Raw genomic sequence first — 57,671 nt, 5'->3', positions numbered from 1 at the left:
CAAGAGCGTCGATCACGGGCGGCCGGTGCGGATCGAGTTCTCGAAGGGGACCTACCAGCTCTACCCCGAGCGGGCGGAGACGCGTGAGCTGTACGTCTCCAACACCGTTGGCGCGGACCAGCGTTACCGGGACAAGAAGATCGGGCTCCTCATCGAGGACATGCACGACGTCACCGTCGACGGCGGTGGCGCGAAGCTCGTCTACCACGGTCTGCAGACGGCGTTCGCGTCGATCCGCTCGACCAACGTGACGTTCCAGAACTTCTCCTTCGACTACGCGGCCCCCGAGGTCATCGACGCGACCGTAGCCACCGCCGGGGTCACCGGCGGCGGCGGCGGACACGCCTACCGCGTCCTGAAGATCCCGGCCGGCAGCCCGTACGAGGTGAACGGCACGCACATCACCTGGCTCGGCGAGAAGAGCCCGGCCACCGGGCAGCCGTACTGGTCGGGCACGGACGGGCTCCAGTACACCCAGATCCATGACCCCAAGGCGCAGCGGACCTGGCGCGGCGACAACCCGCTCTTCAACGATGTCTCCTCGGTCACCGACCTCGGCGACCGCCGGATCCGCATCGACTACACCACCGCGACGCAGCCGACGGACGCCGGGCTCGTCTACCAGATGCGCCTGATCGAGCGGACCGAACCGGGCGCCTTCATCTGGCAGTCCAAGAACGTCACGATGCGCTCGATGAACGCCTACTACCTCCAATCCTTCGGTGTGGTGGGGCAGTTCAGCGAGAACATCTCCATCGACAAGGTGAACTTCGCGCCCGATCCGAAGTCCGGCCGGTCGACGGCCTCGTTCGCCGACTTCGTGCAGATGTCCGGCGTCAAGGGCAAGGTCTCCATCACCCGGAGCCTCTTCGACGGCCCGCACGACGACCCGATCAACATCCACGGCACGTACCTGGAAGTCGTAGGGCAGCCCGGGCCGAACACGCTCACCCTCGCCTACGAGCACCCGCAGACCGCCGGCTTCCCGCAGTTCGCGCCCGGTGACGAGGTCGAGTTCACGACCCAGCGCACGATGACCCCGGTGGCGAACCCGCACGCGAAGGTCACGGCGGTCGACGGACCCAGCGGCATGGACCACTCCAAGTCCCTCACCACGATGAACGTCACCTTCGACCGGCCGGTCCCCACCGGGGTCGAGATCGGCGGCACGGTCGTCGAGAACATCACGGCCACCCCGTCGGTCGTCATCACCGGCAACACGTTCCGCAACGTGCCGACGCGCGGCATCCTGGTCACCACCCGCAAGCCGGTCCTGATCGCCGGCAACCGTTTCGACGCGATGTCCATGGCCAGCATCTACGTCTCCGCCGACGCCTACCAGTGGTACGAGTCCGGCCCCGTCGCCGACCTCACGATCCGCGACAACACCTTCACGCGCCCCACCGGCCCGGTGATCTTCGTCGAACCGACCAACCAGGTCGTCGACCCGGCGCACCCGGTGCACCACAACATCAAGGTCGAGCACAACACCTTCGACATCAGCGATGTGACGGTGGTCAACGCCAAGAGCGTCGGCGGCTTCGCCTTCACCGGCAACACCGTCCGCCGCCTGGCGACAGCGGACCAACCGCCGTACACCTCCCCGCTGTTCGTCTTCCACGGCAGCACGGGCATCAAGATCGCGCACAACCACTACGACAAGGGCCTCAACACGTCCGTGGTGTCGGACTGAGGAATCAGGGTGCTCCGCCCGCTGTTGTCGCAGGCAGCAGCGGGCGCGCACGATTCCAAGGAGACCGAGCATGTACGGCGACTCAGCCACGATCCGCAAGATCCTCACCGAGTCCGGTGACACCTGGGCCGTCGTGGGCCTGTCCTCGAACCGGTCCCGGGCGGCCTACGGCGTCGCTCAGGTGCTGCAGCGCTTCGGCAAGCGCGTCGTACCCGTCCATCCCAAGGCGGAGACGGTGCACGGCGAGCAGGGCTACGCCTCCCTCGCCGACATCCCCTTCGAGGTGGACGTCGTGGACGTCTTCGTCAACAGCGACCTCGCGGGCACGGTCGCCGACGAGGCGGCCGGCATCGGCGCGAAGGCCGTCTGGTTCCAGCTCGGGGTGATCGACGAGGCCGCGTACGAGCGGACCCGGGCAGCGGGCCTGGAGATGGTGATGGACCGCTGCCCGGCGATCGAGATTCCCCGCTTGAGCTGAAGGCTTTCCCTACCGGTGGTGCGGGATCGCTAGTTGTACGCGATCCCGAAATTCGGCGCGATGTACTTGTGGGTGTACGCGTACGACGTCTTCACCGGGTTCGTGTACTGGCACGTGCCGTGCAGCGGGCACATGTATTCCTTTTCCGTCACCTTGTCGGTGTGGTAGGTCTCGCGCCACTCGACCCGGCCGGACTTGTTCCTCTTGGGCGGGTAGGCTTCGCCGCCGGTGACCGAGTAGGACTTCTGCGCCTGGTATCCGACAGCGGCGGACACCGCCTTGACGGAGACCGTCAGGGTGCCGCTCACCGTGGTGGACGTGGTCTTCGCCAGCGAGCAGGTCACCGAGTGCGGCGTGGCGTCCTTGCTGAAGGTCACGCAGGTCTTCCACTTGCCGTACGTGGTGCACGCCTTGCCGACGTGGGTGACCTTCCACTTCGGGAAATACGGGTTGTCCATGGTCGCGGCCCGGCTGCTCGCCTCGGTGACCGCGCCGAGCGACGAGGCGATGGCGAGAATCATGGCCGGACCCAGAAGAAAGGAACCGGTTTCCAGGAAATGCCCCAACTCAAATGAACCTCAAATCATCACCCAATGGCCACATGACGCCTGACACAATGCGGACGTGACCTCTCCCCCCTCCCCCCGTCTCAACTCCCCACTGCCGGAACGCCGTTCGGTCGTCGTCGTGGGCGCCGGACCCGCCGGGCTCACCATCGGCAACATCCTGCGCGCCGCCGGGATCGACTGCCTGGTGCTGGAGACGGAGAGCCGGGAGTTCATCGAACGGCGGCCGCGGGCCGGGGTCATCGAGGAGCGGGCCGTCCGCGGGCTGGAGCAACGGGGGCTTGCCCAGGGCCTGTTGGAGCGGGCGCAGCTGCACACCGAGTGCGAGTTCCGGTTCGGTGGGCAACGACATCGGCTGGGCTACACGGAGCTGACGGGGCATCACCACTTCGTCTATCCGCAGCCGTTGCTGGTGACGGACCTGGTGCGGGAGTACGCGGACGTACGGGGCGGTGAGATCCGTTTCGGCGTCCAGGACGTCCAGCTGCACGACCTCGACTCCGACCGCCCGGCGGTGTCGTACACCGACCCGGAGACCGGTCAACGGCAGCTTGTGCAGGGCGACTTCGTGGCGGGCTGCGACGGTGCGCGCGGGGTGACGCGGGCCGCGTTGCCGCCGGAGCGGGCGCGGATCGCACGACACGACTACGGCATCGGCTGGCTCGCCCTGCTCGCGGAGGCGCCGCCGTCCTCGGACTGTGTGGTGTTCGGTGTCCATCCGCGCGGGTTCGCCGGGCACATGGCGCGCAGTCCCGAGGTCACCCGCTACTACCTGGAGTGCCCGCCCGGCGACGACCCCGACAACTGGACCGACGAACGCGTCTGGGCCGAGCTCCAGCTCCGTCTCGCCGCCACCGGCGCCCCGCCGCTGACGGAGGGCCGGCTGATCGAGAAGCGCGTGCTCGACATGCACAACTACGTTGTCGAACCCATGGTGTTCGGCCGCCTCTACCTCGCCGGCGACGCGGCCCACCTCACCGCACCCATCGCCGCGAAGGGCATGAACCTCGCCCTGCACGACGCGTTCCTGCTGGGCGACGCGCTCGTCGCGTACCTCGCGAAGGGCGACTCGGCGGGCCTGGGCGGCTATTCGGAGGCCTGCCTGAGCCGCGTGTGGGACTACCAGGAGTTCTCCCAGTGGCTCTCCGAGGTGTACCACGGCACCTCGTCCGGCGACCCGTACCACGCGGGCACCACCCTCGCCCGGCTCCGCCGCGTCTTCGAATCCCCCGCCGCGGCCCTCGCGTTCGCGGAGAGCTACCTGGGCAAGGACCCCAACTCCTGAGCCAGGGGCGCCAGTTGGACGGTCGCCGGTCGTACGGCGGTCAGTCGTGCGGCGGGCGGTCGGTGAGGCGGTGGTCCGCCACGTTCAACGCCTCGTCGACCAGCCGCCGCAGATGACCGTCGCTCAACGCGTAGATCACCCGGCGGCCCTCCTTGCGCGTGGTCACCAGGCCCGCCAGACGCAACCGCGCCAGGTGCTGGCTGACCGCCGGGCGGGCCGCGTCGCACGCCTCCGTGAGGGTGGAGACGTCGGACTCGCCCGCCGTCAGGGCATGCAGGAGGGTCAGGCGGGTGCGGTCGCCGAGGAGGGCGAGGAGTTCGGCGGCCAGCGCGAACTGTTCCTCGCCCGGGGTGCGCGGATGCGCATCATGCGCAGTTGATAGGTGCATGCGTGCGCTCATACGCACATAATGGCCCTGTGGGCGCCGTACGTCCACCCGCGCACCGGAAGGGGACCCACGTGAGCGACCAGCACCACCACGAACACGAGCACGCCCACCCGCACGACGACCACGGCCACGACCACCCGCATCCCCACGAGCACTCCCCCACGGGCATCCGGCACCGCCTCGGCCACCTCCTCACGCCCCACTCCCACGAGACCGCCGACAAACTCGACTCCGCCCTGGAGTCCTCGGCCCGCGGGATGCGCGCGCTCTGGGTCTCGCTCGCGGTGCTCGGGGTGACGGCGCTGGTACAGGCCGTCGTGGTGGTCGTGTCCGGGTCGGTCGCACTGCTCGGCGACACCGTGCACAACGCGGCGGACGCGCTGACCGCCGTACCGCTCGGCATCGCGTTCGTGCTCGGCCGCCGGGCGGCGACCCGCCGCTTCACGTACGGCTACGGGCGCGCCGAGGATCTGGCCGGTATCGCGATCGTGCTGACGATCGCCGCGTCCGCCGCCTTCGCGGCCTGGGCGGCGGTGGACCGGCTGCTCGACCCGCGTCCCGTGACGCATGTCCCGGTGGTCGCCGTCGCGGCGCTCGTCGGGTTCGTGGGCAACGAGTGGGTGGCCAGGTACCGGATCCGTGTCGGCCGGGCGATCGGTTCGGCCGCGCTGGTCGCCGACGGACTCCACGCCCGTACGGACGGGTTCACCTCGCTGGCCGTGCTGGTCGGGGCCGGCGGTTCGGCGCTGGGGTGGCAACTGGCCGACCCGATCGTGGGGTTGGCGATCACGGCCGCCATCGTGCTGGTCCTGCGGGACGCGGCGCGCGAGGTGTTCCGGCGCGTGATGGACGCCGTGGATCCCGACCTGGTGGACCGCGCCGAGCACGCCGTACGGGAGGTCCAAGGGGTGCGCGGGGTGGGCGAGTTGAGGCTGCGCTGGATCGGGCACCGGCTGCGCGCGGAGGTGGCGGTGGTCGTGGACGGGGAGGCGACGGTACGGCAGGCCCACGCGGTCGCCGTGGCGGCGGAGCATGCGCTGCTGCACGCGGTGCCGCGGCTCACGGCGGCGCTCGTGCACGCCGACCCGGCACCGGTGCCCGGCGAGGCGGACCCGCATGGGGAGTTGGCCCACCACCACGCCATGGTGTGAGGCCGGTTCTCTACGGTCTGGGGCTCAGGCGACGCCCAGTCCCTCCAGCACCACCGCGCCCGGGAGTTCCGCGAACGCCTTGCCCGGGACGAGGAGTTTGCCGCGGCGGCGACCGCTGCCGACCAGGACGTAGGGCAGGTCGACGACGGCCGAGTCGACCAACACCGGCCAGTCGGCGGGGAGTCCGACGGGGGTGATGCCGCCGTACTCCATGCCGCTCTCGCCGGTCGCAATGTCCATCGACGCGAACGAGGCCTTGCGGGCGCCGAGTTGGCGGCGTACGACGCCGTTCACGTCGACGCGGGTGGTGGAGAGGACCACGCACGCGGCCAGCATGGTCTCGCCGCCGCGCTTCCCGGCGACGACCACGCAGTTCGCGGACCGCTCCAGCAGCTCACGGCCGTAGTGCTCGACGAAGGTGGCGGTGTCGGCCCACTCGGGGTCCGTGTCGACGTAGACGAACTGGTCGGCGGGGACGCTGCCGCGCCAGGCGCGCACGGCGTCGGCGACCGGGCGGGTCAGCTCGTCGAGGCAGTCGGGGGCCGGGGTGGCGTGGTCGAAGTGTCCGATGGGTGCGCGCATGACGGCACGCTAACAGGCGTACGGCGACGGCTCACGGGGCGTCCCGAACGGTCGTCCGGGAGCTGCTCACGAGGTCTCCCGGTGCACGGGCGGGACCGACACGGCCATCACCATCTCCATCGGTACGTCGCCCTGATTGCCGTACGTGTGCGGGGTGTTGGCCTCGAAGGTGGCGCTCGCGCCGGCCGGGACGCGGTGGTCCTCGCCGTCCACGGTGAGGGTCAGTTCGCCGGTGGTGACATGAACGAGTTCGACCGTGCCGGTGGGGTGCGGCTCGGAGGGGCTGGCCTCGCCCGGCATCAGCCGCCAGTCCCACATCTCCAGCGGGCCGGGGGCCTCGGTCCCGGCGAGGAGGCGGTTGTAACTGCCGGCCTCGGTGTGCCAGAGCCGTACGGCGCGGTCGGCGGGGACGATACGGACCTTCGGGCCCTGCTCGTAGTCGAGCAGGGTGGTGATGCTGACGCCGAGCGCGTCGCCGATCTTGACGACCGTGCCGATGCTGGGGTTGGTGCGGGCCTGCTCGATCTGGATGAGCATGCCCCGGCTGACGGCGGCCCGGGCGGCGAGCACGTCCAGGGTGAAGCCGCGCACCGAGCGCCAGTGCTTGACGTTGCGAGCCAGGGACTGGTTCAGCAGGTCGAGGTCCGACACGTTCCGCCCATACCTTGAGTTCAATATTGTGGATGACAGGGTGCAATGGATCGAACTACGGTGTGCTGCACCCGATCGTTCACCGAACTGTACTGCGAGGCACCCCGTGACAGCATTCTTCGCCCTGGCCACCAGCCTCCTGTGGGGAGTGGCCGACTTCGGCGGCGGACTGCTGACCCGACGGACCCCGGCGCTGACGGTGGTCGTGGTCTCGCAGGGGATCGCGGCGGCCGTGCTCGGCGCGGTCGTGGTGGGCACCGGGGGCTGGAGCGAGGCCGGGCCGCGGTTGTGGTTCGCGTTGGCGGCGGGGGTGGTCGGTCCGATCGCGCTGTTCAGTTTCTACAAGGCGCTGGCGCTGGGCCCGATGGGGGTCGTCTCGCCGCTCGCGACGCTGAGCGTGGCCGTGCCGGTCGGGGTGGGGCTGTTCCTCGGGGAGCGGCCCGGCCTGATGCAGGTGGCGGGGATCGCGGTCGCGGTCACCGGGGTCGTCCTCGCGGGCGGACCCCAGTTGCGGGGCGCGCCCGTGCAACGCCAGACGATCCTGCTGACGCTGATCGCCGCGCTCGGTTTCGGCACGGTGTTCGCGCTGATCGCGGAGGCGTCGACGACCGTGACCGGGCTCTTCCTCGCACTGTTCGTGCAGCGCGTGACGAACGTGGCCACGGGTGGCACCGCGCTCTACGTCTCCGTACGGCGGGGCGGGGTCGCGCTTCCGGCAGGTGGGTTCCCCTGGAGTTCGCTGCCGGCGCTGGCCTTCGTGGGGCTGGCCGATGTGGCGGCCAACGGGACGTACTCGATCGCCGCGCAGCACGGGCCGGTGACGGTGGCGGCGGTGCTGGCGTCGCTGTATCCGGTGGTCACCGCGCTGGCCGCGCGCGGGTTCCTGAGTGAGCGGTTGCGGGTGATTCAGGCGGCGGGGGCGGGGCTGGCGTTGGTGGGGACGTTGTTGTTGGCGACGGGGTGAGGGGGTGGGGGGCGGGGGTGCCGGATCGCGAGCGGGGCGATGCGGGGTGCCGGGTGCGGGGAGGAGCGTCGAGTGTCCCGGGGCCTCGACATGCGTGCCCTGTCAGGCGACGGAGTGTGGGGCGGGAGGACGGGGCGGGCTTGTGTGCGGAGCGGCGAGTGCCGGGGTGTCAAGTGTCGGGGCGAATGGCGTCGGATGCCGGGTGCCGGGTACGCCTCGGCATATCGGGTCAGGCCTCGGCGCAAGTGCTGGATCGAGCTTCCGCATAAGTGCCGGGCCAGTTCCGCACACGCGCCGGTCAGGCCTCGGCATGAGCGCCGGATCACGCCTCGGCGCACCTCCGACAGGCGCCGGCTGCCAGGTGGGGTGCCGAAGACGTCGAGCGCCCGGCCCGTCTCGGCATGAATGCCGGATCGGGCTTCGGCACACGTGTCGGATCAGGTCTCAACACGCATCCCGGATCACGCCCCGACACACGTGCCGGATCAGGCCTCCGCGTCCAGTTCCGCGAGGTGGGCGATCACGTTCTCGTCCAGTTCGGCCAGGCGTGCCGCGCTCGCCTCGTCCAGGCCCGCGAGTGCCCGGAGTTGGTCCGGGGTCACATCCGCGGGGATCGGCACCGGCGCCGGGGTCCGGAGCGGTGGCTGCCAGCCCTCCGTCGGCGTCCAGCGGCGTACGACCCGTGCGGGCGCCCCCGCCACCACGGCATGGTCGGGCACCGTGCCGCGGACCACCGCGCCGGCGGCCACCACCACGTTCCGGCCGATCCGCGCGCCCGGCAGGATCACCGCGCCGGTGCCGATCCAGCAGCCGGGGCCGATCTCGACGGGTTCCATGCGCGGCCACTGCTTGCCGATGGGCTCGTGCGGGTCGTCGTAGGAATGGTTCGTGGACGTGACGTAGACGTACGGCCCGAAGTAGCAGTCGCTGCCGATGGTGACCGTCGTGTCGGCGATGACATGGCTGCCGCGGCCGAGGACCACGCCGTCGCCGAGGCGCAGGATCGGGTCGGGGCCGAGGTCGAGGTCCGGCATCAGGCCTGCCGTGAGCGTGACCTGTTCGCCGACGATGCAGTGGGAGCCGAGGTGGATCCAGGGTTCGCCGAAGACCGTGCCCAGGGGGAAGGCGAGCCGGGTGGCTTCGCCGATGGAGCCGAACCGGAAGCGGCCGGGGTCCTCCGCCGTCACCGAGCCGATGCGCTGCACCCAGGCCCAGCCCGCGTGGACGGCGCGTTGCGCGAGGTGGCGCCGCCATTTTGAGAACGTGTTCTTGCTCTTGGGCACCCGGCCACGGTACTCAGCGTGAGCCGTGCCCATGAGGTCCGGCCGCTGTGATCTTCGCCCTACCGATGTCGTACCGTGCGGGTGTCTCCGACGGTTGGGAGGGTCTTATGACGCACAGGGCGTTGATCGTGGGTATTGGTGGCCGGGAGCCGGAGGTCGACGAGTCGGCGTTCGTGGCTCCTACGGCGTCCGTGATCGGGGATGTGACGCTGTCCGCGGGAGCGAGTGTCTGGTACGGGGCGGTGTTGCGCGGTGACGTCGAGCGGATCTCGGTGGGCGCGAGCAGCAACATCCAGGACAACTGCACGCTGCATGCGGATCCGGGGTTTCCGGTGAGTGTGGGCGAGCGGGTCTCTGTCGGGCACAACGCCGTTGTGCACGGGGCGACCGTTGAGGATGACTGCCTGATCGGGATGGGGGCTACGGTGCTCAACGGGGCGGTGATCGGGGCGGGTTCGCTTGTCGCGGCTCAGGCGTTGGTGCCGCAGGGGATGGTTGTGCCGCCGGGTTCACTGGTCGCCGGCGTACCTGCCAAGGTCAGGCGGGAGCTCAGCCCTGAAGAGCGGGAGGGGTTGACCCTCAACGGGACCATGTATGCGGAGTTGGCCAAGGCGCATCGTGGGGTGCATGAGTAGGTCGCATGGCGGGTGCGGGCCGGATGTGGCTGGTCGCGCCGTTCCCCGCGCCCCTTTGGGGGCGCCTTACTCGCCCGCGTTGACCGGCTCGGCTGCGTTCTTCTCTGCCGTCATCTTTTGCGCCTTGCGGCGCACGATCAGCATGGAGGCCAGGCCGACCAGTACCGCTGCCGCCAGGCCGAAGTAGGAGAAGCGCTTGAGCCAGTCCTCGGCGACGATTCCCACGTAGTAGACGACAGCTGTGGTACCGCCGGCCCAGACGACTCCGCCGAGGAGGTTGGCGGTCAGGAACTTCCAGTAGGGCATGCGGAGTACGCCTGCGAGGGGGCCGGCGAAGATGCGGAGGAGGGCGATGAAGCGGCCGAAGAACACGGCCCACATGCCCCACTTCTCGAAGGACCGTTCCGCGGTGGCGACATGGCCCTCGCTGAAGTGTCGGGGGAACTTGTTCGCGAGCCAGGCGAGCAGCGGGCGTCCGCCCTTGCGGCCGATCGCGTAGCCGATGGAGTCACCGATCACGGCACCGAGGCTGGCGCAGGCGCCCAGGACGATCGGGTTGATGCCCGAGTGCTGGGAGGAGAGCAGTGCCGCAGAGACCAGGACGATCTCGCCCGGCAGCGGGATGCCCAGGCTCTCCACCCCGATGACGAGTGCCACCACGGCGTAGACGGCCACCGCCGGAACCGAGTCGAGCCATTCCTGGACGTGCAACGCCGGTCCTCCTGAATGCGCGGACTGTCTGTCTTGCCGGCGTGCGCCTCGAACGCATTTGGCGCACCTGTGAAGCCTACCGCTCGGCATCGCACGGCAACGCCCCTCGGACGAGCGCTCGGACTGCAGCGCGTTCACCGGCCGGACACCGGCCTGGACAGCGGCTCTGACGACCGCATCGAAACCGCTCCGTTACGTCCCAGGCGGACCGAAAGGGCATCACCTACCCGAGATTCACTTAGAGTAGCCTTGCCTAAGTTGGCCGGTTTCCGGAGGGTGGCTGGTGGGAGCAGGGGAACTGTCGGGGCGGGACGTCCTGACGCGCTCGGTCAAGGGACAGACACGGCGCGTCGCACTCGGCTCGGCGCTCGGAAGCGTGCACCAACTGGGGGAAGCCCTGGTACCGGTGCTCATCGGTGTCGTCATCGACCAGGCCGTCGCCGGGCAGGACGCGGGACGCCTGGCCTTGTGGCTCGGCGTACTTGCCGTCATGTACGTGACGCTGTCGTGGAGTTTCCGGCTGGGCGCGAAGGCCGGTGAGCGCAGTGCCGAAGAGGCCGCGCACACACTCCGGTTGGCGATCGTGGGACGGGTGCTCGACGCCCGTGGCGGCGCCGAGGAGGGACGACTGCCCGGGGAACTCGCCAACGTCGCCACCGAGGACGCCAAGCGCGTCGGCGCGGTCAACATGGCGCTGATGGCGGGCATTTGGGCCGTCTCGGGTGTGGCTGTGAGCGCGGTCGCGCTGCTGCTGACGTCCGTGACGCTCGGGCTGATCGTGTTGCTGGGTACGCCCGTGCTGTTGTGGCTGGGGCATCTGCTGAGCAAGCCCTTGGAGCGGCGCAGCGAGGCCGAGCAGGACAAGGCCGCTCATGCGTCGGGCGTGGCCGCCGATCTGGTGGCCGGGCTGCGGGTGCTGAAGGGCCTCGGTGCGCAGGACGCCGCCGTCGAGCGGTATCGCCGGACGAGTCGTATCTCCCTCGCCGCCGCGCTGCGTTCGGCGCGTGCCGAGTCCTGGCAGACCGGGCTCGTGCTCGCGCTCACCGGTGGCTTCATCGCGCTGATCGCTCTCGTGGGCGGTCGGCTGGCGCTCAACGGGTCTTTGACGCTGGGGCAGTTGGTGTCGGCGGTGGGGCTCGCGCTGTTCCTGCTGGGGCCGTTGGAGACGTTCGCCTGGGTCAACGCCGAGCTGGCGCAGGGCCGTGCCTCGGCCGCCCGTGTCGCCGAGGTGCTGGCCACCGGGCACGCGGTGGTGGACGGCGACGACCCGGTCGCCGAGCCCGTTCGCGGGGAGCTGCGGCTGCGTGGCGTACGGCTCGGTGGGCTCGACGGTGTCGATCTCGACCTGCCCGCCGGGCAGTTGACCGGCATCGCGGTGACGGACCCGGCCGGTGCGGAGGCCCTGTTGCGGTGCCTGGGACGGGAGACCGATCCGGAGTCGGGGTCCGTCGAGCTGGACGGCGTGCCGCTGACTCGGCTTGATCCTGCGGGACTTCGGGCCGCTGTGCTGGTCGCCGCCCATGACGCGGCGCTGTTCGAGGGCTCGTTGGCAGCGAACGTGACACCGGAAGAGGACTCTCAAGGCGGAGAGGCCGATCTCCTCACCGAGCGTGCCATGGCCGCCGCCCGTGCCGACGAGGTCGCCGACTCCCTGCCGCACGGCACCGCGACCGGTGTCGGTGAGGGCGGCCGGTCGCTGTCGGGCGGTCAGCGTCAACGTGTGTTGCTGGCACGGGCGTTGCGTGCCGAACCGCCCGTCCTGGTCGTGCACGATCCGACCACCGCCGTCGACACGGTGACCGAGGCGCGTATCGCGAGCGGCCTGCGTGAGTTCCGGCAGGGGCGCACCACGATCGTGGTGACCAACAGCCCAGCCCTGCTCGCCGTCACCGACCACGTGATCCTCCTCGACGCCGGTCGCGTCGGCGCCGAGGGCACCCACGCGGACCTCGTACGAACCGACGCGACCTACCGGACGGCGGTGCTGGCATGACGACCGGAGCCGAGGAGACGACGGGGATGACGGGAGCGGGGCGAGTGGACGCCGAGCGCACGGACACGCGCGAGGCGGACACCGATCGCACCCTCCTCCCCACCGCCACCCCCGCCCGCACCCGCGCCGCGGTCCGCGAACTCCTGCGCCCGCAGCGGGGTTTGGCCGCCGCCGGATTCGGGCTGATGGTGCTCGCCACGGCCGTCGGACTGCTCACCCAGCCGCTGCTGGGGCACATCGTCGACGTCGTCACCGAGCACCGCTCCCCCGACGCGCTCACCTTCCCGGTGGTCGCGCTGGCCGGGGTCGCCCTGGTCCAGGGTGTGACCACCGCGCTCGGCATGTCCCTCGTGTCGCGGCTCGGCGAGACCACGCTCGCCCGGCTGCGCGAACTGTTCGTCGAGCGGGCACTGTCACTCCCCCTCGACCGGGTGGAGAAGGCCGGCTCCGGTGACCTCAACGCCCGTGTCACACGCGACGTTTCGCGGGTCGCCGACGCCGTGCGCGGGGCGCTCCCCGAACTCGCGCGGTCGGCGCTGTCGATCGTGCTGACGCTCGGCGCGCTCGCCCTGCTGGACTGGCGGTTCCTGATCGCCGCACTCATCGCCGTGCCGGTGCAGGCGCACACCGCCCGCTGGTATGTGCGCAACGCCGTTCCCCTGTACGCCAAGGAGCGCATCGCCACCGGGACACAGCAGCAGCAGTTGCTGGACACCATCGGCGGGGCACGGACCGTACGGGCGTACCGGCTGCAGAAGGGCCACACCCGGCGGGTCACCGAACGCTCGCGCTCGGCGGTCGAACTGACCATGAGCGGCGTGCAGTTGATGCTCCGCTTCTACAGCCGGCTGCACATCGCCGAGTATCTGGGGCTGTCCGCCGTCCTGGTCACCGGGTTCCTGCTGGTGCGCGACGGTTCCGCGTCGGTCGGTACGGCCACCGCGGCCGCGCTGTACTTCGCCAGTCTCTTCGGTCCGGTCAACACCGCGCTGGTGCTGCTGGACGACGCCCAGTCGGCAACGGCCGGACTGGCACGGCTCGTTGGGGTGGTGGACGAGCCCGCGCCCGTGGTCGCCGCCCGCTCGGACGACCGTACGACCGCCGCCGGGCCCCCGTCCGTGACGCTGACCGGTGTCTCCCACGCGTATGTGCCGGGCCGCCCGGTGCTGCACGACGTCGACCTGGAGATACGGCCGAAGGAGCGGGTCGCGCTGGTCGGTACGACCGGTGCGGGCAAGACGACCCTCGCCAAGCTGGTCGCGGGGCTGCACCGCCCGCAGTCGGGCCGGATCGACGTCGGCGGCTCCGAACCGGACGAGGCCGGCCACCTGGTCGGGCTGGTCACGCAGGAGGTGCATGTCTTCGCCGGGCCGCTCGCCGAGGATCTGCGGCTGGCCCGCCCGGACGCGCACGTCGAGGAACTCCGGGAGGCGCTCGACACGGTGGGCGCGCTCGGCTGGGTCGAGGCGTTGCCGGAGGGGCTGGACACGGTCGTCGGCGACGGTGGTCACCGGCTGACCGCCGACCGCGCGCAGCAACTCGCCCTCGCCCGGCTCCTGTTGGCCGATCCACCCGTCGTCGTACTCGACGAAGCGACAGCGGAGGCGGGCAGTTCGGGTGCGCGGCAGCTCGACGAGGCCGCCGAGCAGGCGCTGCGCGGCCGTACCGCACTGGTCGTGGCGCACCGGCTCAGTCAGGCCGCCTCCGCGGACCGGGTGATCGTCCTGAGCGACGGCCGGGTCGTGGAGAGCGGCACGCACGACGAACTCCTCACCGCCCAGGGCCAGTACGCCGCCCTGTGGCACGCCTGGTCCGACAGCCGTTCCGCCGAGGCAGCTCCCGACGCCCACTAGGGACCCCCTCTCAGACCTCCCCCAGACCTGTCACCCCCCGCCGAACCCACCGCGACGAACAGAAGGATCATCCGATGCCCCGCGCCACCAGAGCTTCACGGCTGTCCGGCCTGCTCGCCTCCGTACTCCTGCTGGCCGTCACGGCGGTCGGCTGCGGTTCCTCCAACTCCGACTCCACGTCGTCCAGTTCGAACACATCGGGCTCGGAGGCGAAGGCCTCCGCGGACGCGTTCCCCGTGACGATCGCCCACAAGTTCGGCAGTACGACGATCAAGTCCGAGCCCAAGCGCATCGTCACCGTCGGTCTGACCGACCAGGACGCCGTCCTCGCCCTGGGCACGGTGCCGGTCGGCACGACCGAGTGGCTCGGCGGCTACAAGGGCGCGATCGGCCCATGGGCCAAGGACAAGCTGGGGAGTTCACCGGCGCCGACCGTCCTCAAGGACACCGGCACCGGCCCGCAGGTGGAGAAGATCGCCGCCCTGAAGCCCGACCTGATCCTCGCCGTGTACTCGGGTCTGACCAAGGCGCAGTACCAGAGCCTGTCGCAGTTCGCGCCGGTCGTCGCCCAGCCCAAGGAGTACAACGACTACGGCGTGCCGTGGCAGCAGCAGACCGAGGAGATCGGCAAGGCGATGGGCAAGGCCGCCGAGGCCAAGACCCTGGTGTCGGGCGTCGAGGCCAAGTTCACGGCGGCCAAGAAGGCCAACCCCTCCTTCGCCGGTGCGTCGGCCGTCATGGCGACCCCGTACGAGGGCGTGTTCGTCTACGGCAGCCAGGACCCGCGCTCCCGCTTCCTCTCCGACCTCGGCTTCTCGCTCCCGAAGGACCTCGACAAGGTCATCGGTGACACGTTCGGCGCGAACATCAGCAAGGAGCGCTACGACCTCCTCGACCAGAAGGTCGCCGTGTGGATCGTGCCGGACACCACCACGGCCGTCAGCAAGCTGCACAGCGACAAGATCTACGGCGACCTGAACGTGGTGAAGCAGGGCCGCGAGGTCTTCATCAAGGAGACCAGCGACTACGGCAACGCGGTATCCCTGTCTACGGTGTTGAGCATCCCCTACGTCCTGGACCGCATGGTGCCGCAGCTCGCGGCGGCGGTGGACGGCAAGACGTCGACGAAGGTGGAGCAGCCGGCGTCCTGACCCACGGGAACGTGAAAGGGGGGCGGGTCCGAGGAAGTTCGGACCCGCCCCCCCTTTCGTGTGCTCAGACCCCGTCGACCTCGACCAGGCTCTTCGGCCTCATGTCCGTCCAGTTGGCCTCGATGTGGTCGAGGCACTCCTGCCGCGCGGACGGTCCGTACGCAACCGTCCAACCCGACGGTACGTCCACGAAGTCGGGCCAAAGGCTGTGCTGGCCCTCGTCGTTGACGAGGACGGAGTAGACGCCTTCGGGGTTCTCGAACGGGTTGCTCATGTCGGGGGTTCCTTGCCTCTCTGATGCGGTCGGGTGGGCAAATGCGGTTCGGTCAGGGCTTGTTCGGGGTCGTCAGGACTTGTCGAGTACGGCCGCTCGTCGTACGACCGCTTCCAGCGCCCGGAACCAGGTGCGGGCCAGGTCCTGCACCTGTTCCTCGGTGAGGAGTTCGGCGGCGTACGCCCAGTGGGCGCTCAACTCCGGGCCCTCGGGGCGGTCTTCGGTGATGGCGTTGAGGGTCAGGGCGTGGGACATCGGCTGACCGGAGTCGGCGTCGAGGTCGGCGGCGTCGTCCTCGGGGGCGTAGGACCAGTCGGCTGCCGCCGGGCGGTCGAAGCGGCCCATGTAGTTGAACTCGATCTGCGGCTCGCCGAGTTGGGCGAGACGCGCGCCCGTCTCGGGGTTGAGGTGGCGCAGCAGGCCGTGTCCGATACCGGCGGTGGGCAGCGCGGTGAGGTGCTCGCGGACCCGGGCCAGGGCCGCGTCCAGCGCGGGTCCGTCCGTGACGGCGTCCGCCAACTCGGCCTCGCCCGGGTCGAGTCGTACGGGCACGACGCTGGTGAACCAGCCGACCGTACGGGACAGGTCGGCGTCGCCCGCGAGTTGCTCCTCACGACCATGGCCCTCCACGTCCACCAGTACTGGCCCGCCTTGCTGTTCGGCACCCAGGGTGCGGGTACGCCAGTCGCCGACCGCCAGTGCGAACGCGGTGAGCAGTACGTCGTTGACGGTGGCCCCGAACGCGGCCGGGGCCCGGCTCAGCAGCGGGCCGGTGACGTCGGCGGGCAGGGACACGGAGACGTGGCGGGTGGTGGCGACCGTGTCCCGGGCCGGGTCGAGCGGGCGGGCCAGCGGGAGTTCGGCGCCCTCGGCGAGGGCGGAGGTCCACCACGGCAGCTCGTCCTCGGTGGCCGGGTCGGTCGCGCGGGTTCCGAGGAGTCGGGACCAGCGGCCGAACGACATCTCCACGGGGGCGAGTTCGGGTGTGCCGCCGCCCCTGACCGCTGCCCAGGCGGTGGCCAGGTCGGGCAGCAGGACGCGCCAGGAGACACCGTCGATCACCAAGTGGTGGACGAGGATGAGGAGTCGGCCGGGCTGTCCGGGTCCGGCGTCGAACCAGACCGCCCGCACCATCACCCCCGCGTCCGGGTCCAGCCCGGCCCGGGCCGCCTCAGCGTGGCGGGAGATGGCCGCGCGCAGTTCGTCCTCGTCCGCCCCGCGCACGTCGGCGCAGGTGAGCCAGGTGCTCACGTCGGTGTCGCGTGTGGCCGGTACCCGCAGCAACCACTGGGGCTCACGGACGAGTTGGGCCCGGAGCATGTCGTGCCGGTCGGCGAGTGCCGTGAGCACGGTCAGCAGGCCGGGTCCGGTCAGGTCGGCCGGGGTCTGGACCAGCGCCGCCTGGTGGTAGGCGGCGATGGGTCCGCCGCGCTCCAGCAGGCCGCGCATGATCGGGGTGAGCGGGACGGCGCCGGTGCCGTCGTCGTGGACGGCGTGCCGTTCGTCGGTGCCGAGCGGGACGGCAACAGCGGCCAGGGCGGCGACAGTTCGGTGCTGGAAGACCTGCCGGGGCGTGACCCGCAGCCCGCCGGCGCGTGCTCGGGCGACCAGTTGCATGGCGACGATGCTGTCACCGCCGAAGGTGAAGAAGTCGTCGTCCGTGCCGATGGCCTCGGCGGGCAGTCCGAGGGCGTCCGCGAACAGGTCGCGGAGGGTGCGCTCGGTGTCGCCCGAAGGGGCCCGGCCGCCGCCCTGCGCGGTGAAGTCCGGTGCGGGGAGGGCGGATCGGTCGAGTTTGCCGTTGGACAGCAGCGGCAGCCGGTCGAGGACGACCACGGCGGCCGGGACCATGTAGTCGGGCAGCGCGGAGGCGGCGTGGGCGCGGAGTTCGGCCCCGTCAACCTCGTCGGCGACCGCGTAGGCGATCAACTGCCGTATGCCGGGCCGGTGTTCGCGGGCGACGACGAAGGTCTGCGTGACAGCCGGGTGGGTGTCCAACGCGGCCTCGATCTCGGCGAGTTCGATGCGGTAGCCGCGGATCTTGACCTGATCGTCGGTGCGGCCGGCGAACTCCAGTTGGCCGTCCTCGGTCCAGCGGGCCATGTCGCCGGTGCGGTACATGCGCCGGCCGGGCTCGGTGGCGTACGGGTCGGCGACGAAGCGTTCGGCGGTGAGCTCGGGCCGACCGAGGTAGCCGCGGGCCAGGCCCGGTCCCGCTAGGTACAGCTCCCCTGTGACGCCGGGCGGTACGGGGCGCAGGGTGGTGTCGAGGACATAGGCGCGGGACTCGTGGACCGGCCGTCCGACGACCGGGGTGGCGCTGTCGCGGACCCGGCCGACGAGCGCGTCGACGGTGGCCTCGGTGGGGCCGTAGAGGTTGAACGCCTCGGTGTCCTGGAGCGCGGCCAACCGCGCCCACAGCGACTCGGGTACGGCCTCGCCGCCGAAGCCGACCACGGAGAGCGGGCAGTCGCCCTCGTCCCCGATCAGCCCACTGTCCGCCATCTGCGCGAGCAGCGACGGGGTGACCTCGATGAAGTCGATGCCCCGGTCGCGGATGAACGCGGCGAGGAGTTCGGGGTCGCGGCGGGTCTCGTCGTCGGCGATGTGCAGCGCGTGCCCGTCCAGCAGCCACAACTGCGGTTGCCAGGAGGCGTCGAAGGAGAACGACCAGGCGTGCCCGACCCGCAGCCGCCGAAGTCCGGTGCGCCGCTTGGCGACTTCGTGCAGGTCGTGCCGGTGGCTGTGGAAGAGGTTGGCGATGCCTCGCTGGGTGACGACGACGCCCTTGGGGCGGCCGGTGGAGCCGGAGGTGTAGATGACGTAGGCGGGGTGGTCGGGGCCGGGGGCGACCGGTTCGGCCTCCGGCAGTCCGTCGGTCGGGGCGTCAAGTCGCAGGACCGGGATGGTGGTTGAGGGCAGCGTGGCGGCCGTCTCCTCCGTGGCCAGGATCAACACAGGGCGGGCGTCGTCGAGCATGCCGGTGAGGCGCGACTCGGGGAGGTCCGGGTCGAGGGGGAGGTAGGCGGCGCCCGCCTTCATCACGGCGAGGATCGCCGCGATGTGATCGGCGGTGCGGGGCAGCGCGAGGGCCACGATCCGCTCGGGTCCGACGCCGTGTCCGGCCAGGACGCGGGCCAACTGGTCGGTACGGGCGTCGAGTTCGGCGAACGTCCAGGTCGTACGGCCGTCGGTGACGGCGACCGCGCCGGGATCTGCGGCGGCCTGCGCGACGAACAACTCCGGTACGGTACCGAGCCGTTCGGTCTCCGATGCGGGGAGCGCGGTGTCGTTCCAGGTCTCCACGACGGTGTGCCGCTCGGTGGGAGCGAGCAGGTCGAGACGGCCGACGGGACGGTCGGGCTCGGCCGCCATGCCGGTGAGCAGGGCGGTCAGGGCGCCCGCGATCCGTCGTACGACGGCCGGCTGGAAGAGGTCGGGCCTGAACTCGGCGGTGAGCCGCAGCCGTTCGGCGGGCTCGACGGCCCACGCGAACGGGTAGTGGGTGGAGTCCTCGTGGTCGCGGACGGTGACGCGCGGTCCGTCGCCGCCCTCTTCGTCGTCGGCGACCGGGTACGACTCGAACACCACGAGGGTGTCGAAGAGTTCGCCGAGTCCGGCGGCCCGCTGGATGTCGGCGAGGCCGAGGTGCTGGTGGGCGATGAGCCGGGACTGCTCGTCCTGGAGCCGGTCGAGAAGTGCGGCGGTGCTCTCCTGCGGGCGGACCCGTACACGTACGGGGATGGTGTTGATGAAGAGGCCGATCATCGACTCGGCGCCGGCGAGTTCGGGCGAGCGACCGGCGACGGTGGCACCGAACACCACGTCGTCCCGGCCGGTGAGCCGCCCGAGCAACACGCCCCAGGCGGCCTGGACAAGGGTGTTGACGGTGACGCCCTGGCGGCGCGCGAAGGCCTCCAGCTCGGCCGTGCGGTCCGGGTCCAACTCCACGGTGTGGGTGGACGGTACGACGGCAGCCCGGTCGGGGTCGACGGGCGCGAGCCGCGTCGGCTCGGCCAGTCCGCCGAGGGCCTCGGCCCACGCGGCGGTGGAGACGGCCGGGTCCTGCGCGGCCAGCAGCCGCAGATGCGCACGGTACGGGGCGGGCGTGGCCGGGGTACGGCCCTCGTAGCGCGCCCACAGTTCGGCGGTGAGCAGCGGCAGCGACCAGCCGTCGAGCAGGAGGTGCTGGTGCGAGAGCACGAGCCGGTGCCGGTCCGGGCCGAGCCGGGCCAGCAACAGCCTGAGCAGCGGCGGGTGTTCGGGGTCGAAGCGGCGCCGTTCCTGGACGAGCAGGCGCTCCCACTCCTCGGGGTCGTCCGCCAGGTCGAGCTGCCGCCAGGGCAGTACGGCCGTACGCGGTACGACGGCGACGGGCCGTCCGGAGGACAGGTGCCGGAAGCCGCTGCGCAGGTTCTCGTGCGCGTCGAGCACGGACTGGGCCGCGGTGTGCAACCGGTCGGCGTCCAGAGGGCCTTCGAGGTCGTAGGAGACCTGGACGGTGTACACGTCCGGTCCGTCGTCGCCGGAGTCGAGGGCGGCGTGGAAGAGCAGGCCGGCCTGGAGCGGAGAGACGGGCAGGACTTCGGTTCCGGCGGGCAGGGCGGCCAGTTCGGCGCGCTCGTCGTCGGTGAGGTCGAGCAGGGTGACGTCGTCGTCGCGGTCAGCGGTGACCGTGGTGGCGGTCACCGTGGCGAGCCCCGCCGCCGACTTGTGGCGGAACACGTCACGCGGGCTGAAGGTGAGCCCGGCGGCACGGGCCCGGGCGACCAGCTGCATGGCGACGATGCTGTCGCCGCCGAGTGAGAAGAAGTCGTCCTCGACACCGACGCGTTCGAGACCGAGCACGTCCGCGACGAGGGCACAGAGGGCCTCCTCCAGCGGTGTGCGCGGCCGGGTGTCGGTGACTTCGGCGGCGAAGTCGGGTGCGGGCAGGGCACGGCGGTCGAGTTTGCCGTTGGGGGTGAGCGGAAGGGCGTCGAGGGTGACGACGGCGGCCGGGACCATGTGGTCGGGCAGCGACTGGGCGGTGTGGGCGCGGAGTTGAGCCGGGTCCACAGCGCCCTCCGCCACGACGTACGCGACGAGGCGTTCGTCCCGCAGGATGACGGTGGCGTGCGCGACGCTCTTGTGGGCGGCCAACACGCTCTCGATCTCGCCGAGTTCGATGCGGAAGCCGCGCAGCTTGACCTGGTCGTCGGCGCGGCCGAGGTACTCCAGTTCACCGTTCCGGGTCCAGCGGGCCAGGTCGCCGGTTCGGTACATACGGGCGCCGGGCTCGGTGGCGTACGGGTCGGCGACGAAGCGTTCGGCGGTCAGGGCGGACCGGCCCAGGTAGCCGCGCGCCAACTGGACGCCCGCCAGATACAGTTCGCCGGCCACACCGGGCGGTACGGGGCGGAGTCCGGCGTCGAGGACATAGGTACGGGTGTTCCACACCGGGCGGCCGATGGGCACGGTGGCCGGGTCGGCGGGGACCTCGTGGGCGGTGACGTCGACGGACGCCTCGGTCGGGCCGTAGAGGTTGTGCAGCCGGCTGCCCGGGAGGACCTGGTGGAAGCGGGCGGCCAGCGGGGCGGGCAACGCCTCGCCGCTGCACATGACTTGGAGCAGGTCGGTGCAGTCGGCGGCGCCGGGCTCATCGAGGAAGGCGCGCAGCATCGACGGTACGAAGTGGGCCGTGGTGATGTGCTGACGCTGAATCAGTTCGGCGAGGTAGACCGGGTCCTGGTGGCCTTCCGGGCGGGCCACGACGAGCGTGGCGCCGGTGATCAGAGGCCAGAAGAACTCCCACACCGACACGTCGAACCCGGCCGGGGTCTTCTGCAGCACCCGGTCGTCGGCGTCGAGGCGGTACGTGTCCTGCATCCACAACAGGCGGTTGGTGATGCCCTGGTGGGGGACGGTGACGCCCTTGGGGCGGCCGGTGGAGCCGGAGGTGTAGATGACGTAGGCGGGGAGCCGGGGGTCGTGGGCGGTCGGCAGGGGTGCGTACGCGGGGTGGTCGGGGGCGCCGTCCGCGTCCACCGTGACGGTGGCTACGGAGCTGTCCGGGAGGGTGACGCCCTCGGCGGTGATCAGGCAGACCGGCCGGGCGTCGGCGAGCGTGTACGCGAGCCGTTCCGCCGGGTAGCCGGTGTCGAGGGGCAAGTAGGAGGCGCCCGCGCGGTGGACCGCGAGGAGGGACACCACGAGGGCGAGAGAGCGGGGCAGCGCTACGGCTACGACGGCCTCGGCCTGGGCCCCCCGCGCGGCAAGCGTGTGAGCCAACCGCTCTACGCGCAGGTCGAGTTCGGCGTAGGTGAGAGCGGTGTCCTCGAAGACCACCGCCGTGGCGTCGGGGGTGCGGGCGACCTGGGCGCGGAAGAGTTCCGGGAGGGTGAGGTCGGGGACGGTGCGGGCGGTGTTGTTCCAGTCGGTGAGGACGAGGGCGCGTTCGTCGTCGCGCAGGACGTCGAGTGCGCCGATACGTCGGTCGGGTTCCGAGGCGACCTGAGCGAGCAGCAACTCAAGCCGCTGGGCGAGGAGTTCGGCGCTCGACTCGTCGAAGAGGTCGGCGCTGTACTCGATCCAGCACCGCATGCCGTTCTCGCCCTGCTCGACGAAGTCGAAGCTGAGGTCGAACTTGGCGCCCTGCTGGCCGAGTTCCTCACGGCGGGCGGTCAGTCCGGGCAGGGCGGGGGTGGCGCCCTCGTCGTCGAGGTGGACGACCATCACCTGGAAGAGCGGGTGCCGGGCCAGGGAGCGGGCCGGGTTGATCGCCTCGACCAGGCGCTCGAAGGGCAGGTCCTGGTGCTCGTAGGCAGCGAGGTCGGTGTCCCGGACGCGGGTGAGCAGGTCGGCGAACGTGGGGTCGCCGGACAGATCGGTGCGCAGGACAAGGGTGTTGACGAAGAAACCGACGAGGTCTTCGAGCTGTTCGTCGCCTCGCCCGGAGATGGGTGCGCCCAGCGGGATGTCGTCTCCGGCGCCGAGCCGGTGCAGCAGTGCGGCGACGGCGGCCTGGGTGACCATGAACATGCTGACGCCGTGGCGTCGGGCCAACGCGCGCAGCTCCCGTGTCCGTTCGGCGTCCAGCGTCAGGCCGATCGCACCGCCCTGGTGACTGCTCTCCAGCGGGCGGGGGCGGTCGGTGGGGAGCGCCAGTTCGTCCGGCAGGCCCGCCAAGGCGTCCTGCCAGTACGCGAGTTGACGGGACTGGCGGCTGTCGGGGGCGTCGGGATCGCCGAGCGCCTCGCGGTGCCAGAGGGCGTAGTCGGCGTACTGCACGGGGAGCGGCGCCCACGCGGGTGCGTGTCCCTCGCGGCGGGCCTCGTAGGCGGTGGCCAGGTCGCGCCACAACGGACCGTCGGACCACTGGTCGCCGGCGATGTGGTGCAGCACCAGCAGCAGGACGTGCTCGTCCTCACTCACCTCGAACACGTGGGCGCGGACGGGGAGTTCGCGGTCGATCTCGAAGCCTCGCGCCGCGGCCTCGGTGAGGCGGGCGGGCAGTTGGGTCTCCGTGACGCGGCTGTGGTGGAGGGGCACGGAAGCCTCGTCCAGCACTACCTGGTGGGGGCGGCCGTCCCGTTCGGGGAAGACCGTGCGCAGGCTTTCGTGCCGTACGGCCAGGTCGTCGAGCGCGGCGGACAGGGCGTCCCGGTCGAGCGTGCCGGTCAGGCGCCACGCGGCCGGGATGTTGTAGGTGGCTCCCGGCCCCTCGATGCGGTGCAGGAGCCAAAGCCGCTGTTGGGCGTAGGAGAGCGGGAGTTCGTCGGGGCGGTCGGCGGCGACGAGGGCGGGCAGTCCGCCGGCCCGGTCGTCCAGGCGGGCCGCGAGAAGCGCGGGCGTGGATGCCTCGAAGACGGTACGGACGGTCAGGTCGGCGCCAAGTACCGTGCGTACGCGGCTGACCAGGCGCATGGCGAGCAGGGAGTGGCCGCCGAGGGTGAAGAAGTCGCCGTCGGCGCCGACGCGTTCGAGGCCGAGCACGTCACCGAAGAGCCCGGCGAGGATCTCCTCACGCGGACTGCGGGGCGAAGTACCCGCATCCGTACCAGCGTTGCTCGTGAAGTCGGGGGCGGGCAGGGCTGCGCGGTCGAGCTTGCCGTTGAGGGTGAGGGGAAGCGCGTCGAGCGTGACGAAGACGGCCGGGACCATGTGGGCGGGGAGGACGGCGGCGGTGTGGGCTCCGAGTGCCGCCATGTCCCCGGCCGGCACCACATACGCGACGAGGCGCTGCTCCCGAACCACCACGACCGCTTGGGCAACGGACGGGTGCGCCGTCAACACGCCCTCGATCTCGCCGGGTTCGACGCGAAAGCCGCGGACCTTCACCTGGTCGTCGGTGCGGCCCAGGTACTCGACCGTGCCGTCGGCGTTCCAACGGGCCAGGTCACCGGTGCGGTACATGCGGGTGCCCGGGGCGCCGTACGGGTCGGCGACGAACCGCTCGGCGGTCAGGCCGGGCCGGTCGAGGTAGCCACGCGCGAGCTGGATGCCCGCGAGGTACAACTCGCCCGGGACGCCGGGCGGTACGGGGCGCAGGCCGGCGTCGAGGACGTAGGTGCGGGTGTTCCAGACCGGGCGGCCGATCGGAACGCCCTTCGCGTCGGGGCCGATCTCCACGGCCGTCACGTCGACCGAGGCCTCGGTGGGGCCGTAGAGGTTGTGGAGTTCGGCAGTGGTCAGGACGTCGTGGAAACGGTGGGTGAGGGCGACGGGCAGGGCCTCGCCGCTGCACATCACTCGGCGCAGGCCGGTGCAGTCGGCTGCGGCGGCTTCCTCCAGGAAGAGTTGGAGCATGGAGGGCACGAAGTGGACGGTGGTGACGTCCTGTTCACGGATCAGCCCAGCCAAGTAGGCCGGGTCCCGGTGGCCTTCGGGCCGGGCGATTACCAGGGTGGCGCCGACGATCAGCGGCCAGAAGAACTCCCACACCGACACGTCGAAGCTCGACGGCGTCTTCTGGAGTACCCGGTCGGCTGCCGTCAGACCGTACGCGTCCTGCATCCAGAGCAGCCGGTTGACAATGCCCTCGTGCGGAACGACGACGCCCTTGGGGCGGCCGGTGGAACCCGAGGTGTAGATGACGTACGCCGGGCTCGACGGGTCGTAGGACGTGGGGAGTTGGCCCTCGGGGCCAGTCGGCAGGGTGTCGCGGATGACGTACACCGGGCGGGCGTCCTCGACCATCAGGGCGAGGCGGTCCTCCGGGTAGTCGGGGTCGAGCGGGAGGTAGGCGGCTCCGGCGCGGTGGACGGCGAGCAGGGCGACGACGAGTTCGAGCGAGCGCGGGAGGGCTACGGCCACGGTTCGCTCGGGGCCCGCACCCAGCGCGGCCAACACCCTTGCCGTGCGCTCCACTTGGGCGTCCAGCTCCGCGTACGTCAGTTGCTGCCCCTCGAAAACGAGGGCCGTGGCGTCGGGGGACTTGGTGGCCTGGGCGCGGAAGAGTTCCGGGAGGGTGGTGGACGGGACGACGTGCTCGGTGTCGTTCCACTCCCCCAGGACCAGCGCGCGCTCGGCGTCCGCCAGAAGGTCGAAGTCCCTTACGGCACGGTCGGGTTCGGCTGCCGCCTGGTCCAGCAGGCGCGCCATGCGACCGGCGATTCGTTCGGCTGTCGACACGTCGAAGAGGTCGGTCGCGTACTCCAGGAGCAGGACCACCCGGTCACTGCCCGTCTCGTCGACGAAAGTGAAGTGCAGGTCGAACTTCGCCATGCCGGTGTCCATGTCGAACCACTCGGTCGCGAGGCCGAGCACGTCCGGATCGCCGTCGGGGCGGTGGTGGTAGCCGAGCATGACCTGGAAGAGCGGGTTGCGCCCGGCCACGCGGGGCGGGTTGAGGGCCTCGACGACCCGGTCGAAGGGCAGGTCCTGGTACTCGAAGGCGGCGAGGGACGACTCCCTTACCCGGCCCAGGAGTTCGCGGAAGGTCAGCTCGTCGCCGGACACATCCGTGCGCAGCACCAGCGTGTTGACGAAGAAGCCCACCAGGTCGGCGAGAGCCTCGTCGGTGCGGCCGGCGATCGGTGCGCCGAGCGGGATGTCCTCGCCCGCGCCGAGCCGGTTCAGGAGTGCGGCGGTGGCTGCCTGGAACAGCATGAACATGCTGGTGCCGGTGGCACCGGAGAGGTCGCGCAGGGCGTGGCCGGTGGCGGTCGGGAGTTCCAGGCGGACCTTGCCGCCGTGGCCGGTCGGTTCGGCGGGGCGAGGTCGGTCGGTGGGCAGGGCGAGTTCGTCGGGCAGACCACGCAACGCGTGGGCCCAGTGGGCGAGTTGGGCCTCGCCGGTACGGGCGAGGAGGTCGTCCTGCCAGAGGGTGTGGTCGGCGTACTGCACCGGCAGCGGGGCCCACTCGGGCGCCCGTCCCTCACGGCGGGCCGCGTAAGCGGTGTCGAGGTCGGCGAGGAAGGGGCGGTCGGACCACTCGTCGGTGGTGATGTGGTGCAGGACGACGGCGACGACGTGCTCGTCCGGACCGAGCCTGAACACCTCGCACCGCAACGGGAGTTCGGTGGTGAGGTCGAAGGGGCGGCGCTGGGCGGACTCGATCAGCGCGGGCAGGTCATCCTCCGCGCAGTCGAGAACCGTGAACGACACGGCCACATCTTCGACCGGGACGATCCGCTGGTACGGCTCGCCCTCGTGCGTCGGGAACACCGTCCGCAGGGCCTCGTGGCGGCCGGCGACATCCCTCAGCGCGACGGTCAGCGCCTCGGTGTCGAGGGTGCCGCGCAGTCGGAAGACCAGCGGGAAGTTGTAGGCGACACCGCTGCCGGTGATCTCCTCGACGAGCAACAGCCGTCGCTGGGCGGCCGACAGCGGGATGCGCTCGGGCCGTTCGGCGACCGGGGTCACCGCTGGGCGGGCCGGGCTCGCCTGGTCGGCGCGGCCCGCGAGCAGCGCCGGGGTGGGGGCCTCGAAGAGGTCGCGGATGGCGAGTTCGGCGCCCAGTTCGGTGCGGGCGCGGCTGACCAGTCGGGTGGCGAGGAGTGAATGGCCGCCCAGGTCAAAGAAGTTGTCCTCGGCGCCGACCTCCGGCAGACCCAACACCTCGGCGAACAGGCGGCAGAGCACCTCTTCCTGTGGGGTGCGCGGGCCGCGTCCGCCGCCGAGGGCGACGGCGGGTTCGGCGTCGGGCAGGGCACGGACGTCCAGCTTGCCGTTGGCGTTCATGGGCAGGCCGTCGACGGTGACGAAGGCGGACGGGACCATGTAGTCGGGCAGCTCGCGGCCCAGGTCCTCGCGCAGCCGCCGTACCAGCGCGCTCGCCTCGCGGGCGGCGGTGGGGTCGTTGGCATAGGGGTGCGTACCGCCGCCGGGGCGGAACAGGCCGCCGGTCAGGCGTAGTTCGGCGGACTTCAGGAAGACGGCGTCGTAGGTCCCTGCCTCCCTCGACCAAGTGGTCAGCACCCGATAGCCGGCCGCCGTACCGAGTTCGTGCAGGTGCTCGGGGTCGACGCCGGACTCGGTCGTGCGGCCGTCGGGTATGCCGGTGAAGCGGAGCGCCTCGGGGTGTTCGCCGCGCGGGCGTTCGGTGGTGGCGCCGGTCGCGGACCAACCACCGCGCAGGAGCTCGCCGATCGCCTCGGCCGACGACCAGTCGCCCCGCAGGAGTTCGCCGATGGTGTTGCCGGTGGCCCAGTCGACGGAGGGGGCGTTGTCCAGGCGTACGTCCGGCTCGTCGGCGTAGAGGACGACGTCGTAGCGGTGGCGGGACAGTTCGTTGTGGTGGTGGGCGCGCTTGGTGCGCAGGTCGACGCCGTAGCCGAGAGTGGTGAAGTAGTCGGGGTCTACGAGGAGTTCCTTCTCCAGGCGCAGGCCGCGTTCCACCGCCCGCTCCAGGTCCGCCTCGGCGGTGCCCCGGGTGCGCTGGATCTCGGTGTGGAAGGTGTCGGCGAGGCGCAGGTTGCGGACGTCGCCGACGAACAACGCGCCGCCGGGCGCGAGCAGTTCCATCGCGCCGTGCAGCACGGCGGTCAGGTGGTCGATGCTCGGGAAGTACTGGATGACGGAGTTGATGACGATGGTGTCGAAGTAGGCGAACGGCAGACCGCTCAGGTCCTCGGCCGGGCGGCAGCGCAGTTCGACCTTGGAGGCAAGGGCCGGGTCGCGCCGTACTTCCTCGCCGATCTTGCGAATGACCGGCGCGGCGAAGTCAGTTGCCCAGTACGCCTCCGCGTCGGGGGCGAGCCGGGACAGCAACAAGCCTGATCCGACGCCGATTTCGAGGATGCGGCGGGGCTTGAGGGCGCCGATGCGGGCGAGGGTGGCCTCGCGCCACTCGTGCATCTCCTCGAAGGGGATGGGCTGTCCGTCGTAGGAGCTGTCCCAGCCGTCGTACTGCTCGGTGAAGACGGCGGTGCCGATCTCCTCGTACTCGTCGGAGTAGATCTCCTGCCACTCCCCCACCTGCGCGGCCTCGGCTGCGGTGCGTTCGGCGGAGTCGACGCCGGAGGGGACGACGTAGCCGACGAGGCGTTCGTCGCGGACGACGACGGCGGCCTGGGCGACCAACGGGTGGCGGCTGAGGGCGGTTTCGATCTCGCCGGGTTCGATGCGGTAGCCGCGGATCTTGACCTGGTCGTCGGTGCGGCCGAGGAAGTCGAGGTTGCCGTCGGGGTCGCGACGCACCAGGTCGCCGGTGCGGTACATGCGTTCGCCGGGTTCGCCGAACGGGTCGGCGACGAAGCGTTCGGCGGTCAGCGCGGGGCGGTCCAAGTAGCCGCGGGCCAGGCCGATTCCGGCGATGTACAGCTCGCCGGGTACGCCGTCGGGCACCGGGCGCAGCCAGGCGTCGAGGATGTGGGCGCGGGTGCCGCGGATGGGCTTGCCGACGGTCGGGGTGTCGCTGTCGAGGGTGCCGCCGCCGAGGGTGTTGATGGTGTACTCGGTCGGCCCGTACAGGTTGTAGCCGTACGTCCCCTCGGTGTCGCGCAGTGCCGTCCACACCGTCTCGGGGACGGCCTCGCCGCCGAGGAGAACCAGCGGCGGGACGTGGCCCTCCAACAGGCCCTGCTCGATGAGGAGTCGGGCGTAGGTGGGGGTGACGTTGACGACGTCGACGCGGTGCCGTTCGCAGTAGGCGACCAGCGCCTCGGCGTCACGCCTCAACTCCTCGTCGCAGACGTGCACTTCGTGGCCCTCGACGAGCCACAGCAGTTCCTCCCACGACATGTCGAAGGCGAAGGACACCGTGTGAGCGATGCGCAGGCGCCGCCCGCCTGCGGAGGCGATCGCGGGTTCGAAGATCTCCTTCTGGTGGTTCAACTGCATGTTCGTCAGGCCCCGGTAGGGGGTGACGACACCCTTGGGGCGGCCGGTGGAGCCGGAGGTGTAGATGACGTAGGCGGGGTGTTCGAGGCTGAAGCGGAGCCGGACCGGAGCGTCCGACTGGCTTGCCAACTCCCCCTTGATCGCCGGGTCGTCGAACAGGACGCGGGTCATCTCCCCGTCCAGCGTGGCGGATACGGCCGTGGTGCTGAGCAGGAGGAGCGGGCGGGCGTCGGCCAGCATCAGGGAGAGGCGGTCGGCCGGATGGTCCAACTCCAGGGGGAGGTAGGCCGCTCCGGTGCGCAGGACCGCGAAGAGGGCGACCACCATGTCGAGGGAACGCGGCAGGGCGAGGGCTACGACCTTTTCGGGGCCCGCGCCGCGGTCGATCAGCAGTCGTGCCAACCGGTTGACGGCGGCGTCGAGTTCGGCGTACGTCATGCTGCGCTCACCGAAGACGAGGGCGCGTTCGTCCGGGGTGCGTTCCGCCTGCGCGGCCAGCAGGTCGGCGATGGTGTCCTCGGGGTCGGGGACGCGGCTGGCCGCCGACTCCCGTCGTAGCGCCGCGTGTTCGACCGGAAGGAGCGGGTCGAGGGAGCCGACCGGGGCCGTGAGGTCGGCGGTGAGGCGGTCGACGAGAAGCGCGAAACGGTCGAGGAGGGCCTGGGCGCGCTCAGTTGGGACGAGGTCGGGGCGGTGGGTGAGGGTGACGGCGATCTCGCTGCCCGGGGTGATGACGAGGTTGGCCGGGTAGTGCGTGGCGTCGACGTTGGCGACGGCCGTGGCGCCGTGCCGGGTCTTCAGGTCCGCCAACCGCTCCTCGGTGTCGTTGTTGCGCAGCACGAACAGCGTGTCGAAGAGCTTGCGGTGGCCGGTCTCGGCCTGCAGCACACCGAGACTCAAGTGCTCGTAGGGCATGAGGTCGAGGCGTTCACCCTGGACGCGGCGGAGCAGGTCGAGGACCGGCTCTGCGGGGTCGAGGGCGATGCGGGTCGGGACCGTGTTGAGGAACAGGCCGATGATGTTGCCGACGTCCGGGACCTCGCTGGGGCGGCCGGCGACCGTCGTACCGAACACGACGTCGGCGCGGCCGGTCGCGGAGGCGAGGGTGAGTCCCCAGGCCGCGTTGAGGATCGTGTTCAGGGTCAGGCCGTGGGCCGGGGCCAACTCGCGGAGCCGGTCGCCGAGTTCGGCGGACAGGTGTACGTCGAGCTGGTCGGGGATGACCGGTTCGAGGCCGTCCGTGGCGGTGGGCGCGAGCAGCGTCGGCTCCTCGAGACCGGCGAGCGCGGTACGCCAGGCGGCCGTGGCGACCGAGTCGTCCTGCTCCTCCAGCCAGGTCAGGTAGTCGCGGTAACTGCCCGGTACGGGAAGGGCGTTCGCGTTGCCGCCCGTCTCGTAGAGCGCGAACAGTTCGTCGAGAAACAGCCAGGCCGACCAGCCGTCCCAGAGGATCAGGTGGCGGCCGATGACGAGCCGGTCGCCGCGTTCCGCGCCGAGGCGGAGCAGCAGCAGGCGGAAGAGCGGGGGTGCGGAGAGGTCGAAGCGGCGGTTGCGTTCGGCGTCCGTCAACTCCCGGAGGAGTACGTCCTGTTCGGCGGCGGGGAGGAGGGTGAGGTCGACCTCTTCGAGGGGGATCTCCGGGTCCTCGACGATGAACTGCACCGGCTGGTCGAGGCCGTCGCTCGTGAAGCCCGCGCGCAGGCCGGGGTTGCGGTCGAGGAGGGTGCGGACGGCGGCGCGCAGCCGGGTGGTGTCGAGGCGGGTCGCGAAGTCGAAGGTCTCGTGGACGGTGTAGACGTCCAACGCGCCCTCGTCGTACGCCGAGTGGAAGAACAGGCCCTCCTGGAGGGGGGCCAGCGGCCATACGTCGGCGACCTCCGCCGGGGCGGCGACGGCGCGGACGCGGGTGTGCTCGGCTTCGGTGAGGGTGAACGCCTCGACTCGGTTGCTCGGGGCTGCCGTTGCAGTGCCGGCCGCCGTCGCGAGGGCGGCCGGGGTGCGGTGCGTGAACACGTCGCGCGGGCTCAGCTCCAGGCCGGCCGCGCGGGCCCGGCTGGCGACGCCGATGGAGCTGATGCTGTCGCCACCGAGCCGGAAGAAGTCGTCGTCCGGTCCCGCGTCCTCGATACCTAGGACGGCCGCGAAGATCTCGGTGAGCTGCTGCTCCAACGGCCCCGCGGGCGAACGGCGTTCGGCGTGCTCGGCCTCGGGGGCGGGCAGCGCGGCCTGGTCCAGCTTGCCGCTCGGGGTGAGCGGAAGGTCGGCGAGGACGACGTACGCCTCGGGGACCAGGGGCGGGGGCAGCACGTCCGCGAGAGCGGCGCGCAGCTCGGCGGGGTCGAGCGTGGCTCCGGACGACGGCACCGCGTAGGCGACGAGCCGCTGGTCGCGGATGACGACGGCGCCCCGGGCCACCGCTGGGAGACTCGTCAACTCGGCCTCGATCTCGCTGAGTTCGACCCGGTTGCCGCGGAGTTTGACCTGGCGGTCGGTGCGGCCGACGTAGTCGATCGTGCCGTCGGGGCGGCGGCGCACGAGGTCGCCGGTGCGGTACATGCGGGTGCCGGGTTCGGTGGCATACGGGTCGGCGACGAAGCGGTCGGCGGTGAGCGCGGGGCGCCGGTGGTAGCCGCGGGCCAGCTGGACGCCGGTCAGGTACAGCTCGCCGGGTACGCCGTCCGGCACCGGGCGCAGGCACGAATCGAGCACGCGCAGACCGGTGTTCCACACAGGTCGGCCGATGGGCACGGTGGTGTCGGGCGCGCCGTCGTAGGCGTGGTACGTCACGTCGACGGCGGCCTCGGTGGGGCCGTAGAGGTTGTGCAGCGGAACGCCGGTCAGCTCGCGCCAGCGGTGGGCGGCGGACGCGGAGAGGGCCTCGCCGCTGCTGAACACGCGGCGCAGGCTGGCCGCCCACGCGGGGTCGGCGGTGACCTCGTCGGAGGCGAGGAAGGCCTCCAGCATCGAGGGCACGAAGTGCATCGTCGTGACGCCCTCGGCCCGGATCAGACGGGACAGATAGGCGGGGTCGCGGTGTCCGTCCGGCGCCGCGAGGACGACTGCTGCGCCCTCGCGCAGCGCCCAGAAGAACTCCCACACGCTCACGTCGAAGCTGGACGGCGTCTTCTGCAACACCCGGTCGTCTGCGGCGAGTTCGTACGCGCCCTGCATCCAGGCCAGTCGGTTGCCGATGGCTCGGTGGGTGACGACTACGCCCTTGGGGCGGCCGGTGGATCCGGAGGTGTAGATGAGGTAGGCGGGGTCGTCGGGGCGGGCGGGGTCCGGGAGTTGGGCAGACGGGGCGCCTTCTCCCCCTCCCGCTCCATCCACCTGCACCACGTCCAGGCCCTCGACCGACGGCAGCCGGTGCGCGTCCCGTTCCGTCGTGACGACCGTCGTCGCCCCCGAGTCGGCCAGCATGTACGCGAGCCGCTCCGCCGGATAGTCCAGATCGAGGGGCAGGTAGGCGGCCCCCGACTTGAGGACGCCCAGCAGTGCCACCATCAGCTCCGCCGAGCGGGGTACGGCGACGGCGACGAACCGTTCCCGTCCCACTCCCTCGGCCCGCAGTCGTACGGCCAACTCCTCGGCGCGGGCGTCGAGTTCGGCGTAGGTGAGGGCCGTACGCTCCACGTCCGTCGTGCCGTCGAAGACGATCGCCGTGGCGTCCGGAGTACGCGCGACCTGCGCGGCGAACGCGGCGGCGAGCGTGGTGGCCGGAACCGGCCGGGTCTCCCCCGCCGGGTGGGCCGAGGCCAGCTCGTCCGGCGTCAGCAGGTCGAGGTCCGCGACGCGGGCGCCGGGGTCGTCCGCCAGCGCGTGCAGGATGAGGGTGAGCCGGTCGGCGAGGGACTGCGCGGCGTCGGCGTCGAGGCGCCGGGCATGGTGCTTGAGGCGCAGGTCCAGGCGGCGACCGGGCTTGACGATGAGGGCCAGCGGATAGTGCACGGCGTCGTGGAAGGCGTGCCCGGCGACGGCGATCGTGCCGCTGGGGTCGGTGATGCCCGGGGCGCCCTCGCCACCGGGGTAGTTCTCGAACACCACCAGGGTGTCGAAGAGTTCACCGTCGCCCGCGTGCCCGGTGGCGCGCTGGATGTCGGCGAGGCCGAGGTGCTGGTGGTCGAGGAGCGCGCTCTGCTCGTCCTGGAGCCGGTCGAGCAGCCCGCCCAGGGTGTCGCCCGGAGCCCAACGCAGGCGGGTGGGCAGGGTGTTGATGAACAGGCCGATCATCGACTCGATGCCGTCGACAGCGGCGTCACGTCCGGCGACCGTGGTGCCGAACAGCACGTCCTCGCGGCCCGTCATACGGCCGACAAGCAGACCCCAGGCGCCCTGGACAAGCGTGCCGAGCGTGACTCCACGCTCACGGGCGCGGGCGGCTAGCCGAGAGGTGACCCGCTCGCTCAACTCGACGCGGATCTGGGCGGGTTCGACGGGCCCGGCAGGCGCCGGGGTCTCCACCAGTCGGGTCGGCTCGTCGACCCCGGCGAGTGCGGTGCTCCAAGCGGCTCGGGCGGCCTCGCGGTCGGCGCCGGCGATGCGGCGGAGGTAGCCGCGGTACGGGGCGGCTTCGGGGAGGGGGGGCGGGTTCTCGCCGTAGAGGGCAAGGAGTTCGCGGTGCAGGACCGGCAAGGACCAGCCGTCCGCGACGATGTGATGGAACGTCAGAACGAGTCGGCTGCGGTCCTCGCCGAAGCGGATGAGGGCGCAGCGGATCAGCGGCGGGCGGGCGAGGTCGAAGCGCTGGGCGCGTTCGTCGGCGGCGACGGCCTCGGCGAGGGTGCGGCGGACGGTGGTGTCGTCCTCTGCGGCCAAGTCCACTTCGCGCCAGGGCAGTTCGAGACCGGTGGCGATGAGCTGGACCGGGCGGCCGTCGGGTGTCTGGCGGAAGCAGGCGCGCAACGGGGCATGTCGGTCGATGAGCCGTTGGGCGGCCTCGCGGAGCAGGGTGCCGTCGACCGGTCCGGACAGTTCGATGACCTGCTGGACGACGTACGCGTCGAGTTCGGCGCCGTCGACGAGCGCGTGGAAGAAGAAGCCTTCCTGGAGCGGGCCGAGGGGCAGGGCCTCCTCGACGGTGACGGGGAACTCACCTTGTGCGAAGGCGAGTTCCTCCTCGCTCAGGTTCTGCCACGGGGTGGTGTCGTCATCGTCGGCCGTGCCCGTGCGGGCTACCGTGGCGAGTTCGGCGACCGTACGGTGCCGGAAGACGTCTCGCGGGGTGAGTTCCAGGCCTGCGCGGCGGGCCAGGATGAGGAGTTGGACGGCGACGATGCTGTCGCCGCCGAGCGCGAAGAAGTCGTCGTCGACGCCGACCGAGGGCACCTTGAGTGCCCGCGCGTACAGGTCGCACAGCAGGTGCTCGCGGGCCGTCTCGGGCGCCCGGCCCGCAGTGAGCAGGCGGGTGAGGTCCGGGACGGGCAGCGCGGCGGCGTCGAGCTTGCCGCTCGGGGTGACGGGCAGCCGGTCCAGCGGCACGAACGCGGCCGGGACCATGTAGTCGGGCAGATACTCCGTGGCATGCGTCCGCAGTGTCGACATCAGGGCGTTGACGTTGCGGAAGGGCGCGGGGCGGTTCGTGAGCGGGTGTCCACCGCCGGGAAGGTAGCGGACGAGCGCCTGCCCGGACCCCTCGGGTGCGAACACGGCGTCCAAACTGCCGTCCTCCGCACCCCCGTTCCAGGTCAGCGCCACCTCGTAGCCGTGCCGCGCGGCGATCTCGTACAGGGCCTCGGGATCCACACCGTACGGTCCGGCGGCCGGCCTGCTGCTGTCGGCGAGGGCGTCGAGCGCGGCGAGGTCGTCGGCGAGGCGGGAGTTGGGGATGCCGGTGATCCGCAGCAAGTCCCGGCTCCCGGCGAGCAGTTCGTCCAGCGCCTGTACCGAACCCAGCGCGGGCCAGGGCGACTCGGGCGTCTCCTCGGCGGCATCCGTCTGCGGTCGGAGCACAACGTCGTAGCGGTACCGGGTCAGTTCGTTGTGGTGCGTGCCGCGCTTGACGCGGATGTCGGCGCTGAGTCCGTCGAGGCTCGTGAAGTAGTCGGGGTCGACGAGGAGTTCGCCCTCCCAGGCGACAGCGCGGTCCACGGCGGCGCGCAGGGCTTCCTTGTCGTCGTCCTCCTCGTCCCGTGGCCGTCCACTCTCGACGGCCGCGCTCAGGGTACGGAGCAGTCGCAGGTTGCGTACGTCGCCGACGAACACCGCGCCGCCGGGGGCGAGTAGAGCAGCCGCGTCACGGAGTACGCCCGTGAGGTAGTCCCCACCGGGGAAGTACTGGATGACGGAGTTCACGACGACCGTGTCGAAGTGGCCCTCGGGCAGACCGGAGAGGTCGTGCGCGGGGCGCGCCAACAGGGTGACGCGGTCGGCCAGTTCGGGAACCGCGGAGACCTGGGCGTCCAGAGCGCGTACGGCTTCCTCGGAGAGGTCGGTGCCCCAGTACTCGTCGCAGTCCGGAGCCAGCCGGGACAGCAACAGGCCGCTGCCGACGCCGATTTCCAGGATGCGCCGGGGTCGTAGCGCGCGGATGCGGTCGAGGGTGGCCTCGCGCCACTCGCGCATGTCGGCGAGGGGGATGGGCAGCCCGTCGTACATGCTGTTCCAGCCGGCGAAGTTCTCCTCGAAGCCTTCCGATCCGGCGGCGGAGTAAAGGAGTTCGTGCAGGTCCTTCCACTCGGCCACCCCCTCGTCGGGACTCGCCTCGACGTCCAGCGAAGGCACGACGTAGGCGGCGAGGCGGCGTTCGCCGGGACGGTCCTCGCGGACGACGACGGCGGCCTGGTCGACGGACGGGTGGGAGCGCAGGACGGACTCGATCTCGCCGGGTTCGATGCGGAAGCCGCGGATCTTGACCTGGGTGTCGACGCGGCCATGGAACTCCAGGCGGCCGTCGGCCTTCCAGCGGACCAAGTCGCCCGTGCGGTAAAGGCGTGCGCCGGGGGCGCCGAAGGGGTCGGCGACGAAGCGTTCGGCGGTGAGGGCGGGGCGGCCGAGGTAGCCGCGGGCCAGGCCGGCGCCGCCGAGGTAGAGCTCTCCCGTGACACCGGCGGGGACCGGGCGCAGCCGGTCGTCGAGGACGTAGGCGCGGGTGCCGGGGTCGGGGATGCCGATGGGCACGATGGTGCCGGGCGGGGTGTCCGGGTCGCACAGGCCGAGGGTGGAGTTGGTGGTGGCCTCGGTCGGGCCGTAGGCGTTGAACATCATCCGGCCGCGCGCGTAGCGGCCGACCAGCTCGGGCGAGACGCGTTCCGTGCCCGCCAGCAGGGTTGCCCGGGGCGGGAGTTGGACGTCCTCGGGCATCGCGGCCAGGAGCGCGGGCGGCAGGATCATGAACGTGATGCCGTGCTCGTCGGCGTAGTCCGCGAGCGGGGCGCCGGGGACGCGGCGGTCGGCCGGTACGACGACCAGGCGGCCGCCGGAGAGCAGGCCGAGGCACAGGTCCCAGAACGCGACGTCGAAGCTGGGCGAGGCGAACTGGAGGACCCGGCTGTGCGGGCCGATGCCGAAGCGTTCCTGCTGGGTGGCGACGAGTTTCGCGACGCCCGCGTGGGAGAGGACGGTGCCCTTGGGGCGGCCGGTGGAGCCGGAGGTGTAGATCACGTAGGCCGCATGGGCGGTCGTCAACTCGTCGGCGGTGGAAGGGCCTTGGGTCGGGTACGCGGCCAGCTCGGCGACCGTTTCCGGGGCGTCGAGCACCAGCGGGTCGAGGTCCGGCGGGAGGTCGGGGGCGATCTCGGCGGTGGTGACGAGGCAGACCGGGCGGGCGTCGGCGAGCATGTAGGCGATGCGGTCGGCCGGGTAGTCGGTGTCGACCGGGAGATAGGCGGCGCCCGACTTCAGGACGGCGACCTCGGCGACGATCATGTCGGCCGAGCGCGGTACGGCGAGCGCGACGACCTGCTCGGGACCGGCGCCCCGGGCCACCAGGGCGTGCGCCAACTTCGAGGCGCGGGCGTCGAGTTCGGCGTAGGTGAGGCGGACGTCCTCGTGGATGAGGGCGATCTCGCCCGGACGGGCGGCGACCTGGTCGGCGAACATGCGCGGCCAGGTGAGCGCGGGGACGTCGTGCTCGGTGTCGTTCCAGCCGTGCAGGATGCGGTGCCGTTCGTCCGCGCCGAGTAGTTCGAGGTCGGCGACCGGGGTGTCCGGGCGGACGACGGCGTCGGCGAGGAGGGTGCCGTAGTGGCCGAGGACCAGGTCGACCGTGGCCGGCGAGAAGAGGTCGGTGCGGTAGTCCGCCGACACCTCGCCGTCGGTCACCGTGAGGGCCAGGTCCAGTGGGCCGGTCTCGTCCCAGGGGTCGGCGCCGAAGCCCGTGGCGCACAACAGCCCGCCGCTGCGGAAGGGTTCGGGGGCGAGCAGCCGTAGCAGATCGGTGGTCGGGAGGTGGTGCGCTACGGCCTCCTCTCGAACGGCCGTGATCTGGTCGCGGAGTTGGGCGAACGGGGTGTCGCCGTCGATCGTGACGCGGAGCGGGAGTCCCTCGTGGGCTACCGCCGTCTCGGTGGCCGTCGTGCCGCCGTAGCGGTGCAACAGGGTGACGAAGGCGGTGAGTTGGGTGGCCTCGTCGGCTGTCACGGCGAGGGGGGTCGCGCGTCGCGCGCGGGGCGCCGTGCCGTCCTGGCGTGGCGGACGGGGGAAGTCCAGCGGCAGGGACGTCTCCGGTACCGGTGACGCGAACCGCCGTCGCCAGAAGTCGTTCGTCTCCGTTGCCCGTGCGGAAGAAAGCGTGTTGCCCGCCACAGCTGCCCGTGCCTCCCCATGCGTATGGAACGGCTCAGCGGAGCCGCGACCGCTCGCATAGTAAGGTAAGCATTGCCTTACTTGATAGACCCACCCCGGAACCACAGGTCCACGTCACAGCCACTGAGGTTATGCTCACCTAAGCTGCTGGCCGGGCTGCCCGGTGGTCCGCCAACAGGGCTCCAGAGCACGGAAGATGACCCGGAAGACGACATGGAGACCGGCACGTGGCTTCAGGCAGAAGGCTTCGCACCACGGTGCTGGTGACGGTGATCGTCGCCCTGCTCGTCCTGCTGTCCCTCCTGTCGGTCGCCCTCGGCGCGCTCAGCGTCCCGCTCGACCAGGTCGTGCGCTCGGTTCTCGGGCATCCGCCCAGCCGCCTCGTCGACAACGTCATCTGGTCGGTGCGCGTGCCCCGCACACTGCTCGGCCTGACGACTGGCGCCGCGCTCGGCCTGTCCGGCGCGCTGATGCAGGCCCTGACCCGAAATCCCCTCGCGGACCCGGGAATTCTCGGGGTGAGCGCGGGGGCGTCCTTCGCGATCGTCATGGCGGTCGGGGTGTTCGGGGTGGCCTCGCTGTACGGCTATGTGTGGTTCGCGTTCGGCGGGGCGCTGGTCGCGAGCGTCGTGGTCTTCTTCCTGGGGCGGATGGGCCGGTCCGGGGCCACGCCGGTCAAGTTGGCGCTCGCCGGGGTCGCGATCACCTCGCTGCTCCAGTCGTTCACCAGCGCCGTCGTCCTCACCGACCAGGACGCGCTGGACCGTTACCGGTTCTGGTCGGCCGGCACGCTCGCCGACCAGGACTCCGGCGAGCTGGTGCGCATCCTGCCCTTCCTCGTCGTGGGCGCGATCCTGGCTCTGGCCTGCGCGCCCGCCCTCAACAGCATGGCCCTCGGCGACGACGTGGCCGCCTCCCTGGGACGGCGGTTGGGTCTCGTACGGCTCCAAGGGGTCACCGCCGTCGTGCTGTTGACCGGCGCGTCCGTCGCGGTCATCGGTCCCGTGGTCTTCCTCGGTCTGGTCGTCCCGCACATCGCACGGGTCCTCGCGCAGTACGCCGGGATCGGCCCCGACTACCGCTGGCTGCTGCCCCTTTCGGCCGCGCTCGCGCCCCTCCTGCTGCTGTCCGCCGACATCCTGGGCCGGATGGTGGACCGCCCGACCGAGATCCAGGCCGGTGTCCTCGTCGCCTTCCTCGGCGGCCCGTTCTTCATCGTCCTGGTCCGCCGCCGGAAGCTCGCGGAGGTATGAGCGTGCCCACACCCGTAGTCGCTCCCGCGCGCGCCGCCCTCGCCGACCGGCCGTTCCGGCTGACCGTGCCCCCGGTCTCCGGCGTGCTGCGTCCACGCCTGCTGCTCACGGGAGTTGGCGTCGCGCTCGGCGCGTTCCTCTTGTTCTGCTGGGGCCTGACCATCGGCGACTACCCCGTCGCCTTCACCGACGTCATCCGCGCCCTGTGGGGCTCGGGCGACGCGGGAACGGTCATCGTCGTCCAGGATCTACGGCTGCCTCGTGCCCTGGTCGGGCTGCTGGTCGGCGTCGCGTTCGGGGTCTCCGGGGCTGTGTTCCAGACGATGACCCGCAATCCGCTGGCCAGCCCCGACATGATCGGGCTCACCGAAGGCGCCGGAACCGCCGTGGTGGCGGCGGTGGTTCTCGGCTGGACCGGTGGACTCGGGCTGTCCACGCTGGGGTTGCTCGGCGCGCTCGCCACCGCACTGCTCGTGTACGTGCTGGCGTGGAAGGGCGGGGCCACCGGGTACCGCATCATCCTCGTCGGCATCGGGGTGTCCTGGATCTGCTCCAGCGCCACCAACTTCCTTGTGGCGCGCGGCAACCGCTTCGAGGCGGAGGCTGCCCTCGGCTGGCTGGTCGGCAACCTCAACGGCCGGACCTGGAACCAGGTGGACTCCCTGGCCATCGCCCTGGCCGTACTCCTGCCGATCACCCTCGGCATGGGCCGCTGGATGCGCACGCTGATGCTCGGCGACGACGTGGCCGCCGGGCTCGGCACCCCCGTCCAACCCGTCCGGCTGGCCCTGCTGTTGGCCGGTGTGGGCCTGGTCGCGTTCGGTACGGCGGCTGCCGGTCCGGTGGCGTTCGTCGCGCTGGCCTGTCCGCAGATCGCGCAGCGGCTGGCGGGCACCTCGTCGCCGCCCCCGCTCGTCTCCGGTCTCACCGGCGCGCTCGTCGTCCTCGGCTCCGACCTCCTCGCCCGCGAGGCGGTCCCGGGGACGGAACTGCCGGTCGGGATCGTCACCGGCGCCCTCGGCGCGCCGGTCCTGCTGTGGCTGCTCATCCGCGCCAACCGCGCGGGCTCTGGAGGCTGATCGCATGTCGACCACTGACCCGCGCGCCCCGCGGACGTCCGAATCACCGGCCGCCGGGCCGGAGTTGCGGGCGCGTGATCTTCATCTCGCCTACGACGGACGGCCCGTGGTCGAGAACCTGAACCTGACGGTGCCGACCGGCCGGATCACGGCGATCGTCGGAGCCAACGCGTGTGGGAAATCGACCCTGTTGCGGGCGCTCGCCCGGCTGCTCACTCCGCGCCAGGGCGTGGTGGAGCTGGACGGCGTCGCGCTGCGGTCCGTGCCGACCCGTGAACTCGCCCGCAAACTGGGCATCTTGCCGCAGACGCCGGTGGCGCCCGAGGGACTGACGGTCCTCGACCTGGTCGGCCGGGGCCGTTCCCCGCACCAGACCTGGTGGCGACAGTGGTCGGCGGCCGACGAGGAGGCCGTGCACGCGGCCCTGGAGGCGACCAACCTGACCGACCTCGCCGAGCGCCCGGTCGACGAACTCTCCGGCGGCCAGCGGCAACGCGCGTGGATCGCCATGGCCGTCGCCCAGGGCACCCCGGTCCTGCTCCTCGACGAGCCGACGACCTATCTCGACCTCGCCCACCAGATCGACGTACTCGATCTGATCACGGACCTCAACCGGCGCGAGGGCCGCACCGTGGTCATGGTGCTGCACGACCTCAACCAGGCCTGCCGGTACGCCGATCACGTCATCGCCATGAAGGCCGGCCGGATCGTCGCCGAGGGCGCGCCCGCCGATGTCGTCACCGAGGCGACCGTCGAAGACGTCTTCGACCTGCGCTGCCGGATCACGCCGGACCCGGTCAGCGGCACGCCGTTGGTGATCCCGCTGGGGCGGCATCACCACGACGGCACCTCCCCGGCCGGGGCCGGGCAGCCGGGTGTCTCCGAAAAAGTGTGACACTTTCGCGAGAAGTGTCACACTTTTCCGAGCCCCTACCCCTGCCCCACCGCCGAAGTCCGCCGGCCGACGTGGGGCCGCCCAATCAGGGCCGGGACGTCAAGTACCCGCCCATGGTTCGGAAGTAGTCGCCGGCCGCGTACTCGGTGCCGTCGTCCGTGCGCACCCTGCGCACCAACAGGCCCTGGCCGCGCCCGGTATGGGCATCGGGTCCCGCCACGATGACCACGCCGTCGCCCTCGCGGATGAAGATCCGGCCCGGGGTGCCGCCGTAGCGTCCGTCCGAGACGGCCGCGGAGACGATCCTGAGCCGTTCTCCGCGGTGGAAGGCGTACGCGTTGGGGTACGGGTCCGACTGGGCCCGTACGAGGCGCTCCAGGCGTTCCGCGGGCCAACTCCAGTCGATGCGGCTGTCCTCGGCCGAACGCTTGTGGAAGAAGCTGGCGCGGCCGCGGTCCTGCGGGACCCACTGGCCGGCGTCGCGGCCGGAGGCGATCAGGTCGAGCGACTCGCGGACGATGGGCGCGATGAGGTCGACGGTCCGGTGGAACAGATCGGTCGCGGTGTCGGTGGGTCCGACCGGGACCGAGCGCTGGATCAGGACGTCCCCGGCGTCGAGTTCGCCGTTCATGCGGTGCGCGGTGACGCCGACGCGCGGCTCACCGTTGATGAGCGCCCAGATGATCGGCGAGAAGCCCGCGTACGACGGCAGCAGCGAGTCGTGGACGTTGAGGGTGCCGTGCGGCGGGAGGTCGAACAGCTCCGGCGGCAGCCAGGTCCGCCAGTTGTTGGCGACGATGATGTCCGGCCGTGCTTCCCGTACGGCGTCGAGGAGTTCGGCGTCGTCGGGGCGGTTGCGCAGCAGGACGGGGACGTCGTTCTTCTCGGCGAGTTCGGCGACGCTGTCGTCCCAGATCTTCTCGTAGGCATGCTCACTTTTCGGGTGGGTGACGACGAGAACGACCTCGTGGTCGGAGTCCAGCAACGCCTGCAGCGTGCGGTGACCCCAGGTCTGATAGCCGAGCATGACGACCCGCATGACGGTCCTTCCCTTCAACAACTCATTGCAAGGTAAGCCTTACCTTATCTAGCATTGGGCTGCCTGAGGGAGGCGATGCCACGGTGAAGTCACCGCTACTGGATTCCGAAGTGGTCCACGACATACTCGGAATCGGATTCGGTCCGTCAAATCTCGCTCTGTCCATAGCGGTTGAGGAGCACAACAAGAGCCTTCCGGCAGACAGCCGTCTCAACGCCCTGTTCCTGGAACGCCAGCCGCGCTTCGGCTGGCACCGGGGCATGCTGATCGACGACGCCACGATGCAGGTGTCGTTCCTCAAAGACCTGGTCACGCTGCGGAATCCGACCAGCGACTACAGCTTCCTCTGCTTCCTGCGCGAGCAGGGCAGGCTGATCGACTTCCTGAACCAGAAGACCCTGTTCCCGCTCCGCGTGGAGTTCCACGAGTACTTCGAGTGGGCGGCCGAGCGGGTCTCCCACCTGGTCTCCTACGGCAGCGAGGTCATCGCCGTCGACCCGGTGCGCGGCGACGACGGCCGGATCGCCTACTTCGACGTCACCAGCCACGACCCTTCGGGTTCCGGTACGACGATCACCCGCCGGGCGCGCAACATCAGCGTCGCGATGGGACTTGAGCCGCACGTTCCGCCGGGGCTCGAACTGGCCGAACGCATCTGGCACAACAGCGAGTTGATCCCCCGCGCGACCCGCCTCGCCGACGAGGGCAAGCCCGTGCAGCGGGCCGTGGTGCTCGGCGCCGGGCAGAGCGCCGCCGAGGCGGTCGACTATCTGCACCGCACCTTCCCGGACGCCGAGGTGTGCTCGGTGTTCGCCAAATACGGCTACACCCCGGCGGACGACAGCCCGTTCGCGAACCGCATCTTCGACCCGGAGGCGGTGGACGTCTACTTCTCTGCCCCGTCCGAGGTCAAGCAGTCGCTCATCGACTACCACCGCTCCACCAACTACTCCGTGGTGGACATGGAGTTGATCGAGGCCCTGTACGCCACCGCGTACCGGGAGAAGGTGGCCGGACGGGAACGGCTGCGCTTCCTCAACGTCTCCCGCATCCGCGCCGTCGACCCCGCGACCGGCGGCGGTCTCGACGTCGCCGTGGAGTTCCTGCCCACCGGCGAGAAGCAGGTGCTGTCCGCCGATGTGCTGGTGCTCGCCACCGGTTACCGCCCCCGCGACCTGAGTTCACTGCTCGGCGAGGCGGCGAAGCTCTGCCTCAGGGACGACGGCGACGAGATCCGCGTCGGCCGGGACCACCGGGTCGAGACGGTCCCCGAAGTCACCGCGGGCCTCTACCTCCAGGGCGGCACCGAGCACACGCACGGGCTGACCAGCACGCTGCTGTCGACGGTCGCGGTGCGGGCGGAGGAGATCCATCGGTCGGTACAGGCGGCGAAGCTGCCCGTCTGACCCACCCCGGCTCCCCGGGCCCGGAGGGTACGGTCCCTTCCGGGCCCGGGGTTTTCGCTGCGACTGCGGGCCCGGCTGGTCAAACCTCGTTCAAATCAGCGGTGTTGAGGGTCGGTTTTCTCCGCGCCACCGGCGATCGGGTCCGCCGAACACCTCCGCCACGCCCCGCACTGTCCGCACCGCTCCGCACGTCGCCGCGATCCAGTCCACGGCCATCCGGTGGTCGTCGGGCGCCCGGTCGGCCACCGCGTCGGCGACGACGAAGGGCTCCATGTCCTGCATCCAGGCGTCGGCGGCCGTCAGCAGCACCTGGGTGCGGGCGAACACCCCGACGATGACCGGCTGGTCGCGCCCCAACTCCGCGAGCCTGCGCCGCAGTCGGGTACCGGCGAAGGCACTGAACCGCTTCGCCACCAGCACACTGTCGCCGACCTGCGGGCGGATCGCGTCCACGACGTCACGGGAGTCTTCGCCGCCGGGCAGGCGTGGATGCCCGAAGCTGGTCTCTCGGCCGTCCGGTTCCCGCTCGGCGGTCTTGAGGGTGTACAGGACGGGAATCCCCGCGGCCCGCGCGGACTCCGTCAACAGGCCGACTCCGGCGAGGAGTTCACCGACCGGCGCGGAGGACTCCCGCAGGACGTGCAGGAAGTGGTTCTGCACGTTCAGGACCACCAGCGCCGCGCGGCCCGGGTCGATGGCCCAGCCCGTCCGGTCCGGGGGCAGCACGGCGGAACCGGGCATGACGTACGGGACCATGTCGGATGACGGCATACGCATCGGCCTCTCACCGGGGAAGGGGGAGCGCGGTACCCGCTCAGTAAGGCCCATGGGTCCAGCGGCCGTTGGTCATCGTGGCGTGGACGGGCATCGCGCGCAGGGTGTCCGGTTCGGCGTCCAGCGGGTCCGCGTCGACGACCACCAGGTCGGCCGGGTCACCGACCCTGATGAGCCGGCGTCCGCGCGCCGCGGCGACCAACGCGTCCGGGACGGACAGGCGTTGCTCCGGGTGCCAGGCGGGGCGTTCGTCGTCGGTGCGGTTGACGGCGGACGCGATGGCGAGCCAGGGGTCGAGCGGCGAGACCGGGGCGTCCGAACCGAACTCCAGCCGGGCGCCGGCGGCGAGCAAGTCGCCGTAGGGGAAGGCACGTTCGGTGCGTCCGGCCCAGTGCCGGTCCGCCACGTCACGGTCATCGGTCGCGTGCCGGGGCTGCACCCCCGCCGTGACCCCCAACTGGGCGAAGCGCGGCAGGTCTTGGGGGCTGAGCAACTGTGCGTGCTCGATCCGGCCGCGGCAGCGCACCGCCTCGAAGGCGTCCAGGGCAACGGTGTTGGCGCGGTCGCCGATGGCGTGCACGGCGGGTTCGATGCCGTGTGCTGCGGCGTGCCGCATGAGCCGGACCAGCTCGTCGGGCGCCGTCTCCTCGATACCGTGGGCGCCGTCCGTGCCCTCGAGTCCCGGGTAGGGGTCGCGGCACAGGGCGGTGCGGGTGTTGAGCGAACCGTCCGTGAAGAGTTTCAGCGGCCCGACCTGGACCAGGCTCCCGTCGGCGCCGACCTCGTCCCCGGTCCGCAGCCCGCGCTTGATCGCGGCGTCCAGGTAACTCGGGTACACCGCGGCCGACACCCTTACGGCGGGCCGGAATTGGGCCGAGCGCCGTTCCCAGTCCGCGACCGTGTCGCCGTACTGGAAGTCGATGACACCGCTGACCCCGCGCGCGGCGGCGGCCCGGCAGGCCTCCTCGATCCACCCGTCGACCACGTCGACCGGGGCGGCGGGCAGCGCGGACAGGACCTCGTGGGCCTCGTGTTCCCGGATCAGGCCGGTGGGGTGGTCGCCCCGCCCGACGAGGGCGAGGCAGGCGGAGTTGAGCCACGCGGCATGCAGATCGGCACTGACCAGAGCGACCGGCCGGTCGGGCAGCACCGCGTCCAGCAGCGCCTTGTGCGGGGCGTCGGCCCACAGCCCGTCCCGGAACCCGTACCCGTAGAGCACCGAGCCGCCGGCCGCCCCGGCCCGCTCCCGGACGAGGTCGGCGACGGCCCGCGCGGACCCGGTACCGGCCAGGTCGAGCCGGTGCCGGGCGCTCGCCCACTCCGCCAGATGGACGTGCGCGTCCCACAGCCCGGGCAGCAACACCCGCCCGCCCAGATCGAGTTGACGCCCACCGCCGACCTCGGCGCCCGAGCCCGCGTCCGGCTCCGGTACGACGTGAGTGATCCGGCCGTCCGCCACCCGCACCCGGGCGAGCGGCCCACCGGCACCGAGCCGCACCCGGGTGAGGGTCAGGGCGCTTGGGTTGTCCGCCATAAGGGCCTCCAGGGGAATGCCGGGGCATTCCTCCAACGATTCCACCAAGTTAAGTAAGGCTTACCTTACCTTGCGGATCGCGCCCTTCGCTGCTCACTTCACATCGACACTCGTCCGCACCCGCAGATCCGCCGCCGAGGCCCCCACCCACACGGCCCGCCGTCCGCTCCCGAGCACCCACGCGTGCCGCTTCGCGTCCCACGACGACAAAGTACGCGCATCGACATGCACGGTAACCCGCCGCCGCTCCCCGCCCCGCAGCACGAGTCGCCGATAGCCGCCCAACACCCGTACCGCCTGGTCGAGTTGGAGGTCCGGTGAGCGGCCGACGTACACCTGAGGCACGGCCACACCCTCCCGTCGGCCGGTGTTGCGGACCGTGAACGTCACGTCGAGCCCGTGCCCGTGCCACCGCGCCGACGCGTCCTCGTAGGAGAAGGAGGTGTACGAGAGTCCGTGCCCGAACGGGTAGAGGGGCCGGACACCCTTCGCGTCGTACCAGCGGTAGCCGACGTGGATGCCCTCGGAGTACTCCTCGATGCCGTTCACGCCGGGGTAGCGGAGCGGGTCGCCGGCGACCGGGTGGTGGGCGTCGTCGACCGGGAAGGACTGGGTGAGGCGGCCGCCGGGGTCGCAGTCGCCGAACAGGACGGCGGCCGTGGCGGCAGCGCCCTCCTGGCCCGGGTAGTACATCTGGAGGACCGCGCCGGTGCGCGCCAGCCACGGCATCGACGTGGAGGACGAGGTGTTGAGGACCACCGTGGTGCGCGGGTTCGCGGTCGTGACGGCAGCTATCAACTCCACCTGGTTTCCCGGAAGTTCGATGGTGGTGCGATCCAGGCCCTCCGTGGCGTCCTCGTAGGCGAACAGGACGACACTGCGGGCGGCGCGTGCCGCGGTGACCGCCTCGGCGACGTCCTGGGCGCGGGTCCCGCCGGTGATGCGCCGCAGCCGGAACAACAGTCCCGCGTCGCCGCCCTCGGCGGTGATCTTCAGGGTGTGGGTGCCCTGGGCGAGGGTGAGGGTCTTGCGGCGGACGGAGAGGCCGTCGGGGTCGACGGAGACCAGGCCGCCGGAGAAGTACTCGCCGTAGCCGGCCGCGATCGGGAACAACTCCGCGCCGTCCAGGAGGACTTGGGGGCGGGCGGTGGGGGCCGAGTCGAAGTGCAGGACGAACGTCCACTCGTCGGACTCGGTCACGGTGAGCGAGCCGTCGTACTGCCAGGTCTTGCCCGCGTCCACCTGCTGGCCCTCGCTGTCGAAGGCGGGCGTGAGCGAGGACGCGGGGATGGCCTTGCCGAACAGGTCCTCGCCGAGTGCGTACGTCACCCGGTTCCGCGAACCGGCCCGCGCCCTGATCGCGTCGAGCGGGCTGTCCGCGTGGTCCGGTACGACATGCGCGCTGCCGCCGCCGCTCACGAAGGGCAGGGTGCCGGTGGGGCCGATCACCGCGATGCCCCCGCTGCCGGTCAGCGGGAGGGTGCGGTTCTCGTTGCGGAGCAGGGTGGCGCCCGCCTTGGCGACTTCCAGGGCTACGGCGGCGCCCGCCTTCGCGTTGCGATCGGGCCGGGGCGGCACGCTGCCGTCGAGGAGGCCGAACCGGTCCATGACGCCGAGGATCCTTCGCACCGCGCGGTCGACGTACCGCTCGGACAAACTGCCGTTCTGTACGGCCGACTTGAGGGGCGCGTCGAAGTAAGTGCCGTCCGGCATCTCCATGTCGAGGCCTGCGGTGATCGCGGCGACGGTGCTGTGCGCGGCGAACCAGTCGGTCATCACCCAGCCCTCGAAGCCCCATTGGCCGCGCAGGACGTCGGTGAGGAGGGTCTTGTTCTCGCAGGCGAAGGTGCCGTTGACCTTGTTGTACGCGCCCATGACCGCACCGGTGCCCGCGCCGACGGCCGCTTCGAAACCCCTCAACTCGATCTCGTGCATGGTCTGTTCGTCGACCCGTACGTCGATGGAGTCGCGGTCCTTCTCCTGGTTGTTCATCGCGAAGTGCTTGACGGTCGCGATGAGTCCCTCGCCCTGGATGCCCTTGATCTCGGCGGCGACCAACTCGCCGGCGAGCAGCGGATCCTCGCTGAGGGTCTCGAAGTTGCGGCCCGCGTACGGGGTGCGGATGAGGTTGACCATCGGCGACAGCAGGACGTCCTGGCCGAGCGCGCGGCCTTCCCGGCCGACGACCCGGCCGTAGCGGCGGGCGAGTTCGGGGTCGAAGGCGGAGGCGAGCAGGACGGGCGCCGGGAGGGCGGTGGCGTGGGCGGTGACGCGGACGCCGGCCGGTCCGTCGGTGAGCCGGAGCGGCGGGATCTTCAGGCGGGGGACGCCGGGGATGTAACCGGCCTGGCCGAGCGAGTCCGGGTCGGTGGCGCCGTGCAGGAGGGAGATCTTCTCGTCGAGGGTGAGCTTGGCCAGGAGTCCTTCGACGCGGGGTCCGGCCCCCGCCTCGGGTCTGGCCTGCGCGTACGCGTGCGACGGGGAGACGAGTCCGGTGGTGGCCGCGCTGGCGACCGCGATCGCGCCGCCCAGCAGACGCAGGGCGGATCGCCGGGACACGGTGTCGGTCATGAGCCGTCACTCCTTCGGTGTGCGGGCACGACGGTGTGAACCGCTGGTGCGCCTCGATGTCCCGGGCCGCGTTCGGTATCTGAACTCACCTTGCGCGGAGACCGACTTGACGACCCGTTAGACAGCACTGGCGCGGCGGGAAAACTATGACCGTCACTGACTCGTGTCAATGACCCGAACAGGAATCGGCCGGGCGCCCACAAGTACCGAAGGGTGACAGAGCTGCGGGGCCACCCCGGTGGGACGCTGTTGGCCCATCCCGTCAGCGGGCCTGGGCGACCCTGCACAGCCGAGAAAGCGTGACACTTTCGCGAGAAGTGTCACGCTTTCTGGGAAGGGTGCCCCGGCCGCACCGGGATTTTCCAACAGCATCCGGCGGGGGCAGCCCCGGCGCTCAGCTCAGCTCACTAAAGGGACGGAACAAGCGTGGTGACCGTGCCAAGGACGCCTCCCACGACATTTCCCACGGCGTCCCCTACGGCCGTCAGCGGCTGCACGGCACCGGCGTCGCCACCCGAGGGCCCGGGCTCCGGCGCCGGTTCGTCGCAGCAGGCGACCTGCGCGGCGCGGGGTGCGTACTGCTGCTGGCCCTGTTGCGGCAGGTTCGAGAGAGGGGGCGGCGGTACGTCACCCTGGGGGGCGCCCTCGGGCGGCGCGGGCACGTCGGGTGCGCCGTCCCCCGGTACTTCCCCCTTCCCGTCCGTCTCGCCCTTTCCTGTCGGGTCGCCCAGCTTCACCCGCGCGTCGGCCGCGGATTCCAGCGCCCACCGCTGCCCGGCGGACCCGTTCCGGTCCGTCACCACGACCCGCGCCCCGGCCTTCGCGCTCGCCGGCGCCACGGCCAGTCCCTGGCTCCAGCGGAGCAGGAACTCGCCGCGCACCGTCAGGTCGTAGTGCACCTCGCCCGCGTGCACCAGGCAGCCGGCCAGGGTGATCGTGTGGGCGGTGGTGTCGGCGTCGAGGCAGAGTCCCGGGTCGGTGAGGCTGCGCAGCAGGCCGTCCTGGTCGTACGACCACTGCTGTGATCCGGCGGTCGAGCAGGCCGCCATGGTGACGGCGGCCCCGGACCGCACCTGGCCGCCCGGGATGTCGAGGCACAGGCCGGAGGCGAGGCTGCGCAGGACGCCCTGCTGGACGACTCCCGCGACTCCCCCGTCGGCGCCGGCAGCCGACGCGGAGGCGGCGGCACCGTCGGACGAGGGCGCGCCGACAGGGCTCGGGTGGGTCGAACTGCCGCTGGCCGCACCCCAAGTGACATGCGGATCAGGCGTGTTGCCCCCTTCCGTCCAGCCCTTGGTGGCGAGCACGGTCGCGAGCAGGGCCAGGGAGGTCAGACCCACGCCCACGAGCGCGACCTTGGGGTGCCTGCGCGGGAAGGCGAGACGGCCGTCCGACGTGGGTCGGTGGCGGCCCATCGGACGGCGGGCTGCGCGGGCGGCGGACTCGGGGGTCTCACGGCCGGGCCGTGAGTCGAGGTAGCGGCGGGCGCCCCAGCCGAGGACGGTCTCGGCGAGCAGCACTTCGAGGCCGCCGTCGAAATGGCTCAACTGCTCTGCCGCGAAACGGCAGTAGCGGCACGTCATGAGATGCCGTTGCACATCGGGCAACAGTCCGCCGCCGCGGCGGATCGGGACGTCGAGGAGCCGGTTGTAGTGACGGCATTCCGCGGTCGGCGCGAGTTCCTTATGGGCACGTGCACAGCCCTGCCGGAATTGCTCTCGCGCCTGGTCCAGCGCGGCGGTCGCGGTGACCTCGTCCACGCCCAGCAGACCGGCCGGTACGGATATGGGTTCGGCCTCGACCTCGGAGTGCCACAGCAGGCATTGGGAGGCGCCGGACAGCTCCCCGAAAGCCCGCTCGGCGAGCTTCCGCCTTTCGGAGGTGCCGGACCTCGCCGCGCGTAGACCTCGGGCGCCAGTAGGTTTACGAAGTTCCGGCAGCACCGCGGCAATTCGCTCCTCCGCCGCCCACGTCTTCACCATCTCCCTTACCGCCACGAGGAGTTGGGGACGCAGGGCGCCGCCGGTGGCGCGGCCCGCCAGTACCTGGTGGAAGGCCGCGCTGGCCACCATGGACGCCGAACTGTCGACGGTGGCAAGGCAGATGACCGCATATTCACTTGTCGCCTGCCAGTGTCGTGCCAGCAGCAGTGCCACGGCACGGGTGCCCGTCGCCTTATCGCCGAGTTGCGCCACGAGATTGCGGTCGGACTCCCCCGGGGTCGATCCGGGGCGGGGCGGGAACGGCGGGCGTGGGGGGTTGGGGGATTGCACGGAACCATTTCCTTCCAAGCCGCAGGACGGCACACGGAATGACCGCCCTCGGAAAGCAGGTGCTTGATTGGTGCATACCTATGAGATGTCAGAAGGCACCGGAAGGGACGCTGACCATTGCCTTCCGATGTCTACTGACAGCCGGTCTCACGGGGTGGCTCACACTCGCACAAGCCGCTGACAGGAAACAAGGAGTTCGAGTGACCGATGTTCAAAACGCAGAGAATTCAGATTGGTTACCCGCGGTATCCACAGGCGTCTCCACCAAATCTCCAACTCCCCCGCGAACTAAGGTCGGCACACAGGGAACTCCGAAGTTTCTCTCGGGGTGCTCTCATCGCCGTGCGCCACCATGGGCCTCATGATCGCCCCCCACTCCTCAGCCACCCCCGCACCCGCCCGCGTCCCCACGGTCCGCAAGGCGGTCGTGCCGGCCGCCGGACTCGGCACGCGGTTCCTGCCCGCGACGAAGGCGACGCCGAAGGAGATGCTCCCGGTCGTCGACAAGCCCGCGATCCAGTACGTCGTCGAGGAGGCCGCGGCGGCCGGGCTCGACGACATCCTGATGGTCACCGGGCGGCACAAGCGCGCCATCGAGGACCACTTCGACCACGCCTTCGAGCTCGAACAGGCCCTGGCCGCCAAGGGCGACACCGTGCGTCTGGACGCCGTACGCGACCCCGCGCGCCTCGCCGACATCCACCACATCCGCCAGGGCGACCCGCTCGGCCTCGGGCACGCGGTGCTCTGCGCCCGCCACCACGTCGGCGACCAACCCTTCGCGGTCCTCCTCGGCGACGACCTGATCGACCCGCGCGAGACCCTGCTCAGCCAGATGCTGGAGGTCCGCGAGCGCTACGCCGGCAGCGTCGTCGCCCTCATGGAAGTCCCTGAGGAATCAGTCCACTTGTACGGCTGCGCGGCCGTCGAGCCGACCGGCGAGGAGGGTGTCGTACGCGTCACCGGCCTGGTCGAGAAGCCGTCCCGCGAGGACGCGCCGAGCCGCTACGCCGTCATCGGCCGCTATGTCCTCGACCCCGCGATCTTCCCCACCCTGGAGCGCACCCCGCCCGGCCGCGGCGGCGAGATCCAACTCACCGACGCCCTCCAGGAGTTGGCCGCCGACGGCACGGTCCACGGAGTCGTCTTCAAGGGCCTGCGCTACGACACCGGCGACAAGGCCGACTACCTGCGCACGGTGGTCCGGCTGGCCTGCGACCGCGACGACCTGGGACCCGAATTCGTCGCGTGGCTCAAGGAGTTCGTGGCGGGGCTGGAGAGCGGGGAGAGCGCCGGAGAGCCTGGCGAGAGCGAGGGCAGGAGCTCGCGGATCGCGGCCTGATCGTCGCGGCCTGCGCCTCACGCGCACGAGGGCCCGGTCATCGGCAGGCGATGACCGGGCCCTCGTAGCGGAGTCGGTCGCCCATGGGCAATGACCGGTCCCCGTAACGGAGTTGAGCCGAGTTGAACTGGTCAGCCGTTCGGCCGGAGGGTCCAGGTGACCGTCATCTCGCCCGTGACGGCGCCGTCCTCGCGCTGGATGGCGACGGTGACCGGGAACTCGGGGCGCCGGCCCGCGTCGAGTTCGGCGACGACGTCGGCGGCGGGGCGGCCGAGGGTCGCGGTGGCCTTCACCGGGCCGAGGGCGATCTTCTTGAACGCGATCTCGGCGTTGACCGGGAGCGGCACGGCCCGCGAGAGCTGGTCGCCGAAGGCGGCGAGGACGATCGCGCCGCTGGCGGACTCGCCGAGGGTGAACATCGCGCCGGCGTGCGGACCGCCGACATGGTTGCGGTACTCGCTCTGGTCCGGCAGGGCCAGCACGGCCCGCTCCGGACTGGTCTCCAGGTATTCGAGGTTCAGGGTCCGAACCATCGGCACCGTGGCGGCGAGCAGTTCGCCTATCGACATCTGGTCAGCACTCATGACGGTGATGTTACCCACGAGTAGCCACATCTGGCCAGGTGTGTGCGCCCGCACACACCGCGCGGCCGTCCGCTCGGATGGAGTTGGTACGACCCTGACAAGGGGCGGTGACCCAACCGTGTCCGGGGCCGCACTAGGGTTACCCCCCATGTGGCCAGGACAGCAGCCGCCCGGGGGCGAGCAGAACCCGCAGGACAACCCGTACCAGCAGCCGGGGTACCAACAGCCGAATCCGTATCAGCAGCCCGGCTATCAGCAGCCCAATCCCTATGGGCAGCAGCCGCAGTGGGGCGCTCCGGGTTCCGCGGGCGGACCGCAGCCGCCTCAGCCGCCGCAGGGCGGGGGCGGCGGGAACCGGACGAAGCTGGTCGCGATCGTCGCGGCGACGGCCGTCGTCGTGGCCGCGGGTGTGACCGGTTTCCTGGTACTCGGCGGCAACAAGGACGACAAGGCGGACGGCGGCACGGACAAGGCGAGCAGGTCGCCGTCGGCGTCCGCGGACCCGAGTGCCTCCTCCTCCGGTTCGGACGACAACCCGCGCGGCAACGAGACCGAGAAGCCGACGATCGCGGGCTGGAAGGTCGTCGTCAACCAGAAGTACGGCACCGCCTTCGACGTCCCCGCCACCTGGGAGGTCGGCAAGCCGGGCACCTTCACGTTCTTCGAGGACGAGGTGAAGGGCGACGGCTCCCCGTACATCGGCTTCTCCGCGCCCGCCTACCTCAAGCAGGACTGGTGCGAGTCCGACGACAACAAGGACGGCACCAAGGAGACGTCGTCGCTGGCGTCGAGCGGCACCAAGGGCGAGGACGGCGCGAAGGACACGGCGAGCACCGCGCGCGGTGACGCGGCCGCGTTCGCGTTCGGCGGGTACACGGACCAGAAGGACTCGTCCAAGAAGTACCTGAAGATCGGCGCGGCCAAGCCGTACACGACGAAGTCGGGTGTCGTCGGCAGCGTCGCCACGTCGTACACGTCCGGCGTGCCGAAGACGGGCAAGTGCTCCTCCGACGGCAAGGCGACCACGTTCGCCTTCAAGAACTCGGCGGACGACTTCGTCTCCTGGACGCTCTACGGCGCGAAGGGCGTCAGCGAGGAGATCCCGGACGCGACGATCCAGAAGATCCTGAGCACCGTACGGCTGCACGGGGATCCGACGGGCGCAACGAGCTGACAGCCGTGGGCCGTTGGCCGTTTGTCCGTTTGGCTTGATTCTGGCGGCAATCCGTTTGGCGGGGTGTGGCGTGGGCGGCGATAGTCGGCCGGTGACCGCCACCCCCACCTCCCGCCGATCGCGCCGACCCGACTGGGCGGGCCGCAACTACACCCTCCTGACCGCCGCCGCGGTGGCGACCGGTCTCGGTGGCAACGGCGCGCTGATCGCGTCCGCGTTCGCCGTGCTGGAGTCGGGCGGCGACAGCGGTGACGTGGGTCTGGTGGCGGCCTCGCGCACGCTGCCCCTGGTGTTGTTCCTGCTGATCGGCGGCGCGATCTCGGACCGGGTGCCCCGGCACCACGTGATGGTCGCGGCGAACGCCCTGAGCTGCGTGTCACAGGCGGCGTTCGCGGTACTCGTCCTGACCGGCGACCCCCGCCTCTGGCAGATGATGCTGCTGACCGCGCTCGGCGGCACCGGCCAGGCGTTCTTCGGCCCGGCGGCCGAGGGCATGCTCATGTCCACGGTGAGCGGCGAACAGGCGGGCCGGGCGTTCGCGGTCTTCCGGATGGCGATGCAGGGCGCGTCGCTGGGCGGCGCGGCGCTCGGCGGCGCGCTGGTCGCGGCGGTCGGCCCGGGCTCGGTGCTGGCGATCGACGCGGCGGCGTTCGCGGTGGCCGGCGGCCTCCGCTCCTTCCTCGACGTGAGCCACATCGCACCACGCGCGCCGGGCGGCGGGATGCTGGCCGATCTCCGCGACGGCTGGCGGGAGTTCATCGGCCGCCCGTGGCTGTGGTCCATCGTCGTGGCCTTCTCCATCGCCAACGCGGTCGTCGGCGCGGCGGACGCGGTCTACGGCCCGCTCGTCGCCCGCGACAGCCTCGGCGGCGCGGGCCCGTGGGGCCTGGCCCTGGCGGCATTCGGCGCGGGCACGGTAGCCGGCGCCCTGTTGATGACCCGCTGGAAACCCCGCCGCCTCCTCCTGGCAGGCATGCTCGGCATCTTCCCCCTGGCCCTCCCGTCCGCCGCCCTCGCGATCCCGGCCCCGATCGGCGTCCTCTTCGCGGTGATGTTCGTCGCGGGCACGACGGTCGAGGTGTTCGGGGTGAGCTGGATGACCGCCCTGCACCAGGAGATCCCCGAGGAAAAGCTCTCCAGGATCTCGGCCTACGACTGGTTCGGCTCGATCGCGCTGATGCCCCTCGCCGCGGCGGCGGCCGGCCCGACGGAATCCGCCTTCGGACGTACGGCCGCGCTGTGGGGATGCGCGGCTCTGGTCACGGTGGTGACGGGGGCGGTGCTGTGTGTGCCGGAGGTTCGGAATTTGCGGCGGCGGGGTGGGGTGGGGGACGTGGAGGGGACGCCGGGGGGTGCGGGTGGGTCGGTCGATGATGGCGGGCGGGCGGTTGAGGGGCTTGGGTGATGGTGGGGGCGGGGCGGGTGTCCGGCGGTCAAGTGCCTTGGGGTGGGGCTGAGTTCGGGGCGTGCGGGGAAGGTGGGCGGGGCTCCGGGTCTGTCCGTTCAGGTGCCGCGGTACGGCGCTCTCGTCGCGGTTGGCTCGCGTGCTGCCGGTGAAGTCCTCAGCGCAGGCCCGTGTTCGGGAGCGCAGGCCCGTGTTCGGGGCGCGGCGAGGCAGCATCCCGGGCTGCAAGGTGACGGCGCAGCATCCTCATTGCGCACCGGCCACGCACCGCTGATGAACTCCCGGGGCACAGGCCCACGTTGGAGCCACGCCTGGAAACCGTGCGGGACCACGGGAGCCCCCCGGTCAACCGGTCCCCGTTCTGGACCGGCTGCGCACCGCCTAGTAACTTCCCGAGCCCGGCCCGCCGTTCGGGCCACCGTTCGCCCCGGGCAGACGCGCGAGGCCAGGAGCCGACTCAGCCGATACCGAACGCGCCGTCCGGAGGCTCGGGCGACGGCACGGCATCCTCATCCTGGACCGGTCGCGCACCGCCGATGAAGTCCCTTAGCGCAGGCCCGTGTTCGAGACGTGCCGGGAACGCGTCCGAGGCGACGAGCCGGGTCAGGGGTACCGTTTCGATCGGGTGGTGGGCGGCGACGACTACCGCGTTGCCGAAGCGGCGGCCTCGCAGCACGCCCGGTTCCGCGATCAGTGCCAGTTCCTGGAACACCGTGCCGAACGTGGCGAGTTGGGCACGCAGGAAGGTGAAGGGGGCGGCGTCCGCGAGGTTGGCCAGGTAGACGCCGTCGGCGCGCAGGACGCGCTCGGCTTCGCGGGCGTAGGCCACGGATGTGAGGTGCGCCGGAACCCGTGAGCCGCCGAAGACATCGGCGACGATGACGTCCGCCGAACCGTCCGGCGCCGCCTCCAGCCAGGCTCGGGCGTCGGCCCCGTGCACGGTGACACCGGCGCCGTCCGGCAACGGCAGGTGCTCGGTGACCAACTCCAGCAGCCCCCGGTCGGCCTCGACCACGTCCTGCCGCGAACCCGGCCGGGTCGCCGCCACGTACCGGGGCAACGTGAGCGCCCCGCCGCCCAGGTGCAGTACGTCCAGCGGGCGCCCCGCTTCCGCGAGGGTATCCAGCACGTGCCCGAGTCGCCGCGTGTACTCGAACTCCAGGTGCGTCGGCGCGTCCAGGTCCACGTAGGACTGCGGCGCCCCGTCCACAGTCAGCAGCCAGGCCCGCTCCCGGTCGACATCGGGCATGAGTTTGGCGACCCCGTGATCTACGTCCCGGGTCACGGGTATCGACTCGTTCACGGGTCCATTGTGCCGGGGTGCGGGGGTGGAAGGTGACGCGGTGGGGTGGTGGCGGGCGCTCGTGCGGGGTTGGCCACGGGGGGGCGCGGGAGTGTGGGTGGGGTGCTGACGTGCGGGACGGCGTCCCGGTCGAGCGGGACGAGGCCGGAGCGGCATGAATCCTGGTGGCGATCCGGCCGATACCTCCGAGATCATCTGTCCATGTCGCACGACGATTCAGATCGGAACGAGGTAGTCCCAGCCAACGCTCACGCCGGCGTGCCCGGCTGCCTTGAAGTGCCTGGCAAGCCGCCGGGCGGTTCGATCATCTTCCTCAACGGGACATCGAGCTCTGGAAAATCGAGCATCGCCCGAGAGCTTCTCCGGATCCTGGACCAATCCTTCTTCCACATGTCGGTGGACGCCTTCCATGCGATGCGGTCTGATCGGGACATTCCCGACGGGCGTCTGCAGGCCGAGATCGACCGGACCGCTATGGGCTTCCACCGTGCCGTCGCCGGGATGGCCGCGGCCGGCAATCAGATCGTGGTCGACCACGTGCTGAGCCGGCGTTGGCGCCTTCTCGACTGCCTCGACCTGTTCGCTGCCGAAGACGTCGTCCTCGTCGGCGTTCACTGCCCGTTGCCGGAACTGGAACGACGGGAACGGATCCGCGGCGACCGGACGCCCGGCCTTGCCGCGCGGCAGTTCGAGCAGGTCCACGCGCACGGCACCTATGACATCGAATGCGACACGAGTAAGAGCACCTCCGGTGAGATCGCTCAGCAGATCAAGAACGCCCTGACGCGGCGGCCGACTCCGACGGCATTCACACGACTGAAGCCGGCCATGCGAGCCGACGATCCGAACTGAGCTCCACCCAGCAGGTCTTGACAATAGCTCCCGATACCCGCCCCACGCTCACTTCCTTAAACCACTCCACGCCCCACCAACCCGGCGCCCTCACCCCGCCAACCCGTCCCCTCGGCAAGCCAACAACCAGCAAGCCGGTCACCCACCCGCCCCGCCAACCCCCCAGACGTCCCTCACCTCCCCCACATGCGCCGCCGCCTGCTCTCGCCCCGCCCGCGCCGCACCCGCCCGTACCGACGGGTCGAGCGGATTGCGGCCGAACGTCTGCCTCGCTTCCGGGGACGGCGAGACGACGACCGCTCGGGCGCCCCGCTCCACAAGTCGCCGGGTCTGGGCCGCCGGAGAGACTAGGGGGCCACCCCCGAGGGTTATCGGCGCAAGGACGACGACCCGGTCGTACCCCTCGGCGAGTTGCGCGTTGGCCGGTGAGTGGATGCCGCCGTCGATCCAGCGGCGGTCCTCGATGGTGACCGGAGGCCACACCCCGGGAACCGCGCAGCTGGCGGCGACGGCGTCGGCCAGGG

33 protein-coding genes (2 of these 33 cut by a window edge) are annotated in these 57,671 nt (G+C 71.2%); 17 read left to right on the top strand and 16 right to left on the bottom strand.

The window, feature by feature from the left end; all coding sequences use genetic code 11:
• Both OG504_RS43845 and OG504_RS43840 read left to right on the top strand, forming a co-directional pair.
• Positions 1-1,693, top strand: the 3' portion of a protein-coding gene (locus OG504_RS43845) for a right-handed parallel beta-helix repeat-containing protein (protein WP_405994746.1). 182 nt of this gene lie to the left of the window's left edge; 1,693 of the gene's 1,875 nt are visible here — the last part of the coding sequence; the start codon falls outside the window, past its left edge; the stop codon is at positions 1,691-1,693.
• A 70-nt stretch (positions 1,694-1,763) separates the two neighbouring features.
• On the top strand, positions 1,764-2,171 hold the full coding sequence (locus OG504_RS43840) for a CoA-binding protein (RefSeq protein ID WP_405994745.1): 408 nt from the start codon (positions 1,764-1,766) through the stop codon (positions 2,169-2,171).
• 29 nt (positions 2,172-2,200) lie between these two features.
• Here OG504_RS43840 and OG504_RS43835 read toward each other — a convergent pair whose 3' ends face one another.
• A complete protein-coding gene (locus OG504_RS43835) occupies positions 2,201-2,692 on the bottom strand; it encodes a hypothetical protein (protein ID WP_405994744.1) in 492 nt (163 codons plus the stop codon).
• 103 nt (positions 2,693-2,795) lie between these two features.
• Between OG504_RS43835 and OG504_RS43830 the strand changes: the two genes are divergently transcribed.
• Entirely contained in the window at positions 2,796-4,022 is a 1,227-nt protein-coding gene (locus tag OG504_RS43830; RefSeq protein ID WP_405994743.1) for a 4-hydroxybenzoate 3-monooxygenase, read from the top strand.
• Positions 4,023-4,062: 40 nt separating this feature from the next.
• On the opposite strand, the gene OG504_RS43825 is transcribed toward OG504_RS43830, so the two are convergent.
• Positions 4,063-4,422, bottom strand: a complete 360-nt coding sequence (locus OG504_RS43825) for an ArsR/SmtB family transcription factor (RefSeq protein WP_393753789.1) — start codon at positions 4,420-4,422, stop codon at positions 4,063-4,065.
• Positions 4,423-4,481: 59 nt separating this feature from the next.
• Here OG504_RS43825 and OG504_RS43820 point away from each other — a divergent pair, with 59 nt between their 5' ends.
• Complete coding sequence (locus OG504_RS43820; RefSeq protein WP_405994742.1) at positions 4,482-5,561, top strand: cation diffusion facilitator family transporter; 1,080 nt, start codon at positions 4,482-4,484, stop codon at positions 5,559-5,561.
• 24 nt (positions 5,562-5,585) lie between these two features.
• Here OG504_RS43820 and OG504_RS43815 read toward each other — a convergent pair whose 3' ends face one another.
• Both OG504_RS43815 and OG504_RS43810 read right to left on the bottom strand, forming a co-directional pair.
• On the bottom strand, positions 5,586-6,143 hold the full coding sequence (locus tag OG504_RS43815) for a YbaK/EbsC family protein (protein WP_405994741.1): 558 nt from the start codon (positions 6,141-6,143) through the stop codon (positions 5,586-5,588).
• A gap of 66 nt (positions 6,144-6,209) precedes the next feature.
• Positions 6,210-6,794, bottom strand: a complete 585-nt coding sequence (locus OG504_RS43810; RefSeq protein WP_405994740.1) for a helix-turn-helix domain-containing protein — start codon at positions 6,792-6,794, stop codon at positions 6,210-6,212.
• A gap of 106 nt (positions 6,795-6,900) precedes the next feature.
• On the opposite strand from OG504_RS43810, the gene OG504_RS43805 reads away from it, so the two are divergent.
• Positions 6,901-7,758, top strand: a complete 858-nt coding sequence (locus OG504_RS43805) for an EamA family transporter (RefSeq protein ID WP_405994739.1) — start codon at positions 6,901-6,903, stop codon at positions 7,756-7,758.
• Positions 7,759-8,243: 485 nt separating this feature from the next.
• On the opposite strand, the gene OG504_RS43800 is transcribed toward OG504_RS43805, so the two are convergent.
• Positions 8,244-9,041 (bottom strand): acyltransferase, encoded by a 798-nt coding sequence (locus tag OG504_RS43800; protein ID WP_405994738.1) that lies wholly within the window; start codon positions 9,039-9,041, stop codon positions 8,244-8,246.
• Between the two features lie 107 nt (positions 9,042-9,148).
• Here OG504_RS43800 and OG504_RS43795 point away from each other — a divergent pair, with 107 nt between their 5' ends.
• The gene (locus tag OG504_RS43795; protein WP_405994737.1) at positions 9,149-9,676 is read left to right on the top strand and encodes a gamma carbonic anhydrase family protein; all 528 of its coding nucleotides are present in this window, start codon (positions 9,149-9,151) and stop codon (positions 9,674-9,676) included.
• A gap of 66 nt (positions 9,677-9,742) precedes the next feature.
• Here the strand turns inward: OG504_RS43795 and OG504_RS43790 are convergent, their stop codons facing one another.
• Positions 9,743-10,387: a DedA family protein gene (locus tag OG504_RS43790; protein WP_405994736.1), complete on the bottom strand. Its 645-nt coding sequence runs from the start codon at positions 10,385-10,387 to the stop codon at positions 9,743-9,745.
• A gap of 283 nt (positions 10,388-10,670) precedes the next feature.
• Between OG504_RS43790 and OG504_RS43785 the strand changes: the two genes are divergently transcribed.
• The 3 genes from OG504_RS43785 to OG504_RS43775 all read left to right on the top strand — a co-directional run bounded on the left by OG504_RS43785 (position 10,671) and on the right by OG504_RS43775 (position 15,384).
• Positions 10,671-12,380, top strand: coding sequence for an ABC transporter ATP-binding protein (locus OG504_RS43785; protein ID WP_405994735.1), 1,710 nt, complete (start codon positions 10,671-10,673; stop codon positions 12,378-12,380).
• A 26-nt stretch (positions 12,381-12,406) separates the two neighbouring features.
• Positions 12,407-14,233, top strand: a complete 1,827-nt coding sequence (locus tag OG504_RS43780; protein ID WP_405996582.1) for an ABC transporter ATP-binding protein — start codon at positions 12,407-12,409, stop codon at positions 14,231-14,233.
• A gap of 74 nt (positions 14,234-14,307) precedes the next feature.
• The gene (locus OG504_RS43775) at positions 14,308-15,384 is read left to right on the top strand and encodes an iron-siderophore ABC transporter substrate-binding protein (protein ID WP_405994734.1); all 1,077 of its coding nucleotides are present in this window, start codon (positions 14,308-14,310) and stop codon (positions 15,382-15,384) included.
• A gap of 64 nt (positions 15,385-15,448) precedes the next feature.
• On the opposite strand, the gene OG504_RS43770 is transcribed toward OG504_RS43775, so the two are convergent.
• Together OG504_RS43770 and OG504_RS43765 are read right to left on the bottom strand one after the other, a co-directional pair.
• A complete protein-coding gene (locus tag OG504_RS43770; protein WP_405994733.1) occupies positions 15,449-15,658 on the bottom strand; it encodes an MbtH family protein in 210 nt (69 codons plus the stop codon).
• Positions 15,659-15,730: 72 nt separating this feature from the next.
• Entirely contained in the window at positions 15,731-37,663 is a 21,933-nt protein-coding gene (locus tag OG504_RS43765) for a non-ribosomal peptide synthase/polyketide synthase (protein WP_405994732.1), read from the bottom strand.
• 257 nt (positions 37,664-37,920) lie between these two features.
• Between OG504_RS43765 and OG504_RS43760 the strand changes: the two genes are divergently transcribed.
• From OG504_RS43760 to OG504_RS43750, 3 genes are read left to right on the top strand one after another with little or no spacing between them, the layout of a single operon-like run.
• A complete protein-coding gene (locus OG504_RS43760; protein WP_405996581.1) occupies positions 37,921-38,916 on the top strand; it encodes a FecCD family ABC transporter permease in 996 nt (331 codons plus the stop codon).
• On the top strand, positions 38,913-39,995 hold the full coding sequence (locus OG504_RS43755; RefSeq protein ID WP_405994731.1) for a FecCD family ABC transporter permease: 1,083 nt from the start codon (positions 38,913-38,915) through the stop codon (positions 39,993-39,995). Before OG504_RS43760 ends, OG504_RS43755 begins: the two co-directional genes overlap by 4 nt.
• 4 nt (positions 39,996-39,999) lie before the next feature.
• Complete coding sequence (locus tag OG504_RS43750; protein ID WP_405994730.1) at positions 40,000-40,890, top strand: ABC transporter ATP-binding protein; 891 nt, start codon at positions 40,000-40,002, stop codon at positions 40,888-40,890.
• An 85-nt stretch (positions 40,891-40,975) separates the two neighbouring features.
• On the opposite strand, the gene OG504_RS43745 is transcribed toward OG504_RS43750, so the two are convergent.
• Positions 40,976-41,929, bottom strand: a complete 954-nt coding sequence (locus OG504_RS43745) for a methionyl-tRNA formyltransferase (RefSeq protein ID WP_405996580.1) — start codon at positions 41,927-41,929, stop codon at positions 40,976-40,978.
• 110 nt (positions 41,930-42,039) lie between these two features.
• On the opposite strand from OG504_RS43745, the gene OG504_RS43740 reads away from it, so the two are divergent.
• The gene (locus OG504_RS43740) at positions 42,040-43,335 is read left to right on the top strand and encodes a lysine N(6)-hydroxylase/L-ornithine N(5)-oxygenase family protein (RefSeq protein WP_405994729.1); all 1,296 of its coding nucleotides are present in this window, start codon (positions 42,040-42,042) and stop codon (positions 43,333-43,335) included.
• A gap of 90 nt (positions 43,336-43,425) precedes the next feature.
• Here the strand turns inward: OG504_RS43740 and OG504_RS43735 are convergent, their stop codons facing one another.
• The 4 genes from OG504_RS43735 to OG504_RS43720 all read right to left on the bottom strand — a co-directional run bounded on the left by OG504_RS43735 (position 43,426) and on the right by OG504_RS43720 (position 50,409).
• The gene (locus OG504_RS43735; RefSeq protein ID WP_405994728.1) at positions 43,426-44,106 is read right to left on the bottom strand and encodes an isochorismatase family protein; all 681 of its coding nucleotides are present in this window, start codon (positions 44,104-44,106) and stop codon (positions 43,426-43,428) included.
• A 43-nt stretch (positions 44,107-44,149) separates the two neighbouring features.
• Positions 44,150-45,643, bottom strand: a complete 1,494-nt coding sequence (locus tag OG504_RS43730; protein ID WP_405994727.1) for an amidohydrolase — start codon at positions 45,641-45,643, stop codon at positions 44,150-44,152.
• 93 nt (positions 45,644-45,736) lie between these two features.
• Positions 45,737-48,214, bottom strand: a complete 2,478-nt coding sequence (locus OG504_RS43725) for a beta-glucosidase (protein ID WP_405994726.1) — start codon at positions 48,212-48,214, stop codon at positions 45,737-45,739.
• Between the two features lie 407 nt (positions 48,215-48,621).
• Positions 48,622-50,409 (bottom strand): ricin-type beta-trefoil lectin domain protein, encoded by a 1,788-nt coding sequence (locus tag OG504_RS43720; RefSeq protein ID WP_405996579.1) that lies wholly within the window; start codon positions 50,407-50,409, stop codon positions 48,622-48,624.
• A 439-nt stretch (positions 50,410-50,848) separates the two neighbouring features.
• Here OG504_RS43720 and galU point away from each other — a divergent pair, with 439 nt between their 5' ends.
• The gene (gene galU / locus OG504_RS43715) at positions 50,849-51,829 is read left to right on the top strand and encodes a UTP--glucose-1-phosphate uridylyltransferase GalU (RefSeq protein ID WP_405994725.1); all 981 of its coding nucleotides are present in this window, start codon (positions 50,849-50,851) and stop codon (positions 51,827-51,829) included.
• Positions 51,830-51,960: 131 nt separating this feature from the next.
• Here the strand turns inward: galU and OG504_RS43710 are convergent, their stop codons facing one another.
• Positions 51,961-52,398 carry a DUF4442 domain-containing protein gene (locus tag OG504_RS43710; RefSeq protein ID WP_359610662.1) on the bottom strand — a complete coding sequence of 146 codons (438 nt, stop codon included), beginning with the start codon at positions 52,396-52,398 and terminating at the stop codon, positions 51,961-51,963.
• A 163-nt stretch (positions 52,399-52,561) separates the two neighbouring features.
• Here OG504_RS43710 and OG504_RS43705 point away from each other — a divergent pair, with 163 nt between their 5' ends.
• A complete protein-coding gene (locus OG504_RS43705; RefSeq protein WP_405994724.1) occupies positions 52,562-53,587 on the top strand; it encodes a hypothetical protein in 1,026 nt (341 codons plus the stop codon).
• 91 nt (positions 53,588-53,678) lie between these two features.
• Positions 53,679-54,992, top strand: a complete 1,314-nt coding sequence (locus tag OG504_RS43700) for an MFS transporter (RefSeq protein ID WP_405994723.1) — start codon at positions 53,679-53,681, stop codon at positions 54,990-54,992.
• 457 nt (positions 54,993-55,449) lie between these two features.
• On the opposite strand, the gene OG504_RS43695 is transcribed toward OG504_RS43700, so the two are convergent.
• Positions 55,450-56,295 carry a spermidine synthase gene (locus tag OG504_RS43695; RefSeq protein ID WP_405994722.1) on the bottom strand — a complete coding sequence of 282 codons (846 nt, stop codon included), beginning with the start codon at positions 56,293-56,295 and terminating at the stop codon, positions 55,450-55,452.
• Between the two features lie 201 nt (positions 56,296-56,496).
• On the opposite strand from OG504_RS43695, the gene OG504_RS43690 reads away from it, so the two are divergent.
• Entirely contained in the window at positions 56,497-57,147 is a 651-nt protein-coding gene (locus tag OG504_RS43690; protein ID WP_405994721.1) for a chloramphenicol phosphotransferase CPT family protein, read from the top strand.
• Between the two features lie 138 nt (positions 57,148-57,285).
• On the opposite strand, the gene OG504_RS43685 is transcribed toward OG504_RS43690, so the two are convergent.
• Positions 57,286-57,671 carry the 3' portion of a patatin-like phospholipase family protein gene (locus tag OG504_RS43685; protein ID WP_405994720.1) on the bottom strand. 466 nt of this gene lie beyond the right edge of the window, so 386 of the gene's 852 nt are visible here — the last part of the coding sequence; its start codon lies off the right edge, out of view; it ends in the stop codon at positions 57,286-57,288.

Source organism: Streptomyces sp. NBC_00986 (assembly GCF_045162565.1).
In the GTDB taxonomy this organism is placed as follows: Bacteria; Actinomycetota; Actinomycetes; order Streptomycetales; family Streptomycetaceae; genus Streptomyces.
Note: the sequence above shows the minus strand (reverse complement) of the source record. Positions and strands in the feature narration are given on the sequence as shown.

Coding starts and splice junctions, on each gene's coding strand:
- OG504_RS43690 (WP_405994721.1), top strand. CDS start 56,497: ATGTCGCACGACGATTCAGATCGGAACGAGGTAGTCCCAGCCAACGCT.
- OG504_RS43730 (WP_405994727.1), bottom strand. CDS start 45,643: ATGGCGGACAACCCAAGCGCCCTGACCCTCACCCGGGTGCGGCTCGGT.
- OG504_RS43745 (WP_405996580.1), bottom strand. CDS start 41,929: ATGCGGGTCGTCATGCTCGGCTATCAGACCTGGGGTCACCGCACGCTG.
- OG504_RS43815 (WP_405994741.1), bottom strand. CDS start 6,143: ATGCGCGCACCCATCGGACACTTCGACCACGCCACCCCGGCCCCCGAC.
- OG504_RS43735 (WP_405994728.1), bottom strand. CDS start 44,106: ATGCCGTCATCCGACATGGTCCCGTACGTCATGCCCGGTTCCGCCGTG.
- OG504_RS43770 (WP_405994733.1), bottom strand. CDS start 15,658: ATGAGCAACCCGTTCGAGAACCCCGAAGGCGTCTACTCCGTCCTCGTC.
- OG504_RS43750 (WP_405994730.1), top strand. CDS start 40,000: ATGTCGACCACTGACCCGCGCGCCCCGCGGACGTCCGAATCACCGGCC.
- OG504_RS43780 (WP_405996582.1), top strand. CDS start 12,407: ATGACGGGAGCGGGGCGAGTGGACGCCGAGCGCACGGACACGCGCGAG.
- galU (WP_405994725.1), top strand. CDS start 50,849: ATGATCGCCCCCCACTCCTCAGCCACCCCCGCACCCGCCCGCGTCCCC.
- OG504_RS43825 (WP_393753789.1), bottom strand. CDS start 4,422: ATGAGCGCACGCATGCACCTATCAACTGCGCATGATGCGCATCCGCGC.
- OG504_RS43775 (WP_405994734.1), top strand. CDS start 14,308: ATGCCCCGCGCCACCAGAGCTTCACGGCTGTCCGGCCTGCTCGCCTCC.
- OG504_RS43795 (WP_405994737.1), top strand. CDS start 9,149: ATGACGCACAGGGCGTTGATCGTGGGTATTGGTGGCCGGGAGCCGGAG.
- OG504_RS43710 (WP_359610662.1), bottom strand. CDS start 52,398: ATGTCGATAGGCGAACTGCTCGCCGCCACGGTGCCGATGGTTCGGACC.
- OG504_RS43755 (WP_405994731.1), top strand. CDS start 38,913: ATGAGCGTGCCCACACCCGTAGTCGCTCCCGCGCGCGCCGCCCTCGCC.
- OG504_RS43705 (WP_405994724.1), top strand. CDS start 52,562: ATGTGGCCAGGACAGCAGCCGCCCGGGGGCGAGCAGAACCCGCAGGAC.
- OG504_RS43840 (WP_405994745.1), top strand. CDS start 1,764: ATGTACGGCGACTCAGCCACGATCCGCAAGATCCTCACCGAGTCCGGT.
- OG504_RS43835 (WP_405994744.1), bottom strand. CDS start 2,692: ATGATTCTCGCCATCGCCTCGTCGCTCGGCGCGGTCACCGAGGCGAGC.
- OG504_RS43725 (WP_405994726.1), bottom strand. CDS start 48,214: ATGACCGACACCGTGTCCCGGCGATCCGCCCTGCGTCTGCTGGGCGGC.